General features: G+C 62.7%; 57 protein-coding genes and 1 pseudogene (2 of these 58 only partly in view). 32 read left to right on the forward strand and 26 right to left on the reverse strand.

Annotation, left to right across the window (positions count from 1 at the left end):
- Positions 1 to 668, reverse strand: the 5' portion of a protein-coding gene (gene dadA, locus DQ397_RS09380; protein ID WP_043213007.1) for a D-amino acid dehydrogenase. Its footprint begins 634 nt before the window's first position; only the first 668 of its 1302 coding nucleotides appear in the window; the start codon lies at positions 666 to 668; the stop codon falls past the left edge of the window.
- Positions 669 to 823: 155 nt separating this feature from the next.
- Here dadA and DQ397_RS09385 point away from each other — a divergent pair, with 155 nt between their 5' ends.
- Positions 824 to 1312, forward strand: coding sequence for an Lrp/AsnC ligand binding domain-containing protein (locus DQ397_RS09385; protein WP_043213006.1), 489 nt, complete (start codon positions 824 to 826; stop codon positions 1310 to 1312).
- Between the two features lie 3 nt (positions 1313 to 1315).
- On the opposite strand, the gene DQ397_RS09390 is transcribed toward DQ397_RS09385, so the two are convergent.
- Positions 1316 to 1669: a YkgJ family cysteine cluster protein gene (locus DQ397_RS09390; protein WP_043213004.1), complete on the reverse strand. Its 354-nt coding sequence runs from the start codon at positions 1667 to 1669 to the stop codon at positions 1316 to 1318.
- 181 nt (positions 1670 to 1850) lie between these two features.
- Between DQ397_RS09390 and DQ397_RS09395 the strand changes: the two genes are divergently transcribed.
- The gene (locus DQ397_RS09395) at positions 1851 to 3143 is read left to right on the forward strand and encodes an FAD-binding oxidoreductase (protein ID WP_043213003.1); all 1293 of its coding nucleotides are present in this window, start codon (positions 1851 to 1853) and stop codon (positions 3141 to 3143) included.
- Positions 3144 to 3178: 35 nt separating this feature from the next.
- On the opposite strand, the gene DQ397_RS09400 is transcribed toward DQ397_RS09395, so the two are convergent.
- Complete coding sequence (locus tag DQ397_RS09400) at positions 3179 to 3409, reverse strand: DUF1127 domain-containing protein (protein ID WP_043213001.1); 231 nt, start codon at positions 3407 to 3409, stop codon at positions 3179 to 3181.
- A gap of 179 nt (positions 3410 to 3588) precedes the next feature.
- On the opposite strand from DQ397_RS09400, the gene DQ397_RS09405 reads away from it, so the two are divergent.
- The gene (locus tag DQ397_RS09405) at positions 3589 to 5019 is read left to right on the forward strand and encodes a PLP-dependent aminotransferase family protein (protein ID WP_043212999.1); all 1431 of its coding nucleotides are present in this window, start codon (positions 3589 to 3591) and stop codon (positions 5017 to 5019) included.
- A gap of 60 nt (positions 5020 to 5079) precedes the next feature.
- The gene (locus DQ397_RS09410) at positions 5080 to 6636 is read left to right on the forward strand and encodes a phospholipase D family protein (protein WP_043212998.1); all 1557 of its coding nucleotides are present in this window, start codon (positions 5080 to 5082) and stop codon (positions 6634 to 6636) included.
- 93 nt (positions 6637 to 6729) lie between these two features.
- Here the strand turns inward: DQ397_RS09410 and DQ397_RS09415 are convergent, their stop codons facing one another.
- Both DQ397_RS09415 and DQ397_RS09420 read right to left on the reverse strand, forming a co-directional pair.
- Positions 6730 to 7869 (reverse strand): MFS transporter, encoded by a 1140-nt coding sequence (locus DQ397_RS09415; RefSeq protein ID WP_043212996.1) that lies wholly within the window; start codon positions 7867 to 7869, stop codon positions 6730 to 6732.
- A 170-nt stretch (positions 7870 to 8039) separates the two neighbouring features.
- On the reverse strand, positions 8040 to 9533 hold the full coding sequence (locus DQ397_RS09420) for an aldehyde dehydrogenase (RefSeq protein ID WP_043212993.1): 1494 nt from the start codon (positions 9531 to 9533) through the stop codon (positions 8040 to 8042).
- Positions 9534 to 9728: 195 nt separating this feature from the next.
- Here DQ397_RS09420 and DQ397_RS09425 point away from each other — a divergent pair, with 195 nt between their 5' ends.
- A complete protein-coding gene (locus DQ397_RS09425; protein ID WP_043212991.1) occupies positions 9729 to 10088 on the forward strand; it encodes a cupin domain-containing protein in 360 nt (119 codons plus the stop codon).
- Between the two features lie 107 nt (positions 10089 to 10195).
- On the opposite strand, the gene rpmG is transcribed toward DQ397_RS09425, so the two are convergent.
- Positions 10196 to 10351, reverse strand: coding sequence for a 50S ribosomal protein L33 (gene rpmG, locus DQ397_RS09430; RefSeq protein WP_003253507.1), 156 nt, complete (start codon positions 10349 to 10351; stop codon positions 10196 to 10198).
- Between the two features lie 11 nt (positions 10352 to 10362).
- Positions 10363 to 10599 carry a 50S ribosomal protein L28 gene (gene rpmB / locus DQ397_RS09435; protein ID WP_043212989.1) on the reverse strand — a complete coding sequence of 79 codons (237 nt, stop codon included), beginning with the start codon at positions 10597 to 10599 and terminating at the stop codon, positions 10363 to 10365.
- A 362-nt stretch (positions 10600 to 10961) separates the two neighbouring features.
- Between rpmB and DQ397_RS09440 the strand changes: the two genes are divergently transcribed.
- A complete protein-coding gene (locus DQ397_RS09440) occupies positions 10962 to 12551 on the forward strand; it encodes an ABC transporter substrate-binding protein (RefSeq protein ID WP_043212986.1) in 1590 nt (529 codons plus the stop codon).
- 48 nt (positions 12552 to 12599) lie between these two features.
- Here DQ397_RS09440 and radC read toward each other — a convergent pair whose 3' ends face one another.
- A complete protein-coding gene (gene radC, locus DQ397_RS09445; RefSeq protein ID WP_043212984.1) occupies positions 12600 to 13280 on the reverse strand; it encodes a DNA repair protein RadC in 681 nt (226 codons plus the stop codon).
- A 125-nt stretch (positions 13281 to 13405) separates the two neighbouring features.
- Here radC and coaBC point away from each other — a divergent pair, with 125 nt between their 5' ends.
- From coaBC to DQ397_RS09480, 7 genes and pseudogenes are all read left to right on the forward strand, one after another.
- Complete coding sequence (gene coaBC / locus DQ397_RS09450) at positions 13406 to 14617, forward strand: bifunctional phosphopantothenoylcysteine decarboxylase/phosphopantothenate--cysteine ligase CoaBC (protein ID WP_043212982.1); 1212 nt, start codon at positions 13406 to 13408, stop codon at positions 14615 to 14617.
- 5 nt (positions 14618 to 14622) lie between these two features.
- Complete coding sequence (gene dut, locus DQ397_RS09455) at positions 14623 to 15078, forward strand: dUTP diphosphatase (RefSeq protein WP_043212979.1); 456 nt, start codon at positions 14623 to 14625, stop codon at positions 15076 to 15078.
- A 134-nt stretch (positions 15079 to 15212) separates the two neighbouring features.
- Positions 15213 to 16586 (forward strand): annotated as a pseudogene (locus tag DQ397_RS09460) (phosphomannomutase/phosphoglucomutase); the annotation flags it as partial.
- 31 nt (positions 16587 to 16617) lie between these two features.
- Entirely contained in the window at positions 16618 to 17523 is a 906-nt protein-coding gene (argB, locus tag DQ397_RS09465) for an acetylglutamate kinase (RefSeq protein WP_043212973.1), read from the forward strand.
- Positions 17524 to 17716: 193 nt separating this feature from the next.
- Positions 17717 to 18397, forward strand: coding sequence for a CsgG/HfaB family protein (locus tag DQ397_RS09470; RefSeq protein WP_043212971.1), 681 nt, complete (start codon positions 17717 to 17719; stop codon positions 18395 to 18397).
- 25 nt (positions 18398 to 18422) lie between these two features.
- Positions 18423 to 18794 carry a DUF4810 domain-containing protein gene (locus tag DQ397_RS09475; protein ID WP_043212969.1) on the forward strand — a complete coding sequence of 124 codons (372 nt, stop codon included), beginning with the start codon at positions 18423 to 18425 and terminating at the stop codon, positions 18792 to 18794.
- Positions 18791 to 19450: a DUF799 domain-containing protein gene (locus DQ397_RS09480; RefSeq protein WP_043212967.1), complete on the forward strand. Its 660-nt coding sequence runs from the start codon at positions 18791 to 18793 to the stop codon at positions 19448 to 19450. The genes DQ397_RS09475 and DQ397_RS09480 overlap by 4 nt, the downstream gene beginning before the upstream one ends.
- 105 nt (positions 19451 to 19555) lie before the next feature.
- On the opposite strand, the gene pyrE is transcribed toward DQ397_RS09480, so the two are convergent.
- A complete protein-coding gene (gene pyrE / locus DQ397_RS09485) occupies positions 19556 to 20197 on the reverse strand; it encodes an orotate phosphoribosyltransferase (RefSeq protein ID WP_043212965.1) in 642 nt (213 codons plus the stop codon).
- 80 nt (positions 20198 to 20277) lie between these two features.
- Here pyrE and DQ397_RS09490 point away from each other — a divergent pair, with 80 nt between their 5' ends.
- Positions 20278 to 21057: an exodeoxyribonuclease III gene (locus DQ397_RS09490; protein ID WP_043212963.1), complete on the forward strand. Its 780-nt coding sequence runs from the start codon at positions 20278 to 20280 to the stop codon at positions 21055 to 21057.
- A gap of 51 nt (positions 21058 to 21108) precedes the next feature.
- Here the strand turns inward: DQ397_RS09490 and DQ397_RS09495 are convergent, their stop codons facing one another.
- Both DQ397_RS09495 and rph read right to left on the reverse strand, forming a co-directional pair.
- A complete protein-coding gene (locus DQ397_RS09495; RefSeq protein ID WP_043212961.1) occupies positions 21109 to 21480 on the reverse strand; it encodes a DUF4870 domain-containing protein in 372 nt (123 codons plus the stop codon).
- Positions 21481 to 21505: 25 nt separating this feature from the next.
- A complete protein-coding gene (rph, locus tag DQ397_RS09500; protein ID WP_043212958.1) occupies positions 21506 to 22228 on the reverse strand; it encodes a ribonuclease PH in 723 nt (240 codons plus the stop codon).
- 226 nt (positions 22229 to 22454) lie between these two features.
- Between rph and DQ397_RS09505 the strand changes: the two genes are divergently transcribed.
- Together DQ397_RS09505 and gmk are read left to right on the forward strand one after the other, a co-directional pair.
- Complete coding sequence (locus DQ397_RS09505) at positions 22455 to 23318, forward strand: YicC/YloC family endoribonuclease (protein WP_043212955.1); 864 nt, start codon at positions 22455 to 22457, stop codon at positions 23316 to 23318.
- A gap of 13 nt (positions 23319 to 23331) precedes the next feature.
- Entirely contained in the window at positions 23332 to 23988 is a 657-nt protein-coding gene (gmk, locus tag DQ397_RS09510; protein ID WP_043212953.1) for a guanylate kinase, read from the forward strand.
- 39 nt (positions 23989 to 24027) lie between these two features.
- On the opposite strand, the gene DQ397_RS09515 is transcribed toward gmk, so the two are convergent.
- The 3 genes from DQ397_RS09515 to DQ397_RS09525 all read right to left on the reverse strand — a co-directional run bounded on the left by DQ397_RS09515 (position 24028) and on the right by DQ397_RS09525 (position 27845).
- Positions 24028 to 25572, reverse strand: coding sequence for an APC family permease (locus DQ397_RS09515; RefSeq protein ID WP_070572153.1), 1545 nt, complete (start codon positions 25570 to 25572; stop codon positions 24028 to 24030).
- Between the two features lie 112 nt (positions 25573 to 25684).
- The gene (locus DQ397_RS09520) at positions 25685 to 26458 is read right to left on the reverse strand and encodes a gamma-glutamyl-gamma-aminobutyrate hydrolase family protein (protein ID WP_043209888.1); all 774 of its coding nucleotides are present in this window, start codon (positions 26456 to 26458) and stop codon (positions 25685 to 25687) included.
- A 4-nt stretch (positions 26459 to 26462) separates the two neighbouring features.
- A complete protein-coding gene (locus DQ397_RS09525) occupies positions 26463 to 27845 on the reverse strand; it encodes a glutamine synthetase family protein (RefSeq protein ID WP_043209890.1) in 1383 nt (460 codons plus the stop codon).
- A 209-nt stretch (positions 27846 to 28054) separates the two neighbouring features.
- Here DQ397_RS09525 and DQ397_RS09530 point away from each other — a divergent pair, with 209 nt between their 5' ends.
- From DQ397_RS09530 to DQ397_RS09550, 5 genes are all read left to right on the forward strand, one after another.
- A complete protein-coding gene (locus DQ397_RS09530) occupies positions 28055 to 28927 on the forward strand; it encodes a LysR family transcriptional regulator (RefSeq protein WP_043209893.1) in 873 nt (290 codons plus the stop codon).
- 272 nt (positions 28928 to 29199) lie between these two features.
- Positions 29200 to 29463: a DNA-directed RNA polymerase subunit omega gene (gene rpoZ, locus DQ397_RS09535; RefSeq protein ID WP_008091595.1), complete on the forward strand. Its 264-nt coding sequence runs from the start codon at positions 29200 to 29202 to the stop codon at positions 29461 to 29463.
- A gap of 59 nt (positions 29464 to 29522) precedes the next feature.
- Positions 29523 to 31631, forward strand: a complete 2109-nt coding sequence (gene spoT, locus DQ397_RS09540; protein WP_043209897.1) for a bifunctional GTP diphosphokinase/guanosine-3',5'-bis pyrophosphate 3'-pyrophosphohydrolase — start codon at positions 29523 to 29525, stop codon at positions 31629 to 31631.
- Between the two features lie 21 nt (positions 31632 to 31652).
- The gene (locus DQ397_RS09545) at positions 31653 to 32033 is read left to right on the forward strand and encodes a RidA family protein (RefSeq protein ID WP_043209898.1); all 381 of its coding nucleotides are present in this window, start codon (positions 31653 to 31655) and stop codon (positions 32031 to 32033) included.
- A gap of 56 nt (positions 32034 to 32089) precedes the next feature.
- Positions 32090 to 32815, forward strand: coding sequence for a hypothetical protein (locus tag DQ397_RS09550; protein WP_043209899.1), 726 nt, complete (start codon positions 32090 to 32092; stop codon positions 32813 to 32815).
- A gap of 126 nt (positions 32816 to 32941) precedes the next feature.
- Here DQ397_RS09550 and DQ397_RS09555 read toward each other — a convergent pair whose 3' ends face one another.
- Positions 32942 to 33793, reverse strand: coding sequence for an SDR family oxidoreductase (locus tag DQ397_RS09555; RefSeq protein WP_043209901.1), 852 nt, complete (start codon positions 33791 to 33793; stop codon positions 32942 to 32944).
- 191 nt (positions 33794 to 33984) lie between these two features.
- On the opposite strand from DQ397_RS09555, the gene exbB reads away from it, so the two are divergent.
- From exbB to DQ397_RS09585, 6 genes are all read left to right on the forward strand, one after another.
- Positions 33985 to 34947, forward strand: coding sequence for a tonB-system energizer ExbB (exbB, locus tag DQ397_RS09560; RefSeq protein WP_043210020.1), 963 nt, complete (start codon positions 33985 to 33987; stop codon positions 34945 to 34947).
- A gap of 3 nt (positions 34948 to 34950) precedes the next feature.
- Entirely contained in the window at positions 34951 to 35379 is a 429-nt protein-coding gene (gene exbD, locus DQ397_RS09565; protein WP_043209902.1) for a TonB system transport protein ExbD, read from the forward strand.
- Complete coding sequence (locus DQ397_RS09570) at positions 35376 to 36110, forward strand: energy transducer TonB (protein ID WP_043209905.1); 735 nt, start codon at positions 35376 to 35378, stop codon at positions 36108 to 36110. Before exbD ends, DQ397_RS09570 begins: the two co-directional genes overlap by 4 nt.
- A 94-nt stretch (positions 36111 to 36204) precedes the next feature.
- Positions 36205 to 37131, forward strand: coding sequence for a hydrogen peroxide-inducible genes activator (locus DQ397_RS09575; RefSeq protein ID WP_043209907.1), 927 nt, complete (start codon positions 36205 to 36207; stop codon positions 37129 to 37131).
- A gap of 3 nt (positions 37132 to 37134) precedes the next feature.
- Complete coding sequence (gene recG, locus DQ397_RS09580; protein WP_043209909.1) at positions 37135 to 39213, forward strand: ATP-dependent DNA helicase RecG; 2079 nt, start codon at positions 37135 to 37137, stop codon at positions 39211 to 39213.
- Between the two features lie 141 nt (positions 39214 to 39354).
- Complete coding sequence (locus DQ397_RS09585) at positions 39355 to 40758, forward strand: aminoacyl-tRNA deacylase and HDOD domain-containing protein (RefSeq protein WP_043209911.1); 1404 nt, start codon at positions 39355 to 39357, stop codon at positions 40756 to 40758.
- Positions 40759 to 40875: 117 nt separating this feature from the next.
- Here DQ397_RS09585 and DQ397_RS09590 read toward each other — a convergent pair whose 3' ends face one another.
- The 4 genes from DQ397_RS09590 to DQ397_RS09605 all read right to left on the reverse strand — a co-directional run bounded on the left by DQ397_RS09590 (position 40876) and on the right by DQ397_RS09605 (position 43240).
- Positions 40876 to 41250, reverse strand: coding sequence for a hypothetical protein (locus DQ397_RS09590; protein ID WP_043209913.1), 375 nt, complete (start codon positions 41248 to 41250; stop codon positions 40876 to 40878).
- A 155-nt stretch (positions 41251 to 41405) separates the two neighbouring features.
- Positions 41406 to 41705, reverse strand: a complete 300-nt coding sequence (locus DQ397_RS09595; RefSeq protein WP_043209915.1) for an HU family DNA-binding protein — start codon at positions 41703 to 41705, stop codon at positions 41406 to 41408.
- A gap of 189 nt (positions 41706 to 41894) precedes the next feature.
- On the reverse strand, positions 41895 to 43043 hold the full coding sequence (locus DQ397_RS09600) for an NAD(P)/FAD-dependent oxidoreductase (protein WP_090344191.1): 1149 nt from the start codon (positions 43041 to 43043) through the stop codon (positions 41895 to 41897).
- 29 nt (positions 43044 to 43072) lie between these two features.
- Positions 43073 to 43240 (reverse strand): rubredoxin, encoded by a 168-nt coding sequence (locus DQ397_RS09605; protein ID WP_011536423.1) that lies wholly within the window; start codon positions 43238 to 43240, stop codon positions 43073 to 43075.
- Positions 43241 to 43372: 132 nt separating this feature from the next.
- Here DQ397_RS09605 and DQ397_RS09610 point away from each other — a divergent pair, with 132 nt between their 5' ends.
- Positions 43373 to 43930 (forward strand): chorismate lyase, encoded by a 558-nt coding sequence (locus DQ397_RS09610; protein ID WP_043209917.1) that lies wholly within the window; start codon positions 43373 to 43375, stop codon positions 43928 to 43930.
- Positions 43930 to 44820, forward strand: coding sequence for a 4-hydroxybenzoate octaprenyltransferase (ubiA, locus tag DQ397_RS09615; RefSeq protein WP_043209920.1), 891 nt, complete (start codon positions 43930 to 43932; stop codon positions 44818 to 44820). The genes DQ397_RS09610 and ubiA overlap by 1 nt, the downstream gene beginning before the upstream one ends.
- An 88-nt stretch (positions 44821 to 44908) precedes the next feature.
- Here ubiA and DQ397_RS09620 read toward each other — a convergent pair whose 3' ends face one another.
- Positions 44909 to 45280, reverse strand: a complete 372-nt coding sequence (locus tag DQ397_RS09620; RefSeq protein WP_043209922.1) for a hypothetical protein — start codon at positions 45278 to 45280, stop codon at positions 44909 to 44911.
- A gap of 176 nt (positions 45281 to 45456) precedes the next feature.
- Between DQ397_RS09620 and phoB the strand changes: the two genes are divergently transcribed.
- The 3 genes from phoB to DQ397_RS09635 all read left to right on the forward strand — a co-directional run bounded on the left by phoB (position 45457) and on the right by DQ397_RS09635 (position 49197).
- Positions 45457 to 46146 carry a phosphate regulon transcriptional regulator PhoB gene (gene phoB / locus DQ397_RS09625; RefSeq protein ID WP_003253341.1) on the forward strand — a complete coding sequence of 230 codons (690 nt, stop codon included), beginning with the start codon at positions 45457 to 45459 and terminating at the stop codon, positions 46144 to 46146.
- A gap of 194 nt (positions 46147 to 46340) precedes the next feature.
- Positions 46341 to 47612, forward strand: coding sequence for a phosphate regulon sensor histidine kinase PhoR (phoR, locus tag DQ397_RS09630; RefSeq protein WP_232092121.1), 1272 nt, complete (start codon positions 46341 to 46343; stop codon positions 47610 to 47612).
- Positions 47613 to 47856: 244 nt separating this feature from the next.
- The gene (locus DQ397_RS09635; protein WP_043209925.1) at positions 47857 to 49197 is read left to right on the forward strand and encodes a hemolysin family protein; all 1341 of its coding nucleotides are present in this window, start codon (positions 47857 to 47859) and stop codon (positions 49195 to 49197) included.
- Positions 49198 to 49263: 66 nt separating this feature from the next.
- Here the strand turns inward: DQ397_RS09635 and DQ397_RS09640 are convergent, their stop codons facing one another.
- The 6 genes from DQ397_RS09640 to DQ397_RS09665 all read right to left on the reverse strand — a co-directional run.
- Positions 49264 to 50160 (reverse strand): M23 family metallopeptidase, encoded by an 897-nt coding sequence (locus tag DQ397_RS09640; RefSeq protein WP_090344185.1) that lies wholly within the window; start codon positions 50158 to 50160, stop codon positions 49264 to 49266.
- Between the two features lie 244 nt (positions 50161 to 50404).
- On the reverse strand, positions 50405 to 51319 hold the full coding sequence (locus DQ397_RS09645; protein ID WP_043209926.1) for a response regulator: 915 nt from the start codon (positions 51317 to 51319) through the stop codon (positions 50405 to 50407).
- A 164-nt stretch (positions 51320 to 51483) separates the two neighbouring features.
- Positions 51484 to 52254, reverse strand: coding sequence for a phosphate signaling complex protein PhoU (gene phoU, locus DQ397_RS09650; protein WP_043209928.1), 771 nt, complete (start codon positions 52252 to 52254; stop codon positions 51484 to 51486).
- A gap of 130 nt (positions 52255 to 52384) precedes the next feature.
- Positions 52385 to 53218, reverse strand: coding sequence for a phosphate ABC transporter ATP-binding protein PstB (gene pstB, locus DQ397_RS09655; RefSeq protein WP_043209930.1), 834 nt, complete (start codon positions 53216 to 53218; stop codon positions 52385 to 52387).
- Between the two features lie 102 nt (positions 53219 to 53320).
- On the reverse strand, positions 53321 to 54991 hold the full coding sequence (pstA, locus tag DQ397_RS09660; protein WP_043209932.1) for a phosphate ABC transporter permease PstA: 1671 nt from the start codon (positions 54989 to 54991) through the stop codon (positions 53321 to 53323).
- A gap of 17 nt (positions 54992 to 55008) precedes the next feature.
- Positions 55009 to 55285: the final stretch of an ABC transporter permease subunit gene (locus DQ397_RS09665; RefSeq protein WP_043209934.1), read on the reverse strand. Its footprint extends 2012 nt past the window's final position; the window shows 277 of its 2289 coding nt (coding positions 2013–2289); its start codon lies beyond the right edge, outside the window; it ends in the stop codon at positions 55009 to 55011.

A 55285-nucleotide genomic window follows, 5' to 3' on the forward strand; every position in this document is an offset into this window, starting at 1 on the left:
TTCTGGTCGAAGCGGAACTCGACGCCCAGCTTGACCGCCATCTCGGCGAGCTTGGTAGTGAACAGTTGGCAGTCGCCGGTCTGGTCGTTCGGCAGGCGCAGGGCGCCGGCCAGGATGTCCTTCACGCCGGCCAGGGCAGGTTCTACGCGGGCGATGCCGTCGCGGTCGAGCAGCTCGTAAGGCACGCCGGATTGTTCGAGGACAGCGATGTCCTTGGCGGCAGCGTCCACCTGGGCCTGGGTGCGGAACAGCTGGGTGGTGCCCAGGGAGCGGTTTTCGTAGGCAATGCCGGTTTCGGCGCGCAGTTCATCGAGGCAGTCGCGGCTGTACTCGGACAGACGCACCATGCGCTCCTTGTTCACCGCATAGCGGTTGGCGGTGCAGTTGCGCAGCATCTGCGCCATCCACAGGTACTGGTCGACATCACCGGTGAGCTTGATAGCCAAAGGGGCGTGGCGCTCGAGCAGCCACTTGATGGCCTTGAGCGGCACACCTGGGGCAGCCCATGGAGAGGCATAGCCGGGCGAGATCTGGCCTGCGTTGGCAAAGCTGGTTTCCATGGCCACCGCTGGCTGGCGGTCGACCACCGTCACTTCGAAACCTTGCCGGGCCAGATAGTAGGCACTGGCGGTTCCGATCACACCGCTACCAAGTACCAGAACTCGCATTGTTTATTCCTCGCACGCGGCGCACCGCAGACTTTTGTTGAAATGGCTGGATTGGGCGCAGTATAGGGAGGAATAGCCAGTGCATTTCACTATATAAAAGCCTATATTTGGCGAGAATTCTCGGCAAAATCGCCTTTCACGGAGGGGCATCCCCTATGAGAACCCAGCACCAGACCAAGCGTGAACTGGACAAGATCGACCGCAATATTCTGCGTATCCTGCAGAACGATGGCCGTATCTCGTTCACTGAACTGGGCGAAAAGGTCGGCCTTTCCACTACCCCTTGCACCGAGCGGGTTCGCCGCCTGGAACGCGAGGGGATCATCATGGGCTACAACGCCCGGCTCAATCCGCAGCACCTCAAAGGCAGCCTGCTGGTGTTCGTCGAGATCAGCCTGGACTACAAGTCCGGCGACACCTTCGAGGAGTTCCGCCGCGCCGTGCTCAAGCTGCCTCACGTGCTGGAGTGCCACCTGGTCTCCGGCGATTTTGACTACCTGGTGAAGGCGCGCATTTCGGAGATGGCCTCCTACCGCAAGCTGCTCGGCGACATCCTGCTCAAGCTGCCCCACGTGCGCGAGTCCAAGAGCTACATCGTGATGGAAGAAGTCAAAGAGAGCCTCTGCCTGCCGATTCCGGAGTGAGGCTCAGACCAATACCTGGCGGGTGGTGGCAATGAACTGATGCACCAGTTCCTCGGCCTGCGGCTCGATCATCTGCTCAGGCCCCCGCCCTCGCGGGCAGGCCAGCCGTGGCGTGGTGCCGAACAGTCGGCAGATTATCGGGCGCTCTTGATAGACCGTGCAGCCATTGGGACCCAGGTGCACACAGTCGAGGCGCTCGAGCGCAGCGTCCTGCTCGGCGCGGGATTTGCGCGGCAGGCGTGCCATCTCCTCGGCTGAGGTCGTGACCGGGCCGCAGCAGTCGTGACAACCCGGCTCGCACTCGAAGGATGGAATCAGTTCGCGCAAAAAGTGGATCTTGTGGCTGTTGCAGGACATGGCGAGATAAGCAGCAGGAAAAAGTGAGGAAATTATAGGCCTGTTCGCAGGCAAATCTGCTCCCGCGCATCGAACCGGTAAGCGCGGTTTTATCCACGAACGACGGCGCAGGCCTCGCAGTTGCCCACCTTGCACCTGCGACTTATCCTCGCCCTTTGGCCTTAGCACCGGGAAACGACAGATGATCCACAGCGCGCAGCACGCCGCCTCTTATTACGCCGCCAGCAGCGTGCCGCACCCCGACTACCCGGCGCTCGAAGGTGAGCACAGCGCTGATGTGTGCATCGTCGGCGGCGGCTATTCGGGCCTCAATACTGCCATTGAGCTGGCCGAGCGTGGTTTGTCCGTCATCCTGCTGGAAGCGCGCAAGATCGGCTGGGGGGCCAGCGGACGCAATGGCGGGCAATTGATCCGCGGCGTTGGCCATGGTCTGGAGCAATTCCTGCCCATCCTCGGCGAGCAAGGCGTACGCAACTTGAAACTCATGGGCCTGGAAGCAGTGGATATCGTCCGCGAGCGTGTCGAGCGCCATGCCATCGCCTGCGACCTGACCTGGGGCTACTGCGACCTGGCCAACAAGCCGGGTGAGCTGGAAGGCTTCGCCGAAGACGCCGAGGAACTGCGCAGCCTCGGTTATCGTCACGAACTGCGCCTGGTACCGGCCTCGGACATGCACAGTGTGGTGGGCTCGGATCGCTACGTGGGCGGACTGATCGACATGGGTTCGGGCCATCTGCATCCGCTCAACCTGGCCTTGGGCGAAGCACGGGTCGCCGCCAGCCTGGGCGTGAAGCTGCACGAACAGTCTGAGGTGACGCGCATCGACTATGGCTCGCAGGTGCAAGTCCATACCGCCAAAGGGCGTGTGCGCGCCGGCACCCTGGTGCTGTGCTGCAATGCCTACCACAACGACCTGAATCGCGAGCTGGGCGGCAAGGTGCTGCCTGCCGGTAGCTATATCATTGCCACCGAGCCACTGGGCGAGGAACGTGCCCGCCAACTGTTGCCACAGAACATGGCGGTCTGCGATCAGCGAGTGGCGCTGGACTACTATCGCCTGTCGGCCGACCACCGCCTGCTGTTCGGCGGAGCCTGTCATTACTCCGGGCGCGACCCGAAGGACATCGCCGCCTACATGCGCCCCAAGATGCTCAAGGTATTTGCGCAACTGGCCGATGTGCGCATCGACTATCAATGGGGCGGCATGATCGGCATCGGCGCCAACCGCCTGCCGCAGATCGGGCGCCTGGCCAGCCAGCCGAACGTCTATTACGCCCAGGCGTACTCCGGCCACGGCGTGAACGCCACCCACCTGGCCGGGCGCCTGCTGGGTGAGGCCATCAGCGGCCAGCAGAGCGGTCGCTTCGACCTGTTCGCCCAGGTCCCGCATATCACCTTCCCCGGTGGAAGGCTGCTGCGTTCGCCGCTGCTGGCCTTGGGCATGCTCTGGCATCGGCTTAAGGAGTTGGTCTGACTCCAGGCACTACCCCCGCTCCCACACAATTGCGGTTAGTCCTTCCAGAAGGGTTTGCGCCCTTCTTCGCGAGCCTGCTCCCAGCTCAGTCCCACATCCTTCAGTTGGCTATCATCCAACTGCAACAAGACCCGGCGAGTGCGCCAGCGGTGCAGCATCAACCCCCAGCGCCCCAGCCCGGCCGGGGCGTTGTAGACCTTGGGCCGCAGGCCTTCTTCCAGTTCTTTAGCCAATAATTGCAAACGTACGTCGCTCACGCCGTCCATCGCCACGCTCTCCTGCTCTGATCGAACCCTGGAAAAAGCATGCCGTTTCGCGCCCTCGACAATACAGATCCAATACCGGCTTATTATTCCCATACAGAATTGGCCGAAACAGGACTGAATGGCGTATTTTCCACCCATCTGTACCGATCCTAGTCGCAGACGGTTCCAGGGAGTATGCCATGACCCTTTACCTCAACCTTGCCGAACTGCTTGGCGCACGCATCGAACAAGGCCTGTACCGCCCCGGCCAGCGCCTGCCATCGGTGCGTGCCCTGAGCCTTGAGCATGGGGTCAGCCTGAGCACGGTGCAGCAGGCCTATCGTCTGCTCGAAGACAACGGCCTGGTCTCGCCGCGGCCCAAGTCCGGCTATTTCGTCGCCGAGGACCGCAGCCTTCCTGCGCTGCCCGCCATGAGCCGCACCGCCCAACGTCCGGTGGATATCTCGCAGTGGGACCAAGTGCTGGAACTGGTGCGCAGCACGCCGCAAAAAGGCGTGATCCAGCTCGGTCGCGGCATGCCCGACATCGACAGCCCGACCCTCAAGCCCCTGCTGCGAAGCCTGGCCCAGCTCAGTCGGCGCCAGGACATGCCAGGTCTGTACTACGACAACATCCATGGCAACCTGGCCCTGCGCGAGCAGATCGCCCGGCTGATGCTCGACTCCGGCTGCCGCCTGGGCCCGGCCGACCTGGTGGTGACCACTGGCTGCCATGAGGCGTTGTCCACCAGCATCCGCGCCGTGTGTGAACCGGGGGATATCGTGGCCGTCGAAGCGCCCAGCTTCCACGGCGCCATGCAGACCCTCAAAGGCCTGGGCATGAAGGCCCTGGAGATTCCCACCGATCCACTCACCGGCATCAGCCTGGAGGCCTTGGAACTGGCGCTGGAGCAGTGGCCCATCAAGCTCATCCAGCTCACCCCCAGCTGTAACAACCCACTGGGCTACATCATGCCCGAGGCGCGCAAGAAGGCCCTGCTGAACCTCGCCCAGCGCTACGACGTGGCAATTCTCGAAGACGATGTGTACGGCGACCTGGCCTACACCTACCCGCGGCCGCGGACCATCAAGTCGTTCGATGAAGACGGCCGCGTGTTGCTGTGCAGCTCTTTCTCCAAGACCCTGGCGCCGGGCCTGCGGGTCGGCTGGGTGGCGCCCGGACGCTACCTGGAGCGCGTGCTGCACATGAAGTACATCAGCACCGGCAGTACCGCCAGCCAGCCGCAACTGGCCATCGCCGATTTCATCGAAGCCGGCCACTATCAGCCCCACGTGCGCCGCATGCGCAGCCAGTACCAACGCGGCCGCGACCAGATGAGCGACTGGGTGACACGGTACTTTCCGCCCGGCACGCGCGCCAGTCGGCCCCAAGGCGGGTTCATGCTGTGGGTTGAATTGCCGGAAAGTTTCGATACGCTGCGCCTGAATCGCGCTTTACTGGAGCAGGGGGTGCAGATCGCCGTCGGCAGTATCTTCTCGGCGTCGGGCAAGTACCGGCATTGCCTGCGCATGAACTTCGCCGCGCGGCCCACGCCCCAGATCGAAGCTGCGGTACGCAAAGTGGGTGAAACCGCCCTTCGTCTACTGGAAGCGGACGAAGACCCGGCGTAACTTTGCGCCGCCCTCCACGGTCCAAACCATAAAGCCTTTGCTGTACAGGACGTTCTTCACTTGAGACTCCAGCGAGCTCTGCCACTGTTGCTGGCGCTGCTGCTTGGCCTGTCGGGCTGCGCCAGCGTCAGTACGCCCCGCCAGGTCAGCCAGACGCTGCCGGCCAGCGAATCGGCGTTCGGCCGCTCCGTCCAGCGCCAGGCCGCGCCCTATGACGGGCGCTCGGGCTTTCGCCTGCTGCCCAACAGCAACGAGGCCTTTCGCGCCCGCGCCGAGCTGATCCGCAACGCCCAGGCGAGCATCGACCTGCAGTACTACATCGTCCACGATGGCTTGAGCACCCGAGCCCTGGTCCACGAGCTGCTGCGCGCCGCCGACCGCGGCGTGCGCGTGCGCGTGCTGCTCGACGACACCACCAGCGACGGCCTCGACACCATGATGGGCACCCTCGCTGCCCATCCCAACATCCAGATCCGCGTATTCAACCCCTTGCACCTGGGGCGCAGCACCGGCGCCACCCGCGCTGTAGGCCGGCTGTTCAACCTGTCGCGCCAGCATCGGCGCATGCACAACAAGCTGTTTTTGGTGGACAACAGCATGGCCATCGTCGGCGGTCGCAACCTGGGCGATGAATACTTCGACGCCGAGCCGAACCTCAACTTCACCGACATCGATCTGCTCGGCGTAGGCCCAGTGGCCGACCAGCTCGGCCACAGCTTCGACCAGTACTGGAACAGCGCCCTGAGCTTGCCGATCGGCGACTTTCTCTGGCGCCAGCCGGATGCCAACGACCTGCGGGCCAGCCGCAAGCGCCTGGAGATTTCACTGGCGCAAGCGCGGGTCAAGCACAAAGCCTTGTACGACCGCTTGATGGCCTACCAGTCCAATCCACGGCTGGACGCGTGGCGCAACGAGCTGATCTGGGCCCACAGCAAGGCCCTCTGGGATTCACCTAGCAAGGTACTGGCCCAAGGCGAGCCGGATCCACACCTGCTGATGACCCAGCAGTTGGCACCGGAGCTTGCCAATGTGCACCGCGAGCTGATCCTGGTATCGGCCTACTTCGTACCGGGCGAATCGGGCTTGCTGTACCTGACCGGCCGCGCCGATGCCGGTACGTCAGTCAAGCTGCTGACCAACTCCCTGGAAGCCACCGACGTCCCAGCGGTACATGGCGGCTATGCCCCCTATCGCCGCGCCCTGCTCGAGCACGGCGTGCAGCTGTACGAACTGCGCCGCCAACCCGGTGACCCGAGCGCTTACCGCAGCCTGCGCCTGTATGGCAGCTCGGATTCCAGTTTGCACAGCAAAGCCATCGTCTTCGACCGACGCAAGACCTTCATCGGATCGTTCAACTTCGACCCACGCTCGGTGTTGTGGAACACCGAGGTCGGCGTGCTGGTCGACAGCCCCGAGCTGGCCGAATACACCCGTGATCTTGCGGTGCAGGGCATGGCGCCAGCGCTGAGCTATCAGGCCAAGCTGGTGGGGGACAAACTGGTGTGGGTGACCGAGGACAACGGCAAACGCCGCATGCTCACCTCCGAGCCAGGCGGGCTGTGGCGGCGATTCAATGCCTGGATCAGCAAGGCGGTGGGGCTGGAGAAGATGCTGTGAGCCGCCGCCCCGTTCGCAGGTGAACCCTGCCCACAATTCAAGCAGCGCTATAGCGCCGCACCTGTGGCCCGCGAATCAGCTACAAACTCGCTATCAGGCCGAAGCAGGCTCGAAGGCATCGCGCCTGCGAGTCAACACGACCAACCCCGCCGCCCCTGCCGCCATCAGCCACGGCAATGCATGGCCACTGATCCATTGACTGCCGGCGCCAGCGATCAGCGGCCCTAGCAGGCAACCGATGCCCCACAGCTGCGCCACATGCGCGTTGGCGCGCACCAGTTCATCGTCCCGGTAGCGCTCACCGATCAGCACCAGCGACAGGGTGAAAAGCCCGCCGGCACTGGCCCCGAACAACACCCAGACCGGCCAGATCGCAGGTGTGTGCAAGGTCAGCGGAATGGCCAGACTCGAAACGAGCAGGGTCAAGGCGCAACCACTGAACAGCGTCCGCCGCGACATGTAGTCGGCCAGGGCCCCGATCGGCAGCTGCAGCACGGCATCGCCCACCACCACGGTGCTGACCATGAACAATGCGATCTCGGCGGTGAACCCTTGCTGCAGGCAGTACACCGGCAGCAAGGTCAGGATCATCGCCTCGAAGGCAGCGAACAGCGCAATGGCCCAGGCGATCACCGGCAGACGCCGGCAAAACCCGAACAGGTCGCCGAAGGTGACGCTGCATGCCTCGGTGCTGGGTGCACCGCCGCGGCCCAGCAGCAGCAAGGGTGCGAACAGCAGCAGCGCTGTGGCGGCCCAGAATCCAAAGTCATCGTCCGAGCCCAAGAACCCCAGCACCAAGGGGCCGGCAAGCTGGCTCAGGGCATAGCTGCTGCCATACAGCGCCACCAACCGACCGCGCCACTGCTCGACCACCAGTTGGTTGATCCAGCTTTCACCCAGGATGAACACCACCGTCAGGGCCATGCCGATCACCAGGCGCAATGCCAGCCACAGCGCATAACTGGGCAGCACGGCTACAAGGCCGATCGATAACGCACCGCCCCACAGGCACAGGCGCATCGCCGCTGGCACACCGACCCAACCCGCCAGGCGGCTGGCCAGGCTGGCCCCGAGTAGCACACCGAGCGCGGGCATCGCGGCCATCACGCCGATGGCGAACCCACCGTAGCCCCAGCCCTCCAGGCGCAAGGACACCAGCGGCATGCTCACGCCGAGCGCGAGCCCGACACTGAGCACCGACGCCAGCACGGCAAAATAGGTTCCCCAACGCATGACAGCCTCCCAGGCAGATCTTGAACAGCAAAGACGACAAAGCCGGGACGGCATGGGCCGGCCCGGCTAGTTGCTTTCAGGGCTGCTGCGCAGCCCATCGTGGGTAACCGCTCCTACGAATCCTGTGGGAGCGGTCATCCACGAAAAGGGCCGCCCAGCGGCCCGCTGGATTACAGCTTGATCCAGGTCGCTTTCAGCTCGGTGTACTTCTCCAGTGCGTGCAGCGACTTGTCACGACCGTTGCCCGATTGCTTGAAGCCACCGAACGGCGCGGTCATGTCACCACCATCGTACTGGTTGACCCACACGCTGCCGGCGCGCACGGCACGAGCGGTGTTGTGGGCCTTGGAGATGTCGGCAGTCCAGATGCCAGCCGCCAGGCCGTACGGGGTGTCGTTGGCAATCGCCACGGCTTCCTCGGCGGTGTCGAAGGTGATGACCGACAGCACAGGGCCGAAGATCTCTTCCTTGGCGATCTTCATGGCGTTGGTCACGCCGTCGAAGATGGTCGGCTCGACGTAAGTACCGCCGGTTTCTTCCAGAATACGCTTGCCGCCCGCGAGCAGCTTGGCACCATCCTGGTGACCGGCGTCGATGTACGACAGCACGGTGTTCATTTGCTGGGTGTCCACCAGAGCACCGACGGTGGTCGACGGATCCAGCGGGTTGCCCGGCTTCCAGGCCTTCAGGGCCTCGACCACCATCGGCAAGAACTTGTCCTTGATCGAGCGCTCGACCAGCAGGCGCGAACCTGCGGTGCAGACTTCGCCCTGGTTGAAGGCGATGGCGCTGGCAGCGGCTTCGGCGGCGGCCTTGAGGTCAGGGGCGTCGGCGAAGACGATGTTCGGGCTCTTGCCGCCGGCTTCCAGCCAGACGCGCTTCATGTTCGACTCGCCCGCGTAGACCATCAGCTGCTTGGCAATCTTGGTCGAGCCGGTGAACACCAGGGTGTCGACGTCCATGTGCAGGGCCAGGGCCTTGCCCACGGTGTGGCCGTAGCCTGGCAGCACGTTCAGCACGCCTGCCGGGATGCCCGCTTCGATCGCCAGCTGGGCGATACGAATGGCCGTCAGCGGCGATTTTTCCGATGGCTTGAGGACGATGGAGTTACCAGTGGCCAGGGCCGGGCCGAGTTTCCAGCAGGCCATCAGCAGTGGGAAGTTCCACGGCACGATCGCGCCGACCACGCCCACAGGCTCGCGGGTCACCAGACCCAGCTGATCGTGCGGAGTCGGGGCGACTTCGTCGTAGACCTTGTCGATGGCTTCGGCAGTCCAATGGATGGCGTTGGCGGCACCTGGGACGTCGATGGTGGAGGAGTCACCGATCGGCTTGCCCATGTCCAGGGTTTCCAGCAGGGCCAGTTCTTCGACGTTCTTGCGCAGCAGGTCGGCGAAGCGGATCAGGGTAGCCTTACGCTTGGCCGGAGCCTGGCGCGACCAGACGCCGGATTCGAACACGGCGCGGGCATTTTCGACGGCGCGGTTGGCGTCGGCCAGATCGCAGCTGGCAACCTTGGCCAGGAAGCGTCCGTCCACCGGGCTCAGGCAGTCGAAGGTTTCACCGGATGCGGCATCGGTGTATTCGCCGTTGATGAAGGCGCGACCTTCGATCTTCAGTTGCTGGGCACGCTGTTCCCAATCCGCACGAGTCAGGGTGGTCATACGAAACTCCTCCTCTTGTTAAGGTGCAACGCCGTACTGAGGACATCACGGCGTGTCAATAATTCTGGCCGGGTGACAAGCGCACACTGGCACCCGACACCCTAAACCAGCCGGTGGAAACTATCAATATATTTGACACGAAAGGCCTAAACGCCTACTGATGTGCATTTTATTAAACAACAAAAGGGAATCACCATGAGCATCGGCACCATCATCGACTTCGCTCAGGCACTCACCGAGGCCGAACGCTACCGTCCAGCGGCGGAAAAAATCCTCAAGGGCGAGCCCGACCAGGCGGTCTACAACCACTATTCCAGCCCCTGCGGCCAGTTCGCCGCCGGCGTGTGGGAAGGTGAGGTGGGCCAGTGGACGGTGAACTACACCGAGCACGAATACTGCGAGATCACCCAGGGTGTCTCGGTACTGCGCGACCAACAGGGCAATGCCAAGACCCTGCGCGCCGGCGATCGGTTCGTCATCCCGGCCGGCTTCAAGGGCACCTGGGAAGTGCTGGAGCCCTGCCGCAAGATCTACGTCATGTTCGAACAGAAGTAAGAGTCGCAGGTGAAGGGCATCATCGAAGGTTTCCTCTTCCGCCCTGAACGCCGGACATAAAAAAACCCGCTTCCGAGGAAGCGGGTTTTTTTCAGGTTGCCGATCAATTACTTGATCTTGGCTTCCTTGTAGACCACGTGCTTGCGGACGACCGGATCGTATTTCTTGATCTCGATCTTGTCCGGAGTGGTGCGCTTGTTCTTGTCGGTGGTGTAGAAGTGGCCGGTACCGGCACTCGAAACCAGACGGATCAATTCACGCATGATGTTCTCCCTTAAACCTTGGCGCCAGCACGACGGATGTCGGCCAGAACGGCATCGATACCGCGCTTGTCGATGATACGCATGCCCTTGGCGGAAACGCGCAGACGCACGAAACGCTTCTCGGACTCAACCCAGAAACGGTGGTGCTGCAGGTTTGGCAGGAAACGACGACGGGTTTTGTTGTTTGCGTGGGAAATGTTGTTCCCGGTTACCGGACCCTTACCGGTAACTTGACAGACTCTCGACATGCCTCAGCCCTCTAAAACCACATGCCCAACCCGGCATGGGTTGGCCGCTTAATCTCTCAGTCTATGGCGCCAGGCGCCGTGTTTCCGGGGGTCTTATCGACCGAATCGGCTTGCGCGACAGACCGTGCCCCTAGAAAAGAGCGCTGCTTTATACCAGAAAGACTCGACCACAACAACAGAAGATACGCATCCTGATAGGGCCGAGCGCGCCCGGCCAGCATAGCGACAAGGCTGGCGTGCTGTCGACCGCTCGTCGCCGGGCAGGCGAAAAAGAAGGTGGCCATTTATCAATGCGCACACTAGGGTAGGACCTTTCCTCAGCTGCACAGTCAGATGGGCCCCGGATCAGTCAAGGAGTCACCATGCGTGTCGCCGCCCTATCGTTGTTGTTCACCTCCCTGTTCGCCGCAGGCCTCGCCCAGGCGGCGCCCCTCTCCGTTTGCACCGAGGCTAGCCCCGAAGGCTTCGACGTCGTCCAGTACAACTCGCTGACGACCACCAACGCCTCGGCCGATGTGCTGATGAATCGTCTGGTGGAATTCGATGCCAGCCAGGGCAAGGTGGTGCCCAGCCTGGCTGAAAGCTGGACAGTGTCCGATGACGGCCTGATCTATGACTTCAAGCTGCGCAATGGCGTGAAATTCCATACCACATCCTGGTTCAAACCCAGCCGTGACTTGGACGCCGACGATGTGCTGTTCAGCTTCCAGCGCATGCTCTACCCCGCCCACGCCTGGCACAAGACAGCGCCTGGAGGGTACCCGCATGCCCAATCGCTGCAGCTGGCCAGCCTGATCAAGCTGATCGAAGCGCCGGAACCGCACACGGTACGCTTCACCCTGACCCACCCGGACGCGACCTTCCTGGCGACCCTGAGCATGGGTTTCGCCTCGATCTATTCCGCCGAGTATGCCGACAAGCTGCTCAAGGCCGGCACCCCGGAAAAGCTCAACAGCCAGCCGGTCGGCACCGGACCGTTCGTGTTCCAGCGTTTCCAGAAGGACGCGGTGGTGCGCTATCGCGCCAACCCCGACTATTTCGCGGGCAAGCCCGCCGTCGACCCGCTGATCTACGCCATCACCCCAGACGCCAACGTACGCCTGCAGAAACTCAAACGCGGCGAATGCCAGGTGGCCCTCTCGCCCAAACCGTTGGATATCACCGAAGCTGGCAAGGACGGTAATCTCAAAACCGCAAGTGTCCCGGCGTTCATGACGGCGTTCGTCGCCATCAACAGCCAGCACCCACCGCTGGACAAATCCGAGGTGCGCCAGGCCATCAACCTGGCCTTCGACAAGCCCGCCTATCTCAAGGCCGTGTTCGAAGGCACCGCCATCGCGGCCAATGGCCCCTACCCGCCCAACACCTGGAGCTACGCCAAGGACTTGCCTGGCTACGCCATGGACCTTAAAAAAGCCAAGGCGCTGTTGGCCAAGGCAGGGCTTGCGGACGGTTTTGCCACGACGATCTGGACCCGCCCCTCAGGCAGCCTGCTCAATCCAAACCCGAGCCTGGGCGCACAGATGCTCCAGGCGGATCTTGCGAAGATCGGTATCAAGGCCGAGATCCGCGTGATCGAATGGGGCGAGCTGATCCGCCGGGCCAAGGCTGGCGAGCATGATCTGCTGTTCATGGGCTGGGCCGGCGACAACGGCGATCCGGACAACTTCCTCACCCCGCAGTTTTCCTGCGCGGCGGTCAAGTCCGGTACCAACTTCGCGCGTTTTTGCGATAACCGCCTGGATCAGCTGATCAGCGCCGGCCGCACCACTAACGACCAGAGCGTGCGCAGCCGTTTGTATCAACAGGCGCAGACGCTGATCCAGCAGCAGGCACTGTGGTTGCCACTGGCCCATCCGACTGCAGCCACGCTGCTGCGCCAGGGTGTGGAGGGTTACCAAGTGAGCCCGTTCGGGCGATTGGATTTCAGCAAGGTTTCCGTCACGCGCTAAGTCATTGGCCGGGGCGCTTTGCGCCCCATCGCTGGCCATAAAGCAGCCTTAGGCCTCGAACCACCCTTGCTCGATCATCGACAGCGGCTCACCGTCCCCGACGATGACATGATCGAGCACCCGCACATCGATCAACGCCAATGCCCGTTTGAGCACCAGCGTCATGTGCACGTCATCCTCGCTGGGCTCGCTATGGCCTGACGGATGGTTATGGCACAGGATCAGGGCGGCGGCGTTGTGCAACAGCGAGCGCCGCACCACCTCACGCGGGTAGACGCTCGCCCGGTTGATCGTCCCCCTGAACAGGACCTCGAACGCCAGCGGCCTGTGCTTGGTGTCCAGAAACAGACAGCCGAACACTTCGCTAGCTTCGTGACGCAGCCTGGACTTCAGATAACGCCGCACAGACGCCGGATTCTCCAGAACGGCTTCACGCGAGATGGATTCATCCAGATAACGTCTGCCGATCTCCAGCAACGCTTGCAACTGCGCATATTTCACCAATCCCAGGCCCGGTTCGCGCAGCACGGCATCGCGGTCTGCCTCGAGAAACTGCCTGAGTCCGCCGAAGCGCATCAAAAGCCCCCGCGACAGGTCCAGCACATTTCGCCCGGCAACTCCCGAGCCCAGCAGCACAGCGAGCAATTCAGCGTCCGACAGCACGGCCGCACCGCGCTGCAACAGCTTCTCCCGTGGCCGCTCGTCCGCTGGCCATTCCCTGATGTTCATACCCCTCCTTGCGTGTTACTGCGGTGCGTTTAGGCCCTGTGTTAATCTATCCCGCTCCGTAGATGCGACGATCTGCCGCAGGCAGCAGTCGTCGTCGCCCGCTTTCACTGGAAAAAGGCAAGCCTATGCAGCGGCTGTATCGCAAGCGCATCGTTCTCGGCGTGGGTGGCGGCATCGCCGCCTACAAGAGCGCCGAGCTGATTCGCCGACTCCTGGAACACGGCGCGCAGGTGCGCGTCGTCATGACCCGAGGTGGTGCCGAGTTCATCACCCCGCTGACCCTGCAGGCACTGTCCGGCCACCCGGTGCACATGGATCTGCTCGACCCCGCGGCCGAAGCGGCCATGGGGCACATCGAACTGGCCAAGTGGGCCGACCTGGTATTGATCGCCCCGGCCACCGCCGACCTCATGGCACGCCTGGCACAAGGCATGGCCGATGACCTGCTGACCACCCTGGTACTGGCTACCGATGCCACTGTTGCCGTGGCGCCAGCCATGAACCAGGCCATGTGGCGCGACGCGGCCACCCAGGCCAACCTCGAACTGCTCAAGAGCCGCGGCATCCAGGTATTCGGCCCGGCCTCCGGCAGCCAGGCCTGTGGCGACGTTGGCCTTGGTCGCATGCTCGAAGCCACGGATCTGGCCTGGTGCGCAGCCGAAAGCTTCAAGCGCCAGTCGCTGACCGGCAAGCATGTGCTGATCACCGCCGGCCCCACCCAGGAAAACATCGACCCGGTGCGCTACATCACCAATCATAGCTCCGGGAAGATGGGCTTCGCCCTGGCCGAGGCGGCTGCCGAAGCCGGGGCTCGGGTGACCCTCGTCACAGGCCCCGTGCACCTAGCGACGCCCGATCGCGTCAACCGGATCGACGTGGTGAGCGCGCGGGACATGCTCGCGGCCTGCGAGGCCGCCATGCCCTGCGACTTGTTCATCGCCTCGGCAGCGGTCGCGGACTACCGCCCGGAAGTCGTTGCCCCGCAAAAGCTCAAGAAAGACCCTACGACCGGCGACGGCATGCTGCTGCAGATGGTGCGCAATCCAGATATCCTTGCGACCATCGCTGGCCGCACCGATCGTCCGTTCAGCGTCGGCTTCGCCGCCGAGACCGAACACTTGCTCGATTACGCCACGCGCAAGCTCAAGGACAAGAACCTCGACCTGATCGTCGCCAATGATGTGGCCAACCCCAGCATCGGCTTCAACAGCGAGGAAAATGCCCTGACCGTCATCGACCGCCAGCAGCACCAGACCCTCTTCGCGCAGACCAGCAAGGGCAAGATCGCCCGACAACTGGTCGCCTTCATCGCCGAACGGCTCAACCAGGTTCAATAAGTTACATGCACGCTCTTCAAGCCAAGATCCTCGACCCTCGCCTGGGCAATGATTTCCCTCTGCCGCAATACGCCACCCCCGGCTCCGCCGGCCTGGACCTGCGCGCCATGCTCAAGGAAGACACTGTCCTGGAGCCGGGCCAGACCCTGCTGATTCCCACTGGCCTGTCGGTATATATCGGCGACCCGGGCCTGGCCGCAATGATCCTTCCGCGCTCGGGCCTGGGCCACAAGCACGGCATCGTGCTGGGCAACTTGGTCGGCCTGATCGACTCGGACTACCAGGGCGAGCTGATGGTCTCCTGCTGGAACCGCGGCCAGACGCCCTTCACCATCGCCATCGGCGAGCGTATCGCGCAGCTGGTGCTGGTGCCTGTGGTGCAGGCGCATTTCGAGATCGTCGAGTCCTTCGACGAGAGCCAGCGCGGGGCTGGCGGCTTCGGTCACTCCGGCAGCCACTGAGACCGCTTGACGACCGTTGGGCCATGGATGGCGAACTCTCTGGCCAAAGCATCGTCCAAGCGTTCAGTTTGCGCCTGCCCAGAAGCCTTTGATTATTGGAGCACCCAGAGATGAACGACATGGCCCACCTGGTACCCGCACTGCCCGAGAGCATCTTCCGTGCCTACGACATCCGTGGCGTTGTCGGCAAAACACTGACCGGCGAGACTGCCTATTGGATCGGCCGTGCCATCGGCGCCCAAACCCTCGCCCAGGGCGAGCCGCAGATCTCGGTTGGTCGCGATGGCCGCCTGTCCGGCCCGATGCTGGTCGAGCAGCTGATCAAGGGCCTGGTCGACGCCGGTTGCCAGGTCAGCGACGTCGGCCTAGTCCCGACTCCAGCGCTGTACTACGCCGCCAATGTGCTGGCCGGCAAGTCCGGTGTGATGCTTACCGGCAGCCACAATCCGCCTGACTACAACGGTTTCAAGATCGTCATCGCTGGCGACACCTTGGCCAACGAACAGATCCAAGCCCTGCTGACCCGCCTGAAAACCAACGACCTGAGCCGTGGCGAGGGCCGCGTCGAACGTGTCGAGATCCTGGAGCGTTACTTCCAGCAGATCGTCGGCGATGTGAAGCTGGCCAAGAAACTCAAGGTGGTGGTGGACTGCGGCAATGGCGCCGCTGGCGTCATCGCGCCGCAACTGATCGAGGCCTTGGGCTGCGACGTCATCCCGCTGTTCTGCGACGTCGACGGTAACTTCCCCAACCATCACCCGGACCCGGGCAAGCCAGAAAACCTCGAGGATCTGATCGCCAAGGTCAAGGAAACCGGCGCCGACATCGGCCTGGCCTTCGACGGTGACGGCGACCGCGTGGGCGTAGTGACCAATACCGGCACCATCGTCTATCCAGACCGCCTGCTGATGCTCTTCGCCCAGGACGTGCTGTCGCGCAACCCCGGTGCCGAAATCATATTCGACGTCAAATGCACCCGTCGCCTGACACCGCTGATCGAACAGCACGGCGGTCGCGCCCTGATGTGGAAGACCGGGCACTCGCTGATCAAGAAGAAGATGAAACAGACCGGTTCTCTGCTGGCCGGCGAGATGAGCGGACACATCTTCATCAAGGAACGCTGGTACGGTTTCGACGACGGCATCTACAGCGCCGCACGCCTGCTGGAAATCCTCAGCAAGGCCGACCAGGACGCCGAAAGCCTGTTCGCGGCGTTCCCGAACGATATTTCGACGCCGGAAATCAACATTGATGTGACCGACGAGAGTAAATTCAGCATCATTGATGCACTGCAACGCGACGCCGACTGGGGCGATGCCAACCTCACCACCATCGACGGTGTGCGGGTCGACTACGCCCAAGGCTGGGGCCTGGTTCGCGCTTCCAACACCACCCCGGTGCTGGTGCTGCGCTTCGAGGCCGAAAGCGATGCCGAGCTCAAACGTATCCAGGCTGTCTTGCGCACGCAGTTGCTGCGTGTCGATCCAGCCCTGCAACTGCCGTTCTGACCGACTATCCGTTCCTTACCTGGAGCCCTGCATGACCCTCGATCGCGATGCCGCTTCCCATGTAGCCGAGGTTTTGTCCGAAGCACTGCCTTACATTCGCCGCTTTGTCGGCAAGACCCTGGTGATCAAGTACGGCGGCAACGCGATGGAGAGCGAAGAGCTCAAGACCGGCTTTGCCCGGGACATCGTGTTGATGAAGGCCGTGGGCATCAACCCGGTGGTCGTGCATGGCGGCGGCCCGCAGATCGGTGATTTGCTCAAGCGTCTCTCGATCGAGAGCCACTTCATCGACGGCATGCGAGTCACCGATTCGGCCACCATGGATGTGGTGGAGATGGTTCTGGGCGGTCAGGTAAACAAAGACATCGTCAACCTGATCAACCGACACGGCGGCAGCGCCATCGGCCTGACCGGCAAAGATGCTGAATTGATCCGCGCCAAGAAGCTCACCGTCACCCGCCAGACACCGGAGATGACCCAACCGGAAATCATCGACATCGGCCATGTGGGTGAAGTGGTGAGCGTCAATACCGACCTGCTGAACATGCTGGTCAAAGGCGACTTCATTCCAGTGATCGCACCGATCGGCGTGGGTGAGAACGGCGAGTCGTACAACATCAACGCCGACTTGGTGGCCGGCAAGGTAGCCGAGGCGCTCAAGGCCGAGAAGCTGATGCTGCTGACCAATATCGCAGGCCTGATGGACAAGCAGGGCACCGTCCTGACCGGACTGACCACCGAGCAGGTCAACGAGCTGATCGCCGATGGCACCATCTACGGCGGCATGCTGCCGAAGATCAAATGTGCTTTGGAGGCAGTGCAAGGTGGGGTGAACAGCTCGCACATCATCGATGGTCGCGTACCGAATGCCGTGCTGCTGGAGATCTTCACCGACAGCGGCGTGGGCACATTGATCACCAACACCAAGCGTCACTGACCACTTGGTCTGTCAGATGGCTCTTACCATCTGGCGTCGATTCACGGAAAAAGGCGACCTCTAGGGTCGCCTTTTTTTATTCATCCTCACCGCACCCGCGCTTTAAGCTCCCGCCGCACATAAAGTTATTCTGCTTGGCGCCGAAAAGGTAATAGCATAGCGCCATCGTTTTACTTTCTAATGGAGATATCGCGTGAAATACGCATCACAAGGACTCGTGCTGGTAGCCGCTCTGGCTATCGGGTCCCTTTCCGGCTGCGCAACCGAAACCTCCACGGCAGTTGCCGTGCAGCAGGTAGAAAGCGTCAATCGTCCTTACAGCGGCCTTCGGGCGCCGATCGCCGTGGGTAAATTCGACAATCGTTCCAGCTACATGCGCGGCATCTTCTCCGACGGCGTTGACCGCTTGGGCGGCCAAGCCAAAACCATCCTGATCACCCATTTGCAGCAGACCAATCGCTTCAATGTGCTCGACCGCGACAATATGGGCGAGATCCAGCAAGAAGCGGCGATCAAGGGCCAAGCCCAGCGTCTCAAAGGCGCCGACTACGTGGTGACAGGCGATGTAACCGAGTTCGGCCGCAAAGAGGTCGGCGATCACCAGCTGTTCGGCATCCTGGGGCGCGGCAAGACCCAGATTGCCTATGCCAAGGTTGCACTGAACATCGTCAACATCAGTACCTCCGAGGTGGTCTATTCGAGCCAGGGTGCAGGCGAATATGCACTCTCCAACCGCGAGATCATCGGCTTCGGCGGCACCGCCAGCTATGACTCCACCCTCAATGGCAAAGTCCTCGACCTGGCCATGCGCGAAGCCGTGAACAAACTGGTCAACGCCGTGGAAAGCGGCCAATGGAAGCCACAAGCGCAGTAAGTGGATAGAACAAGGAAGAAGTTACATGACGACCTCACTCTCGGCCTGGCGCGAAGTCGCCGCGCTCTTACTTGGCTGCACCCTGCTGGCAGGTTGCAGCGGCCCAAAGTCCTTGTACCAATGGGAGAGCTACCAACCCCAGGTATATGAGTACTTCAAAGGTGAATCCTCGAAAGAGGAACAGGCCATCGCCCTTGAGCGTGACCTCGAAAAGATCAAAGCCAAGAACGGCGCGGTCCCGCCCGGCTATCACGCCCAACTTGGGCTGCTCTATTCCAGCCTGGGCAAGGACGATCAGATGATCCAGCAGTTGCGCACCGAAAAGGCACTGTTCCCTGAATCGGCGCCGTACATGGACTTTCTGATGAACAATGCCAGCAAGGGAACCAAGCAATGATCAGTCGCCTCACCCAACTGCTCGTGAGCGTCTGCGTGCTGGCGCTGCTCACCGGCTGCGCCGAGCGCAAGACCATCGATTACACGGCCTACAAACAAAGTCGCCCCAAATCGATCCTGATCCTGCCGCCGCTGAACGAGTCCCCGGATGTCAAAGCCACCTACAGCATGCTGTCCCAGGTGACCTATCCGCTGGCTGAGGCAGGCTACTATGTAATGCCCGTGGCACTGGTTGACGAAACATTCCGCCAGAACGGCCTGAGCACACCCGCCGATATCCATCAGCTGCCGCCCAACAAGCTGCATGAGATTTTTGGTGCGGATGCAGGCCTGTATGTCACCGTCAGCGATTACGGTACGCGCTATATGGTGCTCAGCAGCGCAACTGTCGTCACCGCCAGCGCCAAACTGGTGGACCTCAAGAGCGGGACCACCTTGTGGACGGGTAGCGCCAGCGCCTCGAGCGAAGAAGGTCGGCAGAATCAAGGCGGCCTGATTGGCATGCTGGTCACCGCAGCGATCAACCAGATCATCAGCAACGTACAAGATGATGCGGGCTACCCGATCGCGGGCATCACCAGCAGTCGTTTGCTCACGCCCCAGCCCAACGGCGGAATCCTCTATGGCCCCCGCTCGCCGAAGTACGGCACGGACTGAGCGCAGCCGCTATTGCGGCGGTTCGCCGCGAACGAGGCCTGAATAGCCTGCACAAAAAAGGCGACTTTCTCACGAAGGTCGCCTTTTTCGTTGCAACGCGGGGCGTCAGATCCCGTATTGCGCCCGATAGGCTTCGACAGCAGGCAGGTGCTGCTTGAGCTGTGGGTCATCGGCCAGGAACTCCAGCACCTGGGTCAGCGAAACGATGCTGACCACCGGGATGCCGAAGTCGCGCTCGACTTCCTGGATCGCCGACAGCTCGCCATTGCCACGCTCTTCGCGGTTCAGCGCGATCAGAACGCCAGCGGCCTTGGCCTTCTGCGCATTGATGATCTGCATCACTTCGCGGATAGCGGTGCCAGCGGTGATCACGTCGTCGATGATCAGTACGTCACCGGCCAGCGGGGCGCCGACCAAGCTCCCGCCTTCGCCGTGATCCTTGGCTTCCTTGCGGTTGAAGCACCATGGCACATCGAGCTGGTGTTGCTCGGCCAGCGCCACAGCAGTGGCTGCGGCCAGGGGAATACCCTTGTAGGCGGGGCCGAACAGCACATCGAACGGGATCTTGCTGTCGACGATGGCCGCGGCGTAGCAACGCCCCAGTTGCGCCAGTGCAGAACCGGTATTGAACAGGCCGGCATTGAAGAAGTACGGGCTGGTACGCCCCGATTTCAGGGTGAACTCACCGAAGCGCAGAACCCCGCGATCGATGGCAAAACGAATGAAGTCGCGCTGATACGGCTGCATGAAGAGTCCCGGACACCACGGATTTAGCTAAATGAGTTGAGCTCGGGTATCATACACGCACGAGATTTTTGGGGCCATTTATGCGGATCATCAGTGTGAACGTGAATGGCATTCAGGCTGCGGCCGAGCGTGGATTGCTCAGCTGGCTGCAAGCCCAGAATGCCGACGTCATCTGCCTTCAGGATACCCGCGCCTCGGCCTTTGAACTCGACGACCCAGCTTTCCAGCTCGATGGCTATTTCCTTTACGCCTGCGACGCGGAGGTGCCAGCCCAAGGTGGCGTGGCACTGTACTCGCGGATGCAGCCCAAGGCAGTCATCACCGGCCTGGGCTTCGAGACAGCCGACCGTTACGGGCGTTACCTGCAAGCGGATTTCGACAAGGTAAGTATTGCCACCCTGCTGCTGCCTTCGGGCATGAACGGCGACGAGGACTTGAACCAGAAGTTCAAGTTGATGGACGACTTCGCCCGCTACCTGGACAAGCAGCGTCGCAAGCGTCGCGAGTACATCTACTGCGGCTCGCTGTACGTGGCGCAACAGAAGCTGGACATCAAGAACTGGCGCGACAGCCAGCAGTCGCCAGGCTTCCTGCCACCGGAGCGTGCGTGGATGGACGCAATCGTTGGCGACATGGGCTACGTCGACGCCCTGCGCGAAGTCAGTCGCGAAGGTGACCAGTACAGCTGGTGGCCGGACAACGAGCAGGCCGAGATGCTTAACCTGGGTTATCGGTTCGATTACCAGATCCTTACCCCAGGCCTGCGCCGTTTCGTGCGCAACGCACGCCTGCCACGCCAACCGCGCTTCTCCCAGCATGCGCCACTGATCGTGGACTACGACTGGACACTGACGATCTAAGTCAGTCTGCCGCCCATTCGCGGGTTTACCCGCGAATGGGCCTCAAAAAACCTACTTGATCGGCCGCCAGATCAGCGGATAGCGATAAGGCTTGCCCTCGTTGGCCCTGACCCCCGCAAGAATAGCCAGGACCAGCACCGCTACCGTCAGGATGGCGAAGAGCACGATCCCTACCAAAACGAACATCAGCAGGAAGCAGATGAACCCTGCGATGGTCACGCTGATCTGGAAGTTCAGTGCCTCCTTGCCCTGCGCGTCGATGAACGGATCCAGCTCACGCTTCCAGATCCACATCACCAGCGGGCCCAGCAGGTGCCCAAGGGGCACCACCAGGCCCAGCAGCGCCGAGAGATGACAGAACATCGCCCATTGCCGGATCTCGGCGTTGGGTGGGGCGACCGGCAGGTCGTCAGGCTCGTTCATGTTCCACACCTCCTTGGCAGCCAGGTCAGTCGGCCAGCGACGCGTTCTGCAGTTCGAAGATCTCGGTCATGCCCTTTTGGGCCAGGGCCAGCATGGCGTTGAAGTCTTCAGGCTGGAACGGAGCGCCTTCGGCGGTGCCCTGGACCTCGATGAAGCCACCGGCGCTGGTCATGACCACGTTCAGGTCGGTCTCGGCGGCGGAGTCTTCCAAATAGTCCAGGTCGAGCACGGCCTCGCCCTGATACATGCCCACCGACACAGCGGCGATCATGTGCTTGAGCGGGTTGCCACCCTTGAGACCGCCACGCTTCTTGATCACGGCCAGGGCGTCGCACAGGGCGACCATGGCACCGGTGATCGACGCGGTGCGGGTGCCGCCATCGGCCTGGATCACGTCGCAGTCGACGTACAGGGTGACGTCGCCCAGCTTGCTCATGTCCAGCGCGGCGCGCAGGGAGCGACCGATCAGACGCTGGATCTCCAGGGTACGACCACCCTGCTTGCCACGGCTCGCCTCGCGCTGATTACGCTCGCCGGTGGAACGCGGCAGCATGCCGTACTCGGCGGTCAGCCAACCCTGGCCCTGGCCCTTGAGGAAGCGGGGAACACCATTTTCGACGCTGACCGTGCAGACGACCTTGGTGTCGCCGAACTCGACCAGTACCGACCCCTCGGCGTGCTTGGTGTAGTTGCGGGTGATGCGGATCGAGCGGAGCTGATCGGCGGCGCGACCACTTGGACGTTTCATCTGGGATACCTGTACCGGGACTTGAATCTGGCGAGCATTATAAGGCCCGTCGCCCTGTGAGGACATGCCTATTGTCGCGCGCCGGGGCAGCCTGTCGTCTTTTCCCACCGGCCTTGCAGGCGCTCTGTAGCATGGGTGGATTGGGCGCCCGCACCGCACTGCGTTACAATCCCACCCCTTGGCCGAAAGGCTTTCCCGTTCATTCAGACTTCGCGAGGTACTCACCATGGTGCACAGCATGACCGCTTTTGCTCGCGTCGAGCGCGCTGGCAGCCAAGGCACCCTGGCCTGGGAACTGCGCTCGGTCAACCACCGCTACCTGGAGCCTCACCTGCGCTTGCCCGAGGCCCTGCGCGATCTGGAAGGCGCGGTGCGCGAAGGCCTGCGCCAAGGCCTTTCGCGCGGCAAGGTCGAATGCACCCTGCGCCTGAGCGAAGACAACGCCGGCAAGCCCCTTCAAGTCGACCGTGAGCGCGCCGCGCAACTGGTCGCCGCCGCCGAGACCGTCGCCGGTCTGATCAAGCAGCCCGCACCGCTGAACCCGCTCGAAGTCCTGGCCTGGCCCGGCGTGCTGGTGGCCGACGCCAGCGACCCTCAGGCGCTCAATGCCGAGGCCATGGCGCTGTTCAACGAGGCGCTCGCCGAGCTCAAGGCCGGCCGCCAGCGTGAAGGCCTGGAGCTGGCCCGCCTGATCAACGAGCGTCTGGACGGCATGACCGCAGAGGTCACCACCTTGCGCGCTCTGGTGCCTCAAATGCTGGCGGCCCAACGCCAGCGCATCCTCGACCGCTTCAATGACCTGCAGGCCGAACTCGACCCGCAGCGCCTGGAACAGGAGATGGTGTTGCTGGCCCAGAAAAGCGACGTGGCCGAAGAGCTGGACCGCCTCAGCACGCACATCACTGAAGTCCGGCGCGTACTCAAGTCCGGCGGCGCGGCCGGCCGGCGCCTGGACTTCCTGATGCAGGAGCTCAACCGCGAGGCCAACACCCTGGGCTCCAAGGCATTCGACCCGCGCAGCACCCAGGCGGCGGTCAACCTCAAGGTGTTGATCGAACAGATGCGTGAACAAGTACAGAACATCGAGTAAGGCCACCCCCACCATGAACCACAGCAGCGGCACTCTCTACATCGTCTCGGCCCCGTCCGGCGCCGGCAAGACCAGCCTGGTCACGGCACTGATCAAGGACGATCCACGCATCAGCGTCTCGGTTTCGCACACCACGCGCAACAAGCGCCCGGGTGAAGAACACGGCGTGAATTACCACTTCGTCAGCCATGACGAGTTCAAGGCCCTGATCGAGCGTAACGACTTCCTCGAGCATGCCGAAGTGTTCGGCAACTTCTACGGCACTTCGCGCAGTGCGCTGCAACAGGCCCTGGACCAGGGCCAGGACCTGATCCTGGAAATCGACTGGCAAGGCGCCCAGCAGGTACGCAAGCTGATGCCACAGGCGCTTTCGGTATTCATCCTTCCGCCGAGCCAGCAGGCACTGCGCCAGCGCCTGGACAACCGCGGCCAGGACAGCGAAGAGATCATCGAAGGCCGCATGAAGGAAGCGGTCAGCGAAATGGTGCACTACGACGAGTACGACTACGTCATCATCAACGATGACTTCGCCGTTGCATTGGAAGACCTCAAAGCCGTGTTCCGTGCGAACCGCGATGGTGACTCGCTGGCCACAGAACGCGCCGAGGCGCTCAAGCTGCACAAGCAACAGCAACGCCATGGAGCGCTGCTCAAGCAATTGATCGGCTGAAATCGAAAAGGGGCTGCGTTCGCAGCCCCTTTTCTTTCATTACTCCTGCAGTTGCAGGTTGGCCTGCTGGCGCAACGTTGCGCCCAGGAAGTAGGCCGGTGCGCGCCAGCGCGACAGCACCATCAACACGATCCCCAGTGCCGAGATGATTGCCGCGATCACGAACACCAAGCCAAGACCGGCAACGTGAGAACCGCTGCCGAAATCCGGCGAGGCGCTGTCGATCGCCGTGCGCACGAAGATGATCGACAGGATCACACCACCCACCAGCGGGCACAGGCCGCGCATGAAGAAGTGACGCAGGCTGCCGAACAGACTGTGGCGGAAGTACCAGACACAGGCATAGGCCGTCAGCGAGTAGTAGAAGCAGATCATCATGCCCAAGGCAGTGATGGTATCGGCCAGCACGTTCTCGCTCAGGGTGCGCATGGTCACGTAGAACAGACCAGCAGCAACGCCCGCGCAGATGGTAGCGTAGCGCGGGGTCTGCGAACGCGGGCAGACGCTGGCAAAGCGCTGCGGCACGGCACCGTAGTAGCCCATTGCAAGCAGGGTCCGCGCCGGCGACACGAAGGTCGACTGCAAGGACGCAGCGGTGCTAGCCAATACGGCAATGGACATCAGGATCGCCAGTGGGCCCATGACCGGACCGGCCAGGTGCGCAAAGACGTTCTCCTGGATACGCGGGTTACCCAGACCCAGGCCGACATCACTGATTCCGGCGAACTGCAGGGTGGCGATGGCGGTGACCAGGTAGAGACCAAGGATCAGCAATACCGTCCAGGTGGCAGCCTTGCCCGGGACTTCGTCACTGCCGATCGACTCTTCGCTCACGGTCAGGCACACGTCCCAGCCCCAGAAGATGAAGATCGACAACGACAGACCTGCGGCGAACGCCGAGAAAGACTCCACGCCAAACGGGTTGAACCAGGCCAGATCGAATGCCAGCGGTGGCGGTGCGGTGGTCTCGCTGAAGGCGGCGAACGCAAAGCCGATCAACACCAGCAACTGCAAGGCCACCAGGCCGTATTGCACGGTCATCGTGGTGCCCATGCCACGACAGCAGATCCACACCGCAAGGGCGATGAACACACAACAGGTGGTGATGTTCACCAACAAGTTGTCCGCCAATGCCGCCAGCTCCTGCTGACCGGTGATCTGTGCAATGAACAGATAGAAGAAATCGACGGCCACACCCGCCAGGTTGGACAACACGATGGTTGTGGCCACGACCAGCCCCCAGCCACCGATCCAGCCGATCATCGGCCCGAAAGCCCGCGCCGACCACGTAAAGGAAGTGCCGCTGTCCGGCTCCGCGGCATTGAGCTCGCGATAACCCAGCGCGACCAGCAGCATAGGCAGGAAGCCGACGATGAAAACAGCGGGAAGGTGGGCGCCCACCTCACGCACGGTGGGGCCAAGGGCGCCGGTCAGGGTATAGACAGGTGCAATCGTGGAGATGCCCAGCACCACGCTGGCCAGCAGGCCCAAACGGCCTTTTGCAAGGCCTTTACTGGCGCGCTGGGTGTTGCCTGCATCGGTCGCCACATCGGGTGGGCGGCCGGCTTCGGTGTATTCGCTCATGAGTCTTTGCCGTAACTATTGGTATTGTTTTCACGGACCTTGCGAACAAGGCCCGCTTTCACTCATTGAAAGCTGTTGCAGGGAGCGGGTCATCCAAGACCTTCGGGTAACGTCAGAGTGTTTTCTGGCGCGAACCCTCCCGTGCAGCATGGGCAATGCAGGCCTCGCGGAATGCCTGGAACAGGCGCCGGGAGACCGGGTTTTCGGCGAAACGCCATTCCGGGTGCCACTGCACGCCGAGCACGAAGCCCGGCGCATCAGGCATGGACACCGCTTCGATCAGGCCATCCGGGGCCCGTGCCTCGACGCGCAGGCCAGGGGCCAAACGGTCGATGCCCTGGCTGTGCAGCGAGTTGACCTCGAACTGCGCAGCCAGGCCCAAGCGCTCGAACAGCCCTCCCGGCGCAACGCCGACGGGGTGTCGAGGGCTGTATTGCACCTCAAGCGGTGCATCCTCAGGTTCTCGGTGATCCAGGTAGCCGGGCAGTTCCTGCACGCGCTGGTGCAGGGTGCCGCCGAGGGCGACGTTCAACTCCTGGAAACCACGGCAGATACAGAACACCGGTATACCGGCGGCAATGGCTGCCTGCAGCAACGGCAAGGTCAGACGGTCACGCGCGGTGTCGTGCCGGGTCCCTTCCGCGCTGGGGGCGCCATTGTAATGATGCGGCTCGACATTAGAAGGTGAGCCGGTAAAAAGAATGCCATCGAGCCGAGCGAGCAGCGCCTGTGTGTCGCTGCCACCGTCGCGGGCCGGCAATATCAACGGAAGCCCCGCAAAGCCGGCCGCCTCCACGTACTTGTCGCCCACAGTGTGCGACGAGTTTTTCCCCACCTGCTGGCGGCAGGCGCTGACACCGATCAGAGGGACCGCATTTGCGCTCATGGGCTTATACCGTGTGCAGGTACCAGTTGTACTCGAGGTCGGAGATCGACACTTCGAACTCGGCCAGCTCGCTTTCCTTGCAGGCCACGAAGATATCGATGTAGTCCGGGCTGATGTATTGGTTGAGCACCTCGCTGTCGTCCAGCGCGCGCAGGGCGTCACGCAGGTTGTTCGGCAGGCTCTGCTCCAGCTGCTCGTACGAGTTGCCTTCGATCGGCTCACCCGGCTCGACCTGGTTGGTCAGGCCGTGATGGATGCCGGCCAGAATGGCGGCGAGCATCAGGTAAGGGTTGGCGTCCGCGCCGGCCACGCGGTGCTCGATGCGCACGTTCTCGCTGCTGTCGGTGGGCACGCGCAAGGCGACGGTGCGGTTGTCCAAGCCCCAGCTCGGTGCGTTAGGCACATAGAACTGTGCGCCGAAGCGACGGTAGGAGTTGATGTTCGGGCACAGAAACGCCATCGATGCCGGCATGGTTTCCAGCACACCACCAATCGCGTGGCGCAGCGCATCGCTCTTGAGCGGGTCTTCGTTGGCGAAGATGTTCTTGCCGGTCTTCTTGTCCAGCAGCGAGATGTGCACGTGCAAGCCGTTGCCTGCCTGGCCCGGGTAGGGCTTGGCCATGAAGGTGGTATCCATCTCATGGTCGTAGGCGATGTTCTTGATCAGGCGCTTGAGCAGGATCGCGTAGTCACACGCCTTGAGCGGATCGGCCACGTGGTGCAGGTTGACTTCGAACTGGGCCGGGGCGCTTTCCTTGACGATGGCGTCGGCAGGAATGCCTTGCTCCTTGGCCGCTTCCAGCATGTCTTGCAGGCAGTCGGCGTACTCGTCCAGATCATCGATCAGGTACACCTGGGTCGACTGCGGACGCTTGCCGGAGATCGGGGAGCGCGGTGGCTGCGGACGGCCATTGAGGTTGTCCTGGTCGATCAGGTAGAACTCGAGCTCGAAGGCTGCGCAGATATCCAGGCCCAGCTCGTCGAATTTGGCGACCACTTGACGCAGCACTTCACGTGGGTCGGCGAAGAATGGGGCGCCGTCCAGCTCATGCATGGTCATCAGCAACTGAGCAGTGGGGCGCTTCTGCCAAGGCTCGTCGGACAAAGTGCCGGGGATCGGATAGCAGATGCGGTCAGCATCGCCGATGTCCAGGCCAAGGCCGGTGCTCTCGACGGTCGAGCCGTTGATATCCAGGGCGAACAGCGACGCCGGCAGGTTGATGCCTTTCTCGTATACCTTGTGCAGGCTGGCGCGCTCGATGCGCTTGCCGCGTACCACACCGTTCATATCGGAAATCAGCAGATCGACGAACTGCGTGTCCGGATGAGCCTCTAGGAATTCATTCATCTCGCTGGAAGAACTGGCGCACGGGATTACCGACGTCATGGCTGTACATCCTTTGATTCGGGGCGGCGATGTGGAGGGATACTGCTGGCGCCTCGCGGGCGGCGATGGTTGCTACTGTTGTTCTTTTCACTGTCCCATCGTTGGGGATAGGGTGCGACCCGGTGTGCATTGATTCCCGGGGGCCGTTCCACTATAAAATGGCCTCAACGCAACAGACATTGGCATTTCGGCAAGCAGAGCGTGCAACAATGCAATATCAGATTACCCATGCCGACCTTTCGTTGGTCCTGGCCCTGGAGCGTGGTCGCTCGCTGGCCAAAGCCGCCGAACTGCTCAAAGTAGACGTCTCGACGGTGTTTCGCTCGATTCGCCGACTGGAGTCCGCACTGGGCACAGCACTGTTCGTCAAGAGTCGCAAAGGCTACCTGCCCACCGATACCGCCCAGGCCCTGGCAGAGCAGGCCGAGCGCGCCGAGCAGGCGCTCGATGCCGCTCGCATCGCCCTGACCAGCGGGGAACAGGTCGTCAGCGGTACCGTTCGTCTGACATGTACTGAAGCCGTCATGCACAGCCTGCTGCTGCCAGCGCTGGCTGACTTCATGTCGAACTACCCTGCCCTGTCGCTGGAACTGGGCACCTCCAACACCTTCGCCAACCTCAGTCGACGCGATGCCGACATCGCGCTTCGCCTGACCAACACACCGCCCGAGCACCTTGTCGGCCGCTGCCTGGGCTCCACGTCCTACGTGGTCTGTGGCCAAGCGCAGTGGCGCGAGCGGCTGGGCGAATCGCATCACAGCGTACCGTGGATCGCCCCGGACGACTCGATGCAGGACCATCCCACAGTCGTCTGGCGCAACCAGCAGTACCCTGGCCTGAACCCACGCTACCAGTGCAGCAGCATGTCGACCATCGCCCAGCTGGTCAGCACCGGGCTTGGCGTCGCGGCATTACCGGACTACATGGTCGATGCCCTGCCCGAGGTTGAAGCCCTGAGCGGCCCCCTGCCCGGTTGCGATACCCAGCTGTGGCTGCTGACCCGCCCGGACTGCCGAGCGCTGCGCTCGGTACAGACCTTGTTCGAAGAGCTCACCCCGCGCCTGCGCGACGCCATGTTGTGATAACGCGCCAAGGAGGGTTGTCTGCCGTCTATGCATCCCGTTATCGTCAGGGTAGAGCGTGCCGGTGTCTGTTCCGGTGCTTTCGCGAACAAGTCCGCTCCCACAAGCACAACGCTGTGTCTGTGGGTTTACCCGCGAAGCAGCCAATACAGGCCCGACAGACCAGCACCTGACAAAACAGCGCTTCCCTATTGGCTGGTGATTTTTTAAACTATCGAGTCCGCCTGCCCACTCTGGGCTGCACGCTAACGCATTTGCTACTGAGGAAGACCATGGCCCGCGTAACTGTTGAAGACTGCCTGGAACACGTGGATAACCGCTTTGAGCTGGTCATGCTCTCGACCAAGCGCGCCCGTCAGCTGGCCACCGGCGGCAAAGAGCCGCGCGTTGCATGGGAAAACGACAAGCCGACCGTCGTCGCCCTGCGCGAGATCGCCGAAGGTATCGTCACTCCCGAGTTCATCGCCGCCGAAGAGATCGTAACGGAAGATCCAGTCTTCGCTGCGTTCGAGGACGAGAACAACGAGGCTGTCTGATCCATGCCCGGTCGACATCGTGCGGCACAAGGCCCTCTCCCTCGGCAGGAGGTGAACCCATGCCGGGTATAGAAGCCCTCGCCGAACGGCTGTCGACCTACCTCGGCCCCGACCAGGTCAATCTGGTCCGCCGGGCCTACTTCTACGCCGAACAGGCGCACGATGGCCAACGCCGCCGCAGCGGCGAGCCCTACGTGACCCATCCGCTGGCCGTGGCCAGCATCCTGGCCGACATGCACATGGACCATCAAAGCCTGATGGCCGCCATGCTGCACGATGTGATTGAAGACACCGGCATCGCCAAGGAAGCCCTCTGCCAGCAATTCGGCGAAACTGTCGCCGAGCTGGTCGACGGGGTCAGCAAGCTGACCCAGATGAACTTCGAGACCAAGGCCGAGGCCCAGGCCGAAAACTTCCAGAAGATGGCCATGGCCATGGCCCGGGACATCCGTGTGATCCTGGTCAAGCTGGCCGACCGCCTGCACAACATGCGCACCCTGGAAGTGCTCTCTGGCGAAAAACGCCGACGCATCGCCAAGGAAACCCTCGAAATCTACGCCCCCATCGCCAATCGCCTGGGCATGCACAATGTGCGCGTGGAATTCGAAGACCTCGGCTTCAAAGCGATGCACCCGATGCGTTCCTCGCTCATCCACCGCGCCGTCAAGAGCGCCCGTGGCAACCGCAAGGAAATCGTCGCCAAGATCGAACAGTCGCTGGCCAATTGCCTGGCCGCGGACGGCATCGAGGGCGAGGTCAGCGGCCGGCAAAAACACCTCTATGGCATCTACAAGAAGATGCGCGGCAAGCGCCGCGCCTTCAACGAGATCATGGACGTGTATGCCTTCCGCATCATCGTCGACAAGGTCGATACCTGCTATCGCGTGCTCGGCGCCGTACACAACCTGTACAAGCCGCTGCCCGGTCGCTTCAAGGACTACATCGCGATTCCCAAGGCCAACGGCTACCAGTCGCTGCACACGACGCTGTTCGGCATGCACGGCGTACCCATCGAGATCCAGATCCGCACTCGCGAAATGGAAGAGATGGCCAACAACGGGATCGCCGCCCACTGGCTGTACAAGTCCAACGAGGACGAACAGCCCAAGGGCAACCATGCCCGCGCCCGGCAATGGGTCAAGGGCATCCTCGAACTGCAGCAGCGTGCCGGCAACTCGCTGGAATTCATCGAGAGCGTAAAGATCGATCTGTTCCCGGACGAAGTCTACGTCTTCACGCCCAAGGGCCGGATCATGGAGCTACCCAAAGGCTCCACCGCCGTCGACTTCGCCTACGCAGTGCACACCGACGTCGGCAACAGCTGCATCGCCTGCCGCATCAATCGCCGCCTGGCGCCGTTGTCCGAACCGCTGCAAAGCGGCTCGACAGTGGAAATCGTCAGCGCACCGGGCGCACGCCCCAATCCGGCCTGGCTCAACTTCGTGGTCACCGGCAAGGCGCGTACGCACATTCGTCACGCACTCAAGCAGCAACGCCGCTCCGAGTCGATCAGCCTGGGCGAACGCCTGCTGAACAAGGTGCTCACCGGTTTCGACAGCAGCCTGGAGAAAATCCCGCCGGAGCGCATCCAGTCCATTCTCAGCGAATACCGACTGGAACTGCTCGAGGATCTGCTCGAAGACATCGGCCTGGGCAATCGCATGGCCTATGTTGTGGCTCGCCGCCTGTTGTCCGCCGAAGGCGAGCAACTGCCCGCACCGGAAGGCCCACTGGCCATCCGCGGCACCGAAGGCCTGGTGCTCAGCTACGCCAAGTGCTGCACCCCGATCCCCGGCGACCCGATCGTCGGGCACCTGTCGGCGGGCAAAGGCATGGTCGTGCACCTGGAAAACTGCCGCAACATCAGTGAAATCCGCCACAACCCGGAAAAATGCGTGCAGCTCTCCTGGGCCAAGGACATCACCGGTGAGTTCAATGTCGAACTGCGTGTCGAGCTGGAGCACCAGCGCGGCCTGATCGCCTTGTTGGCCAGCAGCGTCAATGCCGCCGACGGCAATATCGAAAAAATCAGCATGGACGAACGCGACGGCCGTATCAGCGTGGTCCAACTGGTGGTCAGCGTGCATGATCGCGTGCACCTGGCCCGCGTGATCAAGAAGTTGCGTACCCTGACCGGCGTGGTCCGCATCACCCGCATGCGTACGTAGTCCGTCAACCAAGGAGTCATCATGACCAAGACCGTCATCAACAGCGACAAGGCCCCAGCCGCCATCGGCACCTACTCCCAGGCGATCAAGGCCGGCAACACCGTCTACATGTCCGGCCAGATCCCGCTGGATCCGAAAACCATGGAACTGGTCGAAGGCTTCGAAGCCCAGACCGTCCAGGTCTTCGAAAACCTCAAGGCCGTTGCCGAGGCCGCTGGCGGTTCGTTCAAAGACATCGTCAAGCTGAACATCTTCCTCACCGACCTGAGCCACTTCGCCAAGGTCAACGAGATCATGGGTCGTTACTTCGAGCAGCCTTACCCAGCGCGCGCCGCTATCGGCGTTGCCGCTCTGCCGAAAGGCTCCCAGGTCGAGATGGACGCGATCCTGGTCATCGAGTGATGCCTCCGGTGGCGGGCGCCCTGCCCGTCACCTTTCCTGCCCCAAGGTTTTACGCCATGCGCCATGCCCTGCCCCTTGCACTGGCAGCCCTGCTCCTGGGCGGCTGTGCCAGTCACAAACCTGAAGACTACAACGGCACCTGGATCAACCAGGACGCCATCGATGCCGCCGACGGCAGCAGCCTGCACCAGGCCCTGAGCCAAAAAGGGCCCGTACTCGAATGGAAAATCGACACCGCCAACCAGCAAGCCAGCTACAGCAACGGCTTCGAGGCAGTGGATGGTTACCTGAGCGCGAAGGAAGACCAGTGGCAGGCCAGCTTCACCGGCGGCCAGACCGAGCAACTGGACCTCAGTGGCGACAAACTGCGCGTCACCTCGCAAAACGGCAACAAGCAGACCTTCGTGAAGGTACCGACGGCCTCCGCCAACACACCGCTTGGCGGCAGTTTTGAAAAGGCCCTGTATACCGCCTATCTGGGTGGCGAGTGGAAGATCGTCGAGGGCCCGGGCAAGGGTGCGACGGTGCGCTTCGCCGACAACGGCAGCGTGACCGGCCTGCCGAATCTGGATCGCTACGCACTCTGCCTGGCGGGTGATTGCGCCGACATGGGCGGCGACAACGACAGCCTGTGGTTGGAGCGCAACCAACGAGGCGCGCCGTGGATATTCAAGCGCGACGGCGACACGCTGGAGATCCATCAAGCGGTCAATCGTGCCCAGCCAGACGAAAAGCCGCAGCTGGCCCCCGGCGCCCGGCAGTGGGTGCTTGAGCGCGACTGATTCGACCTCGCAAGTCCCTCGCTCCCACAGGCACCGCGGCACCCTCGATAACGCCACGGTGCCTGTGGGACGGGTTTAGCTGCGAAAACCCGAGGCGGTCCTGCAAGAAGCAGCCTTGATTGCGGTCTACCCTTTCAAGATCGCGGTGTACCCTTCCCTGTAGCTTGGATACTGTGGCGCCCATCCCAGCGCACGTGCTCGTGCATTGCTGCAGCGCTTGCTGCCGGTACGCCGAACGCGTTGCTCGTCCGACCATTCGCTCACGCCCATGTACTGGCGCAGCCAGCCCACTACCTCGGCCAAGGGTGCAGGGTCGTCATCAACGCCGATATAGCATGCGTCCAGCGCCACGTCCCGGGCGTCGGCCTGGAGCAGGAAGGCCAGCAAACCTGCCGCATCCTCGGCGTGGATGCGGTTGCCATACAGCGGCGGCTCCTCGGCCACCCGATAACCCTGACGCACCTGGCTGAGCAGCCATTCCCGACCCGGGCCATAGATGCCAGTCAGGCGCACGAGCGTTGCGGGCAGCCCGCTGTGCAGCGCCAAATGCTCGGCCTGCAGCATCACGCGGCCCGAATAGCTTTGAGGTTCGGTCACCGCGTCTTCGTCGACCCACTCGCCCTGCGCCTGCGCATACACACTGCTGCTGGACACGAACAGCAGCCGCCGGGGCTGCTGTCCACGCGCCTTTAGCCAATCGAGTACATGACGCAGACCGTCGACATAAGCGGCCTGGTATCCCGCCTCATCGTGTTGGCTGGCGGCCACGCAGTACACCAAATAGTCGGGCGAACGCTGGGGCCAGGCTGCCGGTATCGCGGGCTCGGAGAGGTCGGCGGCGATCGGCACGACGCCCGCAGGCAGGTGCTCGACCGAGCGTCGCAAGCCACTGACCTGCCAGCCCAGCGCCAGCAACTGGCGAGCTAGACGACCGCCTACATCACCGCAGCCAACGATCATCACGCAGGGTTCGGACATTTCAATCGCTCCACAGGCAAAGGTTCAGGCTAACCGGATTAATCGATAGGCGGCTAGACGATGGTTAAAAAAGGCAACTTTATTACTTCTGCTAACAAGAATTACTTGCAATAATGGCGCCCTATCTGTTCTCGGCCCGCCTCGAGGCCTTGGAGAACGTCACCTTTTTATCTTCATCAGGTCCGGCCAGCATGACACGTACACAATCCTCCGCTTCGCCAACCACGTCGCGCGCATGGCGCGCCATCGCCGCGCTGACCCTCAGCCTGGTGCTGGCCCCGGCCGCCATGGCCGATGAGCCTGCCACCGCAGCCACCAGCGCCCCCGCTGCCGCTGCAGCACCTGCCGCCCCGGCTCCAACCGGTGAAACCCAGGCCCCCGCTGCTACCCCCAATGCCCAGGCACCTGCGGACGAGAACGTCCAGGCCCTGGTCGAAGACACCTCTCTGGGCATGGCACACGATCTTTCTCCCTGGGGCATGTACAAGAACGCCGACGTCGTCGTCAAAGCCGTGATGATCGGCCTGGCCATCGCCTCGCTGATCACCTGGACCATCTGGATCGCCAAGGGCTTCGAGCTGATGGGTGCCAAGCGCCGACTGCGTGGCGAAATCGCCTTGCTGAAGAAAGCAGCCAGCCTCAAGGAAGCGAGCGACGCCGCCAACAAGGCAGGCACCCTGGCCCACACCTTGGTCCATGATGCGCTGGACGAAATGCGCCTCTCGGTCAATGCCCGTGAGAAGGAAGGCATCAAAGAGCGCGTCAGCTTCCGCCTGGAGCGCCTGGTCGCCGCCAGCGGCCGCAGCATGAGCAGCGGCACCGGCATGCTTGCCACCATCGGTTCCACTGCGCCTTTCGTCGGTCTGTTCGGTACCGTCTGGGGCATCATGAACAGCTTCATCGGCATCGCCAAGACCCAGACCACCAACCTGGCCGTAGTCGCCCCCGGCATCGCCGAAGCCCTGCTGGCCACCGCCCTGGGCCTGGTCGCGGCCATTCCGGCCGTGGTCATCTATAACGTCTTCGCCCGCTCGATTGCCGGCTACAAGGCCCAGGTCTCCGACGCCTCGGCCCAGGTACTGCTGCTGGTGAGCCGTGATCTGGACCACCAGGGTGGCGAGCGCGTTGCCCCGCACATGGTGAAAGTGGGGTAAGCCATGGGCCTGCATCTCAACGAAGGTGGCGACGACCTCGCCGAAAACCACGAAATCAACGTCACGCCTTTCATCGACGTCATGCTGGTGCTGCTGATCATCTTCATGGTCGCCGCCCCGCTGGCTACCGTCGACATCAAGGTCGACCTACCAGCCTCGACCGCCAAGCCGGCGCCGAGGCCCGAGAAGCCGGTGTTCGTCAGCGTCAAGACCGACAAGAAACTCTATGTCGGCGATGACGAGGTGGCCCAGCGCGACCAGCTTGGTGCAATGCTCGATGCCAAGACCAAGGGTGACAAGGAAACCACGATCTTCTTCCAGGCCGACAAAGGGGTTGATTACGGCGACCTGATGGAAGTGATGAACACCATGCGCGCCGCCGGCTACCTCAAGGTCGGCCTGGTCGGTCTCGAAACGGCAGCCAAGCAATGACAACGACACGGTCCAACCTGGCGCGCTACGGCGTCAGCCTGGCGATCGTGCTGGGCGTGCATGTGCTGGCGGTGCTACTGACCCTGAACTGGTCCGTGCCCCAGGCCGTCGAGCTACCACCAGCAGCCATGATGGTCGAGCTGGCGCCGCTGCCCGCACCGGCACCGCCACCACCGCCCAAGGCCGCACCGCAGCCTCCGGCACCGGTCGAAGAGCCTCCGCTACCCAAGCTGGTAGAGGCGCCCAAGCCGAAGATCGCCATCGCCAAACCACCCAAGCCCAAGGCCAAGCCTCAACCGCCCAAGCCTGAGAAAAAACCTGAGCCGCCGAAGGATTTGCCACCGGCCAAGGAACAGGTCGCGGACACGCCGCCCAGCAACACGCCACCGCAGAAATCGGCGGCACCGGCGCCGAGCATCGCGTCCAACAGCAATGCGCTGCCGACGTGGCAGAGCGACTTGCTGCGCCACCTGGCCAAATACAAGCGGTATCCGGAAGACGCTCGCCGCCGTGGTCTGCAAGGCATCAACAGGCTGCGCTTCGTGGTAGACGCCGAGGGCAAGGTGTTGTCGTTCTCGCTGGCCGGTGGTTCGGGCAGTGCGGCGCTGGACCGAGCGACCCTGGAAATGATCCGCCGGGCGCAGCCAGTACCCAAGCCGCCGAAGGAATTGCTGAACAATGGCCAGATCGAAGTCGTGGCGCCGTTCGTCTACTCGCTGGACCGTCGCTGATACTTTTGTTTCTGTCACAAAACAGCAAGTCTGATAACGTGCGTCTATCGATTGCAGCCGCTATGCTGGGGCCGCAACTTCATGGACGCACGTTATGACCCTCACAGAATTACGCTACATCGTCACACTCGCCCAGGAGCAGCATTTCGGCCACGCCGCCGAGCGTTGCCATGTCAGCCAGCCGACCCTGTCGGTCGGTGTGAAGAAACTCGAGGACGAGCTTGGCGTGCTGATCTTCGAGCGCAGCAAGAGCGCGGTGCGCCTGACCCCGGTCGGCGAAAGCATCGTCGCCCAGGCGCAGAAGGTTCTGGAGCAGGCCCAAGGTATTCGCGAACTGGCCCAGGCCGGCAAGAACCAACTCACCGCGCCGCTCAAGGTCGGTGCCATCTATACCGTCGGCCCCTATCTCTTCCCGCACCTCATTCCTCAGCTGCACCGGGTCGCCCCGCAGATGCCGCTGTACATCGAAGAGAACTTCACCCACGTACTGCGCGAAAAACTGCGCAACGGCGAGCTGGACGCGGTGATCATCGCCCTGCCGTTCAACGAGGCGGACGTGCTGACGCTGCCGCTGTACGACGAGCCCTTCTACGCGCTGATGCCCGCCGATCACCCTTGGACCGCCAAGAAGACCATCGACACCGCCATGCTCAATGACAAGAGCCTGTTGCTGCTCGGCGAGGGCCACTGCTTCCGTGATCAAGTGCTGGAGGCCTGCCCGACCATCAACAAGGGCGGCGAAGGCTCCAAGCACACCACGGTCGAATCCAGCTCGCTGGAAACCATCCGCCACATGGTCGCCTCCGGCCTTGGCGTGTCGATCCTGCCGCTGTCGGCCGTACACAGCCACCATTACGCCCCAGGCGTGATCGAGGTGCGCCCACTCACGGCGCCTTCGCCTTTCCGTACCGTCGCCATCGCCTGGCGCGCCAGCTTCCCGCGGCCCAAGGCCATCGAGATCCTCGCCGACTCGATCCGCCTCTGCTCGGTCGCCAAGCCGCCTGCGGAAAAATCGGCCTGACCCATGACCGAGCTGTCGACTGTCCCGGTGACCGCCCTCAAGGGTGTTGGCGAAGCCATGGCCGAGAAACTGGCCAAGGTCGGCTTGGAGAACCTGCAAGATCTGCTGTTCCACCTGCCGCTGCGCTATCAGGATCGCACCCGCGTGGTGCCCATCGGGGCTTTGCGTCCCGGTCAGGACGCGGTGATCGAAGGTGTGGTCAGCGGCGCCGACGTGACCATGGGCAAGCGCCGCAGCCTGGTGGTGCGCCTGGGAGACGGAACCGGCGTGCTGAGCCTGCGTTTCTATCATTTCAGCAATGCCCAGAAAGAAGGCCTCAAGCGTGGCACCCATCTGCGCTGCTACGGCGAGGCCCGCCCCGGTGCGTCGGGGCTTGAGATCTATCACCCGGAGTACCGCGCGCTCAATGGCAGCGAACCGGCGCCACCAGTCGAACAGACCCTGACGCCCATCTATCCGAGTACCGAAGGCCTGACACAGCAACGCCTGCGCCTGTTGTGCCAGCAGAGCCTGGCCATGCTCGGCCCGCGCAGCCTGCCGGACTGGCTGCCCGAAGAACTGGCCCGGGATTACCACCTGGCGCCGCTGGACGATGCGATCCGCTACCTGCACAACCCACCGGCCGACGCCGACCTCGACGAACTCGCCGAAGGCCAGCACTGGGCCCAGCATCGCCTGGCCTTCGAAGAGCTGCTGACCCATCAGCTCTCCCAACAGCGCCTGCGCGAAAGCCTGCGCGCCCTGCGAGCCCCGGTATTGCCCATGGCCAGCCGCCTGCCAACGCAATACCTGGCCAACCTGGGCTTCAGCCCCACCGGCGCCCAGCAGCGAGTCGGCAACGAAATCGCCTACGACCTCAGCCAGCCCGAGCCGATGATGCGCCTGGTGCAGGGCGATGTCGGCGCAGGCAAGACGGTAGTCGCGGCCCTTGCCGCCTTGCAGGCCTTGGAAGCCGGCTACCAGGTGGCCCTCATGGCGCCTACCGAGATCCTCGCCGAACAGCATTACCTGACCTTCAAACGCTGGCTCGAGCCCTTGGGCATCGAGGTGGCCTGGCTGGCGGGCAAGCTCAAAGGCAAGGCGCGCGCCAGCGCCTTGGAGCAGATCGCCAGCGGTGTGCCGATGGTGGTCGGGACCCATGCGCTGTTCCAGGAAGAAGTGAAGTTTCGCCGCCTGGCCCTGGCGATCATCGACGAGCAGCACCGGTTTGGCGTACAGCAGCGTTTGGCCTTACGCCAGAAAGGCGTGGACGGCGCGCTGTGCCCGCACCAGTTGATCATGACCGCCACCCCGATTCCGCGGACGCTGGCGATGAGCGCCTACGCCGACCTGGACACCTCCATCCTCGACGAGTTGCCCCCTGGCCGTACCCCGGTGAACACCGTGCTGGTGGCCGACAGCCGGCGCTTCGAAGTGGTCGAGCGGGTACGCGCGGCCTGCGCCGAAGGGCGCCAGGCGTATTGGGTCTGTACCCTGATCGAAGAGTCGGAAGAACTGACCTGCCAGGCGGCAGAAAGCACCTTCGAAGAGCTGGGCAGCGCCCTGGGCGAACTGCGTGTGGGCCTGATCCACGGACGCATGAAACCGGCGGAAAAAGCCGCGGTGATGGCCGAGTTCAAGGCCGGCAATCTCCAGTTGCTGGTGGCGACCACCGTGATCGAGGTGGGCGTGGATGTGCCCAATGCCAGCCTGATGATCATCGAGAACCCCGAGCGCCTGGGCCTTGCCCAGTTGCACCAGCTGCGCGGCCGGGTGGGCCGGGGCAGCGCGGTCAGCCATTGCGTGCTGCTCTATCATCCGCCCCTGTCGCAGATCGGCCGTGAACGCCTGGGTATCATGCGCGAAACCAATGACGGCTTCGTCATCGCCGAGAAAGACCTGGAGCTGCGCGGCCCCGGCGAAATGCTCGGCACCCGCCAGACCGGTCTGCTGCAGTTCAAGGTAGCGGATCTGATGCGTGACGCAGACCTGCTCCCTGCCGTGCGTGATGCAGCCCAGGCGCTGCTGGCCCGTTGGCCCGACCATGTCAGCCCACTGTTGGACCGCTGGCTGCGCCATGGCCAACAGTACGGACAGGTGTGATACCGATCACGAAATGCACCCAAACCTAGAGGCCTGTTTTGCAGCCTCACGCTGCCTGGGCCACCATCGAAGCATAATGGATCCAGTTATCGCGCCGGGTGGTTATACTTCGCGTTTAAAAGAAAACCTTGGACTCAGACCATGACTGAAGTTGCCCTGGATACTTCGACCCCACACGCACCCTCTGTCATTCGGCTGTTGCTCGACAAGCTCGGCGTGCCCTACCGCGAAGTGCCCGAGCATGCGCAGCTACCGGTCAACGCTCGAGTCCAGGCGATCCTTCTCGACGACGAAGTCGGCGCTTTGATGGTGCTGTTCCCGCAGAGCCAGTTGCTGGACTTGAACCGCCTGACCGAGCTTACCGGTCGCAAGCTGGTGGCCGTGCCGGTCGCACGCCTTGCGCACATGCTCGACAAGCATGCCCTCAAGACCCTGCCGGGGATCCCGGCACTGACCAGCTACCCCTGCCTCTACGAAGCCAGCCTGCTGAAAGTCGACAATCTGCTGATCCAGTCCGGTGAGCCCGGCTTGCTGCTTGAGATCCCACGCGAAGCGTTCAAAGGCATGTTGAGCAAAGCCAGCGCGGGTAACTTCGGCGAACAGACCCACGACATCCGGCCCAACCTCGACCGCCCGCACGATGACCCCCAGGAAATCACCCGCGCCGTCCAGGCCTTCACCGCACGACGCATCCAGCAACGCCTCGAGCAGACCATCGAGATTCCTCCGCTGGCGGACACCGCACAGAAAATCATTAAACTGCGCGTCGACCCCAATGCCAGCATCGATGACATCACCGGTGTCGTGGAAACCGACCCGGCCCTGGCCGCTCAGGTGGTCAGTTGGGCAGCCTCGCCTTACTACGCCTCGCCCGGCAAGATCCGTTCGGTGGAGGATGCCATCGTGCGCGTACTGGGCTTCGACCTGGTGATCAACCTGGCCTTGGGCCTGGCGCTAGGCAAGACCTTGAGCCTGCCCAAGGACCACCCTCAGCAAACCACGCCCTACTGGCAGCAGTCGATCTACACCGCTGCGGTTATCGAAGGCCTGACCCGTGCCATGCCCCGAGCCGAGCGACCTGAGGCCGGCCTGACCTACCTGGCGGGCCTTCTGCACAATTTCGGGTATTTGCTGCTGGCGCACGTGTTTCCGCCGCACTTCTCGCTGATCTGCCGCCATCTGGAGGTCAATCCGCACCTGTGTCACACCTACGTGGAGCAACACCTGCTGGGCATCAGCCGCGAACAGATCGGCGCCTGGCTGATGAAGCTGTGGGACATGCCTGAAGAGCTGTGCACCGCGCTGCGCTTCCAGCACGACCCGAGCTATGAGGGGGAGAATTCGGCGTTCCCCAACCTGGTGTGCCTGGCGATTCGCCTGTTGCGGGCCCGCGGTATCGGCTCAGGGCCTCAGGAGGAGATTCCCGAGGCCTTGCTGGAACGGCTGAGCCTGACCCGGGAAAAGGCCGACGATGTCGTGAACAAGGTGCTGGAGGCCGAGGCGTTGCTGCGCGAACTGGCCTCGCAGTTCCATGCCCCGCATTAAGCGGTGAGCAGCTGTGGGAGCAACCGTCTTGTGCACCGGCCTGCTCAGGTAAACCCGTGCCCTCTAGAGGGTCGGGCTTACCCGCCGAGAAGACAACAGGAAAAGCCGCTCCCCGTATCAACCCTTCTTCTTGGGCTTGAGGTATTTCATCAGGCCCTGGAACCAGATGACCAGCGCCGGATTGCCCTTGATCTGGATACTCTTGTCCTGAATGCCTTGCATGAAGGCCAGCTGCTTGTTGCTGGCCTGGAGCGTGGCGAAGCCAAAGGCTGCGTCCTTGAAGGCAATGGCGAAGGCCGGCTGCGGGTGCAGGCCCCCTTTACTGCTGATGCGCTCGCCGCTGACGATGAAATGCCGGCCAATTCGGCCATCGAGGGTCTGCATCTGGAACACCAGATCCTTGTCACGCAATTGTTGCTGGAACGCCGGATTGTTGCGGCTGGCCCTGGCCATCAACAGGCCCATGGCCCAGAGCAGGAAGCGAAACTTCATCAACACGCCTCGACTAAAAAGTGACTGAGCGGCGCAGTTTATCCTTTTATTGGTCGCTCAATGCAAATCTGCTGTTTCGATGATTTTCCAGGTACCTGAATGCACAACGGGCGCCCAGGGCGCCCGTTTGGATAACCACTGTTATCGATGAAGGGTCATTTGCCTTTTTTCGCAGGCTTGGCGGGTTGGTTGACGCTGTCGCGCAGGTTCTTGCCGGGCTTGAAGGCAACAGTGTTGCTGGCTTTGATCTTGACGGGCTGGCCGGTCTGCGGGTTCTTGCCGGTGCGGGCGCCACGATGACGTTTTTCAAAAGTACCGAAACCGACCAGGGTGACCGTGTCCTTGTCCAGCGCACCGGTGATGCTGTCGAGGATCGCATTCAAGACCTGGTTGGCCTTTTCCTTGGTCAAGTCGGCCTTTTCGGCGATAACAGCGGCGAGTTCTGGTTTACGCATAGTGAAGCCTCTTATACGGGATTTCTTGTTGTTATTGCCGTGCTGCTTCGCGAAGCAGCGTTCAAGGCACCGCAGGCTCTAATCTGCGGCAGACGGGAGTGAGAATGGCACGCTCACCGAAGCCGCGCCAGTACTTGGGTGGCCATTGTCGCTTCAAGAACAGGACATACCCGACAGAGCGCCCGCTATTTACGCCATCAGGGGTGGCAACTGCCGATTGAGCGCCAGCTTTTCCATCACCGCCGTGCCGGTCAACGCATAGCCCAGCAGCTGGCCAGAGGCATCGCGGCAGAGCACCTTGAGGTCGGCGCCCTGCCCCTCGACCTGCCAGACACCTTCGCGCCCAGGAGGGGGCGGAGAAACCACCAGCGGGCACGCTGGGGTTTTAACGGTCACTGGCATCGGCCCATAGGCGACAGCGGTAGGGTTGCCAGCGAGCGTCTGGGCCAAAGCACGGGCGCAGGTCATCAGCGGCATGACATAGAGCAGGTTGATTCCATCGACCTCGGCGCAATCGCCCAGGGCGAAGATATTGGCGTGGGAGGTGCGCAACTGCCGGTCCACCACCACACCCCGGTTTGTCTGCAAGCCCGCGGCAGCGGCAAGGTCCGTGCGCGGGCGCAGGCCAATGGCCGAGACCACCAGGTCACAGGCGATCACGCGGCCATCGGACAGGTGTGCCTCCAGGCCTTGTTCATCGCGCTGCAGGCGGGTCAGCACCGGCCCCAGATGAAAGCGGACCCCAAGCCCCTCCAGGCCCGCCTGTACCGCACTGGCTGCAGCAGGGTGCAGTAGGGTTGGCATCACTTGCTCACAAGGGGCGACCACATCGACTTCGAAGCCGCCAAGGCTCATGTCGTTGGCGAACTCGCACCCGATCAGGCCAGCGCCGAGGATCAGCACCCGGTGTTTGCCTGCCGCCGCGGCCCGAAAGCGCCCATAGTCTTCAAGATCATTGATGGGGAAGACCAGGTCAGCCGCATCGCCCTCGATCGGCACTTGGACCGTCTGTGCCCCCCACGCCAGGATGAGATCGCGGTACTCGACCGCCTCTTCACCGATCCACAGACGCTTGTGGCCAGGATCGATGCCACTGATGGGAGTATGGGTGCGGATTTCGGCCTTGAGCTGTTCGGCCATGGCGCCCGGCTCGGCCATGCACAGGCCGTCGGCATCCTTCTGCTTGGCAAAGCCGGTGGAAAGCATGGGCTTGGAGTAGGAACGGCCATCGTCGGCAGTGATCAGCAACAGCGGCGTATCGCTGTCGAGCTTGCGAAACTCCCGGGCCAGATTGTAGCCCGCAAGGCCGGTACCGATGATCACCACGGGGGACGTCATGTCATGCTCCTCTCGTTGAACAGGTGTGATCAGCCGATGGCGATCATTTCGAAATCACTCTTGCCGACACCACAGTCGGGGCACAGCCAGTCTTCCGGCACGTCTTCCCAGCGGGTGCCCGGGGCGATGCCGTCATCCGGCCAGCCTTCGGCCTCGTCGTAGATCAGGCCACAGACAATGCATTGCCACTTCTTCATCTCGTTCTTCCTCATCTGGATCAGGCGCGGCGGTACCGCAGGGGCTTTGTACTGGCCCTTCCAGCAGTATGCAAGCAACAGCGGCAAACATGCTAAGCTCGCCGCCTCTCTGGCTGTAACAAGCATACCGACGTGCCGTACGAAACCCCGCAAGCAGCCGCTGTCGCGTGGCTGCCGTATTCACAGCTGGCTGCCGGCATCGAACCGTCGATTCTCGACTGGCTCTTCGATCAAGGCTCTCTGACCCGCCGCCTGACCCACCTCTCCCGTGACCATTTCGCCGTCACCCCCCTGTTCGAGGGCTGGCAGCCCCTGCGCGATGACGAATGCCAAGCCTTGGGCCTGGCTCCTGGCGAAGAAGGCTGGGTGCGCGAAGTCTACTTGCGCGGCCATGACCAACCCTGGGTGTTCGCCCGCAGCGTGGCCGGGCGCAGCGCCCTGGAGCGCGGTGGCCTGGACCTCGAGACGTTGGGCAGCCGCTCGCTGGGCGAGCTATTGTTCTGCGACCAGGCCTTCACCCGTCACCCCATCGAAGTGTGCAGTTATCCACAGGCTTGGCTGCCGCCCGAAGCGCGCCATGCCAACCTGTGGGGGCGGCGTTCGCGGTTTGCCCGTGATGGCCTTGACCTGCTGGTGGCCGAGGTGTTCCTGCCGGCCCTATGGCAAGCGGCCAAGGAGGAAATCCGCTGATGTACCTGCAACTGCTCAAGTCGTTCAACCGCCTGCATCCCCGGGCCTGGGACTTCATCCAGCTCAGCCGCATGGACCGCCCGATCGGCATCTACCTGCTGCTGTGGCCCACCCTTTCTGCAGTGTGGATCGCCGGCAACGGCTCGCCGACGCTGGCCAATGTGCTGATCTTCGGCCTGGGCGTGGTACTGATGCGTGCCGCCGGCTGCTGCATCAACGACTTCGCCGACCGCAAGGTCGATGGCCATGTCAAACGCACCGCCGACAGGCCGCTGGCCAGCGGCCGGGTAAGGCCTCGCGAAGCGCTGATGCTGTTCGCGATCCTGGTGGGAGTGAGTTTCTTGCTCGTGCTGTGCACCAATGCCCGCACGGTATGGCTGTCGTTCGGCGCGGTGGCATTGGCGTTCTGCTACCCATTCATGAAGCGCTACACCTACTACCCCCAGGTGGTGCTGGGTGCGGCTTACTCGTGGGGTATCCCCATGGCGTTCACCGCCGCAGGGGGCGAGCTGCCGGCCAGCGCCTGGCTGTTGTACATCGCCAATTTGCTGTGGACCGTGGGCTATGACACCTATTACGCAATGGTGGACCGCGACGACGACCTGAAAATCGGCGTGAAATCCACGGCAATCCTCTTCGGCGAAGCCGACCGGACCATCATCCTGACCCTGCAAATGCTGTCGCTGGGCTGCCTGTTGCTGGCGGGCAATCGCTTCGACATGGGGGGATGGTTCCACTTGGGCCTGCTTGCGGCAGCTGGGTGCTTTGCCTGGGAATACTGGTCAACGCGCAAGCTGGACCGGGAATCGTGCTTCAAGGCCTTCCTGCACAATCACTGGGCAGGGATGCTGATCTTCATCGGTGTGGTGGTGGACTACGCATTGCGCTGAGCCCTGCACCACCGCTGTGGGACGGGTTTAGCCGCGAATCGATGGTGATTGCACCTTCGCATTCGCGGGTAAACCCGCTCTGTAAGGTTCAAGGCTTGGCGATATGCCAGACGTCCTTCACGCCGTCACCGGTCTTGTCCCCGGCTTTCTTGTCCTTGATGAAGGTATACAGCGGCTTGCCGTCATAAGCCCACTGCTTGGTCCCGTCATCGCGGGTGACCTGGGTCCACTTGTCCTTGGCGGGCTCGTCTTCGGCCTTGACCATCAACGGTGGCCAGTTCTTGGCGCACTCGCCGTTGCACATGGACTTGCCGTCGGCATCCTTGTCGAAGGTGTAGAGGGTCATGCCAGCATGATCGACCCACATGCCATCCTTTTCCATCGCGTGGTGGGCCGATGCCACCCCCGGTAGCGCCAGCGCAGCGAAAAGGGCCATCCAGCTCAGCGTATGTCGTGTCATTGGAATCACCATGGTTTCGGGGGTGTAAATGAGGTTTCGCCACCGCCGTGGCGGCCCCTTCAAGCCTAGTCCAGTCATGGAATGTCGCCAGAATCGCCAATGTCCTGTCACACAGCTGCAATAATTCCGTTATCTAATGCGGGCCAAGACACAGTTTCTGGGAGAGGTTTTACGCAATGGTTGGCAGAAACATTCTGATCGTCGACGACGAAGCGCCCATTCGCGAGATGATCGCCGTTGCATTGGAAATGGCCGGCTATGATTGCCTGGAAGCGGAAAACTCCCAGCAAGCCCATGCCATCATCGTCGATCGCAAGCCGGACCTGATCCTGCTCGACTGGATGCTGCCCGGCACCTCGGGTATCGAGTTGGCCCGGCGCCTGAAGCGCGATGAACTGACCGGCGACATCCCGATCATCATGCTCACCGCCAAGGGTGAAGAGGACAACAAGATTCAGGGACTGGAAGTCGGCGCCGACGACTACATCACCAAGCCGTTCTCGCCTCGTGAGTTGGTCGCGCGTCTCAAAGCCGTACTGCGCCGCACCGGCCCCAGCGACAGCGAGGCGCCGATCGAAGTGGGCGGCCTGCTGCTCGATCCGATCAGCCACCGCGTGACCATCGACGGCAAGCCCGCCGAAATGGGCCCTACCGAATACCGCCTGCTGCAGTTCTTCATGACCCACCAGGAGCGCGCCTACACCCGGGGTCAGTTGCTCGACCAAGTCTGGGGCGGCAATGTCTATGTCGAGGAACGCACCGTCGACGTGCATATTCGTCGCCTGCGCAAGGCATTGGGTGAAGCCTACGAAAATCTGGTACAAACCGTCCGAGGCACCGGCTACCGCTTCTCGACCAAGAGCTAGCTGCAAGCGCCAAGCTTCAGGCGGCACGCGCCGGCAGCGCCGAACAGCTTGCCGCCAGGCTTGGAATAAAGGACTGAACAGCACCACCGATCCGCTTCTTCTTGCAGCTTGAAGCACACAGCTTGCAGCTTGAAGCTGGATCCGAAGGATCCCCTCAATTGAACCAGAACTGGCACGCGACCTTGATTCGCCACATGCTGCTGCTGATCACCGTCTGCCTGATCGGCGGGCTGGTCAGCGGCTACTACGGCTGGAGCCTGGCCATCGGCCTTGCGCTCTACCTGGGTTGGACCCTCAAGCAACTGCTGCGCCTGCACGACTGGCTGCGCAATCATCAGCCCGACGAAGCCCCGCCCGATGGCTACGGCCTGTGGGGCGAGGTGTTCGACAGCATCTACCACCTGCAACGTCGCGATCAGCGGGTGCGCGGCCGCCTGCAGGCGGTGATCGACCGGGTGCAGGAATCCACCGCGGCGCTGCGCGATGCGGTGATCATGCTCGACAGCGAAGGCAACCTCGAATGGTGGAACCGCGCCGCTGAAACCCTGCTGGGCTTCAAGACTCCACAGGATGGCGGCCAGCCGGTGACCAACCTGGTGCGCCACCCGCGCTTCAAGGAGTACTTCGAATCGGAGAACTACGTCGAGCCGCTGGAGATCCCCTCCCCGATCAACGACCGGATGCGGGTCCAGCTTCACATCACCCGCTATGGCAACAACGAGCACCTGATGCTGGTACGCGACGTCACCCGCATCCATCAGCTCGAGCAGATGCGCAAGGATTTCGTCGCCAACGTCTCCCACGAGCTGCGCACCCCCCTGACGGTCATCACAGGGTACTTGGAAACCCTGCTGGACAACGTCGACGACGTGAACCCACGCTGGGGCCGGGCGCTCCAGCAGATGAGCCAGCAAGGCGCACGGATGCAGACACTGCTCAACGACCTGCTGCTGCTGGCCAAGCTCGAAGCCACCGACTATCCCTCGGACAATCAGCCCGTGGCCGTCGAGGCCCTGCTGCAATCGATCAAGGGCGACGCTCAAGCGCTGTCCGGCCCACGCAACCAGCGCATCACGCTGGAGGCAGCGCCTGGCGTGCGCCTCAAGGGCAGCGAGTCGGAACTGCGCAGCGCCTTCTCCAACCTGGTGTTCAACGCCGTGAAGTACACCCAGGACGAAGGCAACATCCGCATTCGCTGGTGGGCGGACGAGCAAGGTGCTCACCTCTCCGTGCAGGACTCCGGCATCGGCATCGATGCCAAACACCTGCCCCGCCTGACCGAGCGCTTCTACCGGGTCGACTCCAGCCGCGCCTCCAATACGGGCGGCACAGGGCTTGGCCTGGCGATCGTCAAGCACGTGCTGCTGCGCCATCGTGCACGCCTGGAGATCAGCAGCGTGCCAGGCCACGGCAGCACCTTCACCTGCCATTTCGCACCTGCCCAGGTGGTGACGAACAAAGCCTGAAACCACGGCACCGCAGGCGCGATTTTACCCGCCGACGCCGGCACAGCCGGTGCATGACCTGGTTAGCGGCTGAACCCGCTCCCACGAGGTGCGTGCCAGCCGTGCAGGCGGCGTTGCCACCAACGGGGTGATAGCGCGCCCTTTGCTTTTGCAGCTTCAACCGCTACATTGGATCCCCTGTGCCAGCCAACGCTGGCACTTTTTTTCTCCCTAATTCAAAGACGGACCCTGTAAAAACTCCATCATGGACCCTTCCCCTGGTTTCAGCTTCATCTCCCTCTTCGCCGACTTCGGCATGATTCTCTTTGCCTTCCTTCTGGTGCTGCTCAACGGCTTCTTCGTTGCCGCCGAGTTCGCCATGGTCAAATTGCGCGCGACCCGCGTCGAGTCGATCGCCGAACTGCACGGCTGGCGCGGCAGCATCCTGCGCAAGGTTCACAACCAGCTGGACGCCTACCTGTCGGCCTGCCAGCTGGGCATCACCCTGGCCTCCCTGGGCCTGGGCTGGGTCGGTGAGCCGGCCTTCGCGCACCTGCTCGAGCCGCTGCTAGCCGCCGTTGGCGTCGATACGCCGGAGCTGGTCAAAGCGATCTCGTTCTTCGTCGCCTTCTTTGTGATCTCCTACCTGCACATCGTGGTCGGCGAGCTGGCGCCCAAGTCCTGGGCGATCCGCAAACCCGAGCTGCTGTCGCTGTGGACGGCGGTGCCGCTGTACCTGTTCTACTGGTTGATGTACCCGGCGATCTACCTGCTCAACGCCAGCGCCAACACCATTTTGCGTATCGCCGGCCAGGGCGAGCCTGGACCGCACCACGAGCATCATTACAGCCGCGAAGAACTCAAGCTGATCCTGCATTCGAGCCGTGGCCAGGACCCAAGCGACCAAGGCATGCGTGTACTGGCTTCGGCGGTGGAGATGGGCGAACTGGAAGTGGTCGACTGGGCCAACTCCCGCGAGGACATGGTCAGCCTCGATGCCAAGGCACCGCTCAAGGAAATCCTGGCGATGTTCCGTCGCCACAAGTTCAGCCGCTACCCGGTCTACGACGCCGAGCGCGAAGAGTTCGTGGGGCTGTTGCACATCAAGGACCTGCTGCTGGAACTGGCCGAGATGGACCACTTCCCAGAAACCTTGGACCTGGACGACCTGGCTCGCCCGCTGGAGCGCGTCTCGCGGCACATGCCGCTGTCCCAGCTGCTGGAGCAATTCCGCAAGGGCGGCGCGCACTTCGTGCTGGTCGAGGAAGCCGACGGCAAGGTGATCGGCTACCTCACCATGGAGGACGTGCTGGAAGTGCTGGTCGGCGACATCCAGGACGAGCACCGCAAGACCGAACGCGGCATCCTCGCCTACCAGCCGGGCAAGCTGCTGGTACGTGGCGACACGCCATTGTTCAAGGTCGAACGGCTGCTGGGGGTGGATCTGGACCACATCGAGGCCGAGACCCTGGCAGGTCTGGTCTATGAAACGCTCAAGCGCGTGCCGGAGGAAGAGGAAGTGCTGGAGGTCGAAGGCCTGCGCATCATCATCAAGAAGATGAAAGGGCCGAAGATCGTGCTGGCCAAGGTACTGAAGCTCATCTGACTGCTCTGGGGGCGCTTTGCGCCCCATCGCTGGCTGGCGCCAGCATCCACAGCGCCCCCTGCAAGCTCAAGGGTTGCCAGCGGTGAAGTCTGGCATCCCTCCGATCGGTCGGTCGAACTGGTAGGGGATCGACTCCAGCGCCAACCCCACGTTGCGCTGCACCACGAAATGCAGGTGGGGCCCGGTGCTGTTGCCGGTATTGCCCGACTTCGCCAATGGCGCCCCCTGCAACACCCGCTGCCCTTCGCTGACCACCACCGACCCGCGCATCAGATGCAGATAGACACCCATGGTGCCATCCGGGTGCAGGATCCTGACGAAGTTGCCCGCCGGGTTGTTGCCACGGCCCGTCTGGTTGTTCTCGATCTTCACCACCACCCCGCCCCGCGCCGCGACGATCGGCGTGCCTTCGGGCATGGCGATGTCCATGGCGTAGCGCCCTTTGGGGCCAAAGTGGCTGAAGCGCCCGTTCGGGCCCTGGCTCAGCCGGAACGGCCCTCCTTGCCAGGGGAACGGATAGCGAAACGCCTGTGGGCGCCGCGCGGGGTCACCCAGGGCATAGCGCAGTTTCGAATCGTATTTCACCCGCTCGCCAGGCAGTGCCGCCAGTACCGTCAGCACCTGAGTCGAGCGCGGCGGCACCACGCGCCGGACGATCCGGGGCGCACTGCCGCCCTGGACATTGGCCAGGCGCTGCAAACGCAGCTCGACCTCCACCGGCGCGAATAGATCGTTACGCACGAAAAAGCGCGTACCGCCCGCAAAATCGACTGTACGCAAACGCACCTGGCGCTCCAGCCGCTCGAACATCGGCTCGCGCAGCACGAACGCTTTGGCACCAGGGCTTGGGTGTTCAGAGTAGGAGACCACGCCGTAAGCATCGGTGGTCTTGTACAGGGTCATGCCCACGCTCGACGCCGAGACCGTGAGCAAGGCACAGAACAGCAGCAGACGAGTTGGCATGGCGGTGGCTTTTTGACAGTTATTGTGTCTGGAAGCCTAGCAGTCGGATTTCAAAGGGGTATTGCAGTTGGTCGGGAAATGAGCAATTGGCCATCACTGGCGCCCCGCTTCACCCGCGAAAAGGGGCAAAGCCCGTGGTATCCATGGACGGTGGCTGCTTCACAGGTAAACCCGCTCCCACACGTGCTCCGCGGATACCTGTGGGCGGGTTTACCTGCGCGCAGCCGCGCTCCGGATTGGCGATCTAGGCGCCGGGGGTGAAGTGCTTCTGCGCGGTTCCGCGGGCGATCAGGCGCGACAGGTAGTCGAGCTTCTGCGCATCCTGGTCGACGAACTTGAACGTCAGTTGCAGCCAGTCACTTTCAGGCTTGGGCTCCAGGGCGGCGATGGCGTGCAGGTAGCCATTTAGCCGCGCGACTTCGGCGTTCTCGCCTTGCTCCAGGTCCAACACCGCCCCTTCAAGCACCTGTGGCAGCGTGGGGCTGCGACGAACCACCAGCAAGGCTTCCTTGAGGCTCAATGCCTTGATCACGCAGGGCTGGGTACCGCTGGACAAGCGCAACTGCCCCTGGCCACGTCCACTCTGGGCGGCGGCGGCGGCCGTCTTCGGGGTCGGCGCGTTGATCAGCGGTTTGCCAGGCGCAGGTGCCGGCGCAGCGGCAGCAGCCACCGGAGCCTTGACCGTCTCGGGGCGACCGCCGGTCAGGGCACTGAGCGAGTCATTGGCAAATGCCGAGTTGACCCGCGCCGGTGCGCTGGCCATCAGGCTGTCGAGCTTGCCGAGCTTGGTCAGCGACTTCTTCACCTTGGTCAGCAGTTGCTCGTTGGTGAACGGCTTGCCCACAAAGTCGGAAACACCGGCCTGGATGGCCTGGATCACGTTTTCCTTGTCGCCACGGCTGGTCACCATGATGAACTGCAAGTCCTTGTACTCCGGCTGCTGCCGGCACCAGGTGAGCAGTTCCAAGCCAGACATCTCCGGCATTTCCCAATCGCACAGGACCAGGTCGAACCGCTCCTTGCCCAGCATGGCCATGGCCTTGCGGCCGTTGACCGCATCTTCGATGACGATGCCTGGGAAGGCATTGCGCAGACACTTCCTCACCAGGTCCCGGATGAATGGCGCATCATCCACGACCAGCACATTGACCTTACTCATCGATACTCCTCTTGAACCCCGACTAGCATACCGCCGACTGATGGCCATTTGCCAAACCACTGGTCACGCCGGGACTCCTCTGGTCATTCGCGGGTGCCTGCTGGCTGCTCGACCGCAAACGAAAACGCCCGGCCTAGGCCGGGCGTCGATGCTCGGGAGCAATCCTACTTATCGTCCGATTCGGCCGGAACATTAGCGATTTCGCCATCGTCGGCCGCTTCGCCCAGCACTTCGGCCTTCATGCGTTTGAGGCCCATGTGACGCACGTCGGTGCCGCGCACCAGGTAGATCACCAGTTCCGAGATATTGCGCGCATGGTCGCCGATGCGCTCCAGCGAACGCAGGGCCCAGATCACGCTCAGCACGCGGGAGATCGAGCGCGGATCTTCCATCATGTAGGTGACCAGTTCACGCAGGGCGGTCTTGTACTCGCGGTCGATGGTCTTGTCGTACTGGGCCACCGAGAGGGCGAGATCCGCATCGAAACGGGCGAAGGCGTCCAGCGCGTCACGCACCATGTTGCGGACCTGGTCACCGATGTGGCGCACTTCGACGTAGCCGCGTGGCGACTCGCCTTCCTCGCACAGCTGAATGGCGCGGCGGGCGATTTTGGTCGATTCGTCGCCGATGCGCTCCAGGTCGATCACCGACTTGGAGATGCTGATGATCAGACGCAGGTCAGAAGCCGCCGGCTGACGACGGGCGAGGATGCGCACGCACTCCTCGTCGATGTTGCGCTCCATCTGGTTGATCTGCTCGTCGACTTCACGCACCTGCTGGGCCAGGCCCGAGTCGGCCTCGATCAACGCGGTGACGGCGTCGTTGACCTGCTTCTCGACCAGGCCACCCATCGCCAGGAGGTGGCTGCGAACCTCCTCGAGCTCGGCGTTGAACTGCTGGGAGATGTGGTGGGTAAGGCTCTCTTTGTTGATCATGCTTTCGCTCCGCGAAGTTGCAAGCCCCAAGCTGCAAGCTTCAAGTGGTTCGTGTCGTTCCCTGGCGCCGCGCTAACCGCTTTTTCTGGCAGCTGGCAGCTTGATGCTTGCAGCTGCGCCAAAGGCGCCCTTAGCCGTAACGACCGGTGATGTAGTCTTCGGTCTGCTTCTTCGCCGGATTGGTGAACAGCGTGTCGGTATCCCCGAATTCGACCAGTTTGCCCATGTACATGAAGGCGGTGTAGTCCGATACGCGGGCCGCCTGCTGCATGTTGTGGGTCACGATGACGATGGTGTATTTGGATTTCAGTTCGTAGATCAGTTCTTCGACCTTCAGCGTCGAGATCGGGTCCAGGGCCGAGCAAGGTTCGTCGAGCAGCAGCACCTCCGGCTCAACGGCAATGGTACGGGCAATGACCAGACGCTGCTGTTGACCACCGGACAGGCCCAGGGCCGAGTCGTGCAGGCGGTCCTTGACCTCATCCCACAGGGCCGCGCCCTTGAGGGCCCACTCGACGGCTTCGTCGAGCACGCGCTTTTTGTTGATGCCCTGGATGCGCAGGCCGTAGACCACGTTTTCATAGATGGTCTTGGGGAACGGGTTGGGCTTCTGGAACACCATGCCGACGCGGCGGCGCAGCTCGGCCACATCCTCGCCCTTGCGGTAGATGTTGTTGCCGTACAGGTTGATCGCGCCTTCCACGCGACAACCGTCGACCAGGTCGTTCATGCGGTTGAAGGTGCGCAGCAAGGTCGACTTGCCGCAGCCGGACGGGCCGATGAAGGCGGTCACGCGCTGCTTGGGAATGTTCATCTTCACGTCGTACAGCGCTTGCTTGTCGCCGTAAAACAGGGACAGACCCGGGACTTCGATGGCCACGGTTTCTTCGGCCAGGCGCAGGCTCTGCTTGTCGCGGCCCAGGGCGGACATGTCGATGCCGTGGGCGTGGGATTCATGCTGCATGTTCTCACTCCGTTCGTAGCTGCAAGCTTCGAGCTGCAAGCTGCAAGTTGGGTCAAAGCGGCAATCTGCTTGGAGCTTGCCGCTTGAAGCTTAAAGCTGAAATCAGCTGTCGAGGGCCTTGTACTTCTCGCGCAGGTGGTTACGGATCCACACCGCCGAGAGGTTGAGGGTCGCGATCACCAGCACCAGCAGCAGCGCGGTGGCGTACACCAGCGGCCGCGCGGCCTCGACGTTCGGGCTCTGGAAGCCGACGTCGTAGATGTGGAAGCCCAGGTGCATGATCTTCTGGTCCAGGTGCAGGTACGGGTAGTTACCGTCCACCGGCAGCGATGGCGCCAGTTTCACCACACCCACCAGCATCAGCGGCGCCACTTCGCCCGCGGCACGGGCCACGGCGAGGATCATGCCGGTCATCATGGCCGGACTGGCCATTGGCAGAACGATCTTCCACAGGGTCTCAGCCTTGGTCGCGCCGAGCGCCAGGGAGCCTTCGCGCACCGTACGTGGGATGCGCGCCAGGCCTTCCTCGGTGGCCACGATCACTACCGGCACTGCCAGCAGCGCCAGGGTCAGCGAGGCCCACAGCAGGCCCGGGGTACCGAGGGTCGGCGCCGGCAGGGCTTCGGGGAAGAACAGGCGGTCGATCGAGCCACCCAGCACATAGACGAAGAAGCCCAGGCCGAACACGCCATAGACGATCGCCGGAACACCCGCCAGGTTGTTCACTGCAATACGGATCAGGCGAGTCACCGGGCCCTGCTTGGCATATTCACGCAGGTAGACCGCCGCCAGTACACCGAACGGGGTAACGATCACGGCCATGATCAGGGTCATCATCACGGTGCCGAAGATGGCCGGGAAGATACCGCCCTCGGTGTTGGCTTCACGCGGGTCGTCGCTCAGGAACTCCCACACCTTGCTGAAGTACACACCCAGCTTGGTCATGACAGACATGCCGTTGGGCTGGTAGGCATGGACCACCTTGCTCAGGTTGATCTCCACTTCGCGGCCATTGCCGTCGCGGGCCACCAGGCTGTCGCGGGCGAATGCCTGGTGCAGGCCGGTCAGGCGCTCTTCGATGGCCTTGTAGCGAGCGTTGAGCTCGGCACGCTCAGCGTCCATGTCCGCCTGGGCGGCAGCGTCCAGCTTGCCGTCCAGCTCGAGCTTGCGAGCCTGCAGGCGCAGACGCTCAAGACCATGGTTGATGGCACCGATGTCTTTCTTCTCGAGGGTCTGCAGCTCTCGGGCCAGCTGGTCGGCGCGCTTGAGGCGACTCTGCAGCTCAGCCCAGGCGGCAGGGCCTTCGGCGACCACACGGCCTTCTTCCTTGACGCTCGCCAGGTAGCCATAGAAATTGCCCCACTCGCGGCGCTCCAGGGCAATCAAGTCGGCCGGCTTCTGCTGGTCGACCAGCCAGTCGCCTACCAACCAGGTGAAGTCGCTGCCGTTGAGGTCGCGGTTACCCACCTTGACCAGCTCGCGGGTCATGAACTCCGGGCCTTCGTCCGGAACCGGCAAGCCGGCGCCCTTGAGGCGGGCACGTGGCACTTCTTCTTTCTGCACCACCTCTGCGATGATCACATGATCGCCCTGGCCCGGCACCTTGTAGGTGGCCTGGATCAGGTCGGCTGGCCAGAAGTGGCCCAGGCCGCGGACGGCGATCACGGCGAGCAGGCCGACGGTCATGATCACCGCCATGGCGACCGCGCCACCGCTGATCCAGACGCCAGGGGCGCCGCTCTTGAACCAGCCTTTGAGGGAATCCTTTTTCACGGATCTCTACCTTTCTATCAAAGCGACGAGTATTTCTTGCGCAGACGCTGGCGAATCAGCTCGGCCAAGGTGTTCATGATGAATGTGAACATCAGCAGCACGAGGGCAGCGAGGAACAGCACACGGTAGTGGCTGCCGCCGACTTCGGATTCGGGCATTTCCACCGCCACGTTGGCGGCGAGGGTGCGCATGCCTTCGAACAGGTTCAGCTCCATGACCGGGGTGTTGCCGGTGGCCATGAGCACGATCATGGTCTCGCCCACCGCACGGCCCATGCCGATCATCAGCGCCGAG

Origin of the sequence: Pseudomonas sp. CK-NBRI-02 (assembly GCF_008124495.1) — a bacterium.
Lineage (GTDB): Bacteria > Pseudomonadota > Gammaproteobacteria > Pseudomonadales > Pseudomonadaceae > Aquipseudomonas > Aquipseudomonas guariconensis.

Excerpts from the sequence above, each read along its gene's own strand:
- DQ397_RS09440 (WP_043212986.1), top strand. The coding sequence starts at position 10,962 with ATGCGTGTCGCCGCCCTATCGTTGTTGTTCACCTCCCTGTTCGCCGCA.
- ubiA (WP_043209920.1), top strand. The coding sequence starts at position 43,930 with ATGTACCTGCAACTGCTCAAGTCGTTCAACCGCCTGCATCCCCGGGCC.
- coaBC (WP_043212982.1), top strand. The coding sequence starts at position 13,406 with ATGCAGCGGCTGTATCGCAAGCGCATCGTTCTCGGCGTGGGTGGCGGC.
- DQ397_RS09600 (WP_090344191.1), bottom strand. The coding sequence starts at position 43,043 with ATGACGTCCCCCGTGGTGATCATCGGTACCGGCCTTGCGGGCTACAAT.
- rpmG (WP_003253507.1), bottom strand. The coding sequence starts at position 10,351 with ATGCGTGAATTGATCCGTCTGGTTTCGAGTGCCGGTACCGGCCACTTC.
- pstB (WP_043209930.1), bottom strand. The coding sequence starts at position 53,218 with ATGCAGCATGAATCCCACGCCCACGGCATCGACATGTCCGCCCTGGGC.
- exbD (WP_043209902.1), top strand. The coding sequence starts at position 34,951 with ATGGGCCTGCATCTCAACGAAGGTGGCGACGACCTCGCCGAAAACCAC.
- DQ397_RS09390 (WP_043213004.1), bottom strand. The coding sequence starts at position 1,669 with ATGTCCTGCAACAGCCACAAGATCCACTTTTTGCGCGAACTGATTCCA.
- phoR (WP_232092121.1), top strand. The coding sequence starts at position 46,341 with ATGCTGCTGCTGATCACCGTCTGCCTGATCGGCGGGCTGGTCAGCGGC.
- DQ397_RS09605 (WP_011536423.1), bottom strand. The coding sequence starts at position 43,240 with ATGAAGAAGTGGCAATGCATTGTCTGTGGCCTGATCTACGACGAGGCC.
- DQ397_RS09550 (WP_043209899.1), top strand. The coding sequence starts at position 32,090 with ATGCGCCATGCCCTGCCCCTTGCACTGGCAGCCCTGCTCCTGGGCGGC.
- exbB (WP_043210020.1), top strand. The coding sequence starts at position 33,985 with ATGACACGTACACAATCCTCCGCTTCGCCAACCACGTCGCGCGCATGG.
- DQ397_RS09525 (WP_043209890.1), bottom strand. The coding sequence starts at position 27,845 with ATGACGTCGGTAATCCCGTGCGCCAGTTCTTCCAGCGAGATGAATGAA.
- DQ397_RS09585 (WP_043209911.1), top strand. The coding sequence starts at position 39,355 with ATGACTGAAGTTGCCCTGGATACTTCGACCCCACACGCACCCTCTGTC.
- DQ397_RS09490 (WP_043212963.1), top strand. The coding sequence starts at position 20,278 with ATGCGGATCATCAGTGTGAACGTGAATGGCATTCAGGCTGCGGCCGAG.
- rph (WP_043212958.1), bottom strand. The coding sequence starts at position 22,228 with ATGAAACGTCCAAGTGGTCGCGCCGCCGATCAGCTCCGCTCGATCCGC.
- DQ397_RS09645 (WP_043209926.1), bottom strand. The coding sequence starts at position 51,319 with ATGAGTAAGGTCAATGTGCTGGTCGTGGATGATGCGCCATTCATCCGG.
- DQ397_RS09575 (WP_043209907.1), top strand. The coding sequence starts at position 36,205 with ATGACCCTCACAGAATTACGCTACATCGTCACACTCGCCCAGGAGCAG.
- dut (WP_043212979.1), top strand. The coding sequence starts at position 14,623 with ATGCACGCTCTTCAAGCCAAGATCCTCGACCCTCGCCTGGGCAATGAT.
- DQ397_RS09570 (WP_043209905.1), top strand. The coding sequence starts at position 35,376 with ATGACAACGACACGGTCCAACCTGGCGCGCTACGGCGTCAGCCTGGCG.
- DQ397_RS09400 (WP_043213001.1), bottom strand. The coding sequence starts at position 3,409 with ATGGACGGCGTGAGCGACGTACGTTTGCAATTATTGGCTAAAGAACTG.
- phoB (WP_003253341.1), top strand. The coding sequence starts at position 45,457 with ATGGTTGGCAGAAACATTCTGATCGTCGACGACGAAGCGCCCATTCGC.
- DQ397_RS09505 (WP_043212955.1), top strand. The coding sequence starts at position 22,455 with ATGGTGCACAGCATGACCGCTTTTGCTCGCGTCGAGCGCGCTGGCAGC.
- DQ397_RS09395 (WP_043213003.1), top strand. The coding sequence starts at position 1,851 with ATGATCCACAGCGCGCAGCACGCCGCCTCTTATTACGCCGCCAGCAGC.
- DQ397_RS09620 (WP_043209922.1), bottom strand. The coding sequence starts at position 45,280 with ATGACACGACATACGCTGAGCTGGATGGCCCTTTTCGCTGCGCTGGCG.
- DQ397_RS09520 (WP_043209888.1), bottom strand. The coding sequence starts at position 26,458 with ATGAGCGCAAATGCGGTCCCTCTGATCGGTGTCAGCGCCTGCCGCCAG.
- DQ397_RS09405 (WP_043212999.1), top strand. The coding sequence starts at position 3,589 with ATGACCCTTTACCTCAACCTTGCCGAACTGCTTGGCGCACGCATCGAA.
- DQ397_RS09555 (WP_043209901.1), bottom strand. The coding sequence starts at position 33,793 with ATGTCCGAACCCTGCGTGATGATCGTTGGCTGCGGTGATGTAGGCGGT.
- DQ397_RS09475 (WP_043212969.1), top strand. The coding sequence starts at position 18,423 with ATGACGACCTCACTCTCGGCCTGGCGCGAAGTCGCCGCGCTCTTACTT.
- DQ397_RS09640 (WP_090344185.1), bottom strand. The coding sequence starts at position 50,160 with ATGCCAACTCGTCTGCTGCTGTTCTGTGCCTTGCTCACGGTCTCGGCG.
- rpmB (WP_043212989.1), bottom strand. The coding sequence starts at position 10,599 with ATGTCGAGAGTCTGTCAAGTTACCGGTAAGGGTCCGGTAACCGGGAAC.
- DQ397_RS09495 (WP_043212961.1), bottom strand. The coding sequence starts at position 21,480 with ATGAACGAGCCTGACGACCTGCCGGTCGCCCCACCCAACGCCGAGATC.
- DQ397_RS09480 (WP_043212967.1), top strand. The coding sequence starts at position 18,791 with ATGATCAGTCGCCTCACCCAACTGCTCGTGAGCGTCTGCGTGCTGGCG.
- gmk (WP_043212953.1), top strand. The coding sequence starts at position 23,332 with ATGAACCACAGCAGCGGCACTCTCTACATCGTCTCGGCCCCGTCCGGC.
- spoT (WP_043209897.1), top strand. The coding sequence starts at position 29,523 with ATGCCGGGTATAGAAGCCCTCGCCGAACGGCTGTCGACCTACCTCGGC.
- DQ397_RS09545 (WP_043209898.1), top strand. The coding sequence starts at position 31,653 with ATGACCAAGACCGTCATCAACAGCGACAAGGCCCCAGCCGCCATCGGC.
- DQ397_RS09635 (WP_043209925.1), top strand. The coding sequence starts at position 47,857 with ATGGACCCTTCCCCTGGTTTCAGCTTCATCTCCCTCTTCGCCGACTTC.
- DQ397_RS09530 (WP_043209893.1), top strand. The coding sequence starts at position 28,055 with ATGCAATATCAGATTACCCATGCCGACCTTTCGTTGGTCCTGGCCCTG.
- DQ397_RS09385 (WP_043213006.1), top strand. The coding sequence starts at position 824 with ATGAGAACCCAGCACCAGACCAAGCGTGAACTGGACAAGATCGACCGC.
- DQ397_RS09590 (WP_043209913.1), bottom strand. The coding sequence starts at position 41,250 with ATGAAGTTTCGCTTCCTGCTCTGGGCCATGGGCCTGTTGATGGCCAGG.
- DQ397_RS09515 (WP_070572153.1), bottom strand. The coding sequence starts at position 25,572 with ATGAGCGAATACACCGAAGCCGGCCGCCCACCCGATGTGGCGACCGAT.
- rpoZ (WP_008091595.1), top strand. The coding sequence starts at position 29,200 with ATGGCCCGCGTAACTGTTGAAGACTGCCTGGAACACGTGGATAACCGC.
- argB (WP_043212973.1), top strand. The coding sequence starts at position 16,618 with ATGACCCTCGATCGCGATGCCGCTTCCCATGTAGCCGAGGTTTTGTCC.
- DQ397_RS09595 (WP_043209915.1), bottom strand. The coding sequence starts at position 41,705 with ATGCGTAAACCAGAACTCGCCGCTGTTATCGCCGAAAAGGCCGACTTG.
- radC (WP_043212984.1), bottom strand. The coding sequence starts at position 13,280 with ATGAACATCAGGGAATGGCCAGCGGACGAGCGGCCACGGGAGAAGCTG.
- DQ397_RS09425 (WP_043212991.1), top strand. The coding sequence starts at position 9,729 with ATGAGCATCGGCACCATCATCGACTTCGCTCAGGCACTCACCGAGGCC.
- phoU (WP_043209928.1), bottom strand. The coding sequence starts at position 52,254 with ATGATCAACAAAGAGAGCCTTACCCACCACATCTCCCAGCAGTTCAAC.
- DQ397_RS09415 (WP_043212996.1), bottom strand. The coding sequence starts at position 7,869 with ATGCGTTGGGGAACCTATTTTGCCGTGCTGGCGTCGGTGCTCAGTGTC.
- pyrE (WP_043212965.1), bottom strand. The coding sequence starts at position 20,197 with ATGCAGCCGTATCAGCGCGACTTCATTCGTTTTGCCATCGATCGCGGG.
- DQ397_RS09420 (WP_043212993.1), bottom strand. The coding sequence starts at position 9,533 with ATGACCACCCTGACTCGTGCGGATTGGGAACAGCGTGCCCAGCAACTG.
- recG (WP_043209909.1), top strand. The coding sequence starts at position 37,135 with ATGACCGAGCTGTCGACTGTCCCGGTGACCGCCCTCAAGGGTGTTGGC.